A 55210-nucleotide genomic window follows, 5' to 3' on the forward strand; every position below is an offset into this window, starting at 1 on the left:
GTCTGACCGACAAACCCGACCACCGGAAACAACAAGGCCCGCGCGATCTGCGCGGGCCTTTCTCGTCCGGCGTGCCGCCTGGCGGCGGATCAGTGGGACAATCGAGTGATTTCTTCCTTGAGGCGAAGTTTCTCGCGTTTCATGCGGGTGATCTCGTGATCACTGGACCCTGGACTTTTCTGTGCCCTTTCAACGGCTTCGGAAAGTGTCCGGTGCTTCTTGCGCAGCTCCTCGACATGGGAAGTAACCGACATCGCGTCCTCCTCTGTGGTTGTGTCCAACGTAGGGATTGCACCACAGCTTTTCGATTCTGTCACGAGACTTTCGCAAACAGCGCCGTGATCGGCCGGCCATCGCGCAGCACCGCCTGCGCGGCCGGGCTTAGGTCGTCGCCGTCGCGCAGATGGGCGGGCCCCTCATGCAGGACCAGCGGCGCCAGCAGGCGCAGCGGCGACCGGCTGCCCTTCTGCGCGACCAGCAGGACACGGCCCGCATCGCGCCCCGCCCGCGCCGCCAGCGGCAGGATCACGACGCCGCCGGCGCGTCCCGACAGCGCCGCCAGCAACCCGTCCAGCCGGTCGACGCGCTGGATCACCGTCAGCGCCCCACCCGGCCGCAACCGGCGCAACCCGGCATCCATCCACAGGGCCAGCGAGGTGGCTTCCCGCCGCGCGGCGGCGCGCCCGGCATCGGGCGCCGCCGTGCCGCCCAGGAAGAAGGGCGGATTGGCGATCACATGGTCAAAGCTGGCCTTGCGCAACAGGGCGGGCGGATCGGCCAGATCGCCGGTCAGCACCGTCAGCGCAATGCCGTTCGCAGCCGCATTCGCACGGGCGAGATCGGCATAGTCCGGCTGCCGCTCGATCCCGACCAGGCGCAGGCCGGGCACCCGCCAGCCGAGGCAGAGGCTGGCGACCCCTGCCCCGCAGCCCAGTTCCAGCACCGCCTGGCCGGGCATGGCGGCGCAGGCGGCGGCCAGCATCACCGCATCGGCGCCCGCGCGATAGCCGCGCCGCGGCTGCACGATGCGCAGCCTGCCGCCGAGAAAGCCGTCCTGGCGCGTCTCAGTCATCCAGCCGATGATCGCGCAGGATGGCGCGGGCCATGAATTCGTCCCGATCCGCGACCATGATCCGGCGCGGCAGGATGCCGATCGATCCCTCGAGCACGCTCATGTGCTGGTCCATCTCGAAGGCGGGGATCCCCTCGGATGCCAGCAGGTCGACGACCCGCGACAGCCGGACGGGATCGGTGCTGCGCAGAAGCTCTTTCATGGCCGGGACGTTAGGGGGTGGTTGCGAATTTGTCGATGCCGTGGCAATGCGTTGGGCCAGAAACGGGGTGTGGACATGGGTGTGACGGAAAACGTCCAGAAACCGCTGGACCGGATGGCTGCCAGCCTCGCGGCCGAGATGGCAGCGGTCAACGATCTGATCCGGCAGCGCATGTCCAGCCGTCACGCGCCGCGCATCCCCGAGGTGACGGCGCATCTGATCGAGGCCGGGGGCAAGCGCCTGCGGCCGATGCTGACCCTGGCCGCGGCGCGGCTGTGCGGCTATGACGGCCCCCATCATATCCACCTGGCAGCGACGGTCGAGTTCATCCACACGGCCACGCTGCTGCATGACGACGTGGTGGATGAAAGCCGCCAGCGGCGCGGGCGTCCGACGGCGAACCTGCTGTGGGACAACAAGTCCAGCGTGCTGGTCGGCGATTACCTGTTCGCCCGCAGCTTCCAGCTGATGGTCGAGCCGGGCAACCTGCGCACGCTGGAGATCCTGTCGAATGCCAGCGCCACCATCGCCGAGGGCGAGGTGCTGCAACTGACCGCGGCGCAGGACCTTGCAACGGACGAATCGGTCTATCTGCAGGTGGTGCGCGGCAAGACGGCCGCGCTGTTCGCCGCCGCGACCGAGGTTGGCGGGGTGATCGCCGGCGCACCCGAGGCGCAGGTGCGGGCACTGCATGATTATGGCGACGCGCTGGGCATCGCCTTCCAGATCGTCGATGACATCCTCGATTACGGCGGCGCGACGCAGACGATCGGCAAGAATGTCGGTGACGATTTCCGCGAATGCAAGCTGACCCTGCCGGTCATCAAGGCGGTGGCCCGGGCCGACGCGGCCGAGCGTGCATTCTGGACGCGCACCATCGAGCGCGCCGACCAGCGCGAGGATGACCTGGCACAGGCGCTTCACCTGCTGGCGCGTCACGGGGCGCTGGCCGATGCGCGGGCGGATGCGCTGGCCTGGGCCGCGCGGGCGCGCACGGCGCTGGCCACGCTGCCCGAGGATCCGCTGCGTGGCATGCTGGCCGACCTGGCCGATTTCGTCGTCAGCCGCGTGGCCTGAGGCACCGCCCCTCGCCCGCCCCGGACTCGCCCGCGACCGATGCCGGAAGGGCGGGCCGCGACCGCGACCCGCCCCTCTCCGGGAAGAGACCCGCTGTGCCGGCTACTTTGCCTGCACGAAGTCCGGATAGGCTTCCATCCCCATCTCGGTGATGTCCAGCCCGCTGATCTCGGCCTCGCGGTCCACGCGAACGCCGGTCGTCGCCTTGAGGATCGTCCAGATCACGAAGCTGACGACGAAGGTGAAGGCGCCGATGGCGGCAACGCCGATGGCCTGCGTGACATAGCTGGTGTCGGGGTTGGTCGCCGGCACGATCAGCGTCCCCCAGATCCCCGCGACCAGATGGACAGGGATCGCGCCCACCACGTCGTCGATCTTCAGCCGGTCCAGGATCGGCACCGCCAGCACCGCGATCGCCCCGCCGATGCCGCCGATCAGCACGGAGGCGAAGATCGAGGGGGTCAGCGGCTCGGCGGTGATCGAGACCAGCCCGGCCAGCGCGCCGTTCAGCACCATCGTCAGGTCGATCTTGCCGAAGGCAAGCTGCGTGGTGAGGATCGCCGCGATGGCCCCGGCCGAGGCCGCCATGTTGGTGTTCACGAAGATCCGGCTGACATCGGCGGCATCATTCACCGACCCGATGGCCAGCTGCGAGGCACCGTTGAAGCCGAACCAGCCCAGCCACAGGATGAACGTGCCCAGCGTCGCAAGCGCCAGGTTGCTGCCCGGCATCGGCTGCATCCGCCCGTCCGGGCGATACTTGCCATAGCGCGCGCCCAGCACGATGGCCCCGGCCAGCGCCGCGAAGCCGCCGGTGGCGTGAACCAGCGTCGAGCCCGCGAAATCCGAGAAGCCCATTTCCGACAGGAACCCGCCGCCCCACTGCCAGCTGGCCTCGATGGGATAGATCAGCCCGGTGAGGATCACCGTGAAGATCATGAACGGCCACAGCTTGACCCGCTCGGCCAGGGTGCCCGAGACGATCGAGGCGGTAGTGGCGCAGAACATCAGCTGGAAGAAGAAGTCCGATCCGGCCGAATAGCCCGCCGTCACGTCACCCGCCCCTGCCGGATCCAGCGATTTCGGGCTGAACAGCTGTCCGATGACGCCGTTCACCGTCCAGCCGTCGCCGGGATACATCAGGTTGTAGCCGATCAGCCAGTACATGATGCCCGCGATCGCGAACAGCGAGACATTCTTGAACAGCTGCGTGGTGACGTTCTTGGATCGCACCAGCCCGGCTTCCAGCATCGCAAAGCCGGCGGCCATCCACATGACCAGGAAGCCGCCGATCAGGAACAGCAGCGTATTGAAGATGAACACCACATCCGCGCTGACCGCCTCGACGGCGGCCGCGGCCACTTCGGCGGTTTCGGGGGTGGCGGCCGCGTCCTGCGCGGCGGCGGGCAACGCGGCAAGCGCAAGCGCCGCGACCAGTCCGGAGAGTTTCTGTTTCATCAGTCCTCGCTGTCTTCGTGCTTCGGGGCGACCGCGAGCCGGGCCGCGACTGATCCTTTGATCCCCAGAACGACCGGCGCTGCACAAGCCGTGGGCGGCGGCGGGCGAAGCGGAAACAGGTTTCGCCCGAAAAACCGGCATACGGACGGCGGATTGTCTGTTTTGCGGGCAAAAGCGGCCCGATTGTCACTTCCTGCTCGGCCAAAGCCGCCTGCCGCTTGTGCAGGGCCGGGCAAACTGCGGAAGACGGCAGCGGGTGCAGGGCGCCGGTCCGAACCGACCCGAAGGCCCCGCAGATACGAGGTGACAGCCGATGAAACGAATGACTCCCCTCCTTGTCGCCGCCAGCGCGCTGATGGCGCTGCCGGCACTGGCCCAGGATGCCGCGGCCCCGGTTCCGGACAAGGGCGACACGACCTGGATGCTGATCTCGGCGATCCTGGTGATCCTGATGACCCTGCCCGGCCTTGCGCTGTTCTATGGCGGGCTGGTGCGCGGCAAGAACGTGCTGTCGGTGCTGATGCAGGTGCTGACGGTGTTCTGCGTCATGGTGCTGCTGTGGGTCGCCTTCGGCTATTCGCTGGCCTTCACCGGCGCGGGCGATGCCGCCAGCGCGGGGCCGCTGACGCCCTATGTCGGCGGGCTGTCCAAGATGTTCCTTGCCGGGGTCGGCACCGATGCCGTCGTCGAGACCTTCTCGGCCGGCGTGGTCATCCCCGAACTCAGCTTCGTGATCTTCCAGATGGCCTTCGCCTGCATCGCCGCGGCGCTGATCGTCGGCGCCACCGCAGAACGGATCAAGTTTCCCGCGATCCTGATGTTCACGGTGATCTGGTTCTTCCTGTCCTACCTGCCGATGGCCCACATGGTCTGGTGGTGGGGCGGCCCCAGCGCCTATGACGCGCCTTCGGGCCTGCTGTTCGGGCATGGCGCGCTGGATTTCGCGGGCGGCACCGTGATCCACATCAACGCGGGCGTGGCCGGGCTGGTCGCGGCCCTGGTCGCCGGTCCCCGGCTGGGCTATCGCAAGGAGCTTCTGGCTCCGCACAACCTGACCTTCACGCTGATCGGCGGATGCCTGCTGTGGGTCGGCTGGTTCGGCTTCAACGCCGGCTCGAACCTCGAATCGAACGGCGTGGCGGCGCTGGCGATGATCAACACCGCCGCCGCAACCGCCGCCGCAACCCTCGCCTGGAGCTTTGGCGAGTGGATGTGGCGCGGCCATCCCAGCCTGCTGGGCGCCATTTCGGGCGCGATCGCGGGGCTGGTGGGCGTGACGCCGGCGGCGGGCTTCGTGGGCCCCGTGGGCGCCATCGCCATCGGCCTGATCGCGGGCCTCGCCTGCATGTATGTCGTGGTCGGGCTGAAATCGCGGATGGGGGTCGACGACACGCTGGACGTGTTCGGCATCCACGGCGTCGGCGGCATCATCGGCGCGATCCTGACCGGTGTCTTTGCCGCGCCCGCGCTGGGCGGGTCGGGCGTGTTCGACTATGCCGCCGGCAGCGTCGCGGCCTTCGACATGGGCGCGCAGGTCTATGCCCAGACGCTGGGCGTCGTGATCGCCGTGATCTGGTCGGGCGCAGTCTCCTTCGTGGCCATCCATGTCGTCAAGGCGCTGATCGGGCTGCGCGTGCCGGAAAGCGAGGAACGCCAGGGCCTCGACGTCACCACCCACGGCGAAAACGCCTACAACTAGTCGGCTTGCCGCAACGCGCCGCCCGGCGGGGCGGCATGTCGGGGCCCGGTGATCGCACCGGGCCCGGTCGCATCCTCGCCGATCGCGCATCACGGATTGGTCAGGTCAATTCCCCCCCGGCCATTCTTGCTGTATGCTGGCGCACAATCTGGCCGGCAGAACCGGCCCGGCAGACACGCAGGCACCCAAGGCATGAAAAGACCCACCGGCACCCCGAAGCGCACGGGCCGCAGCCCCGTTGCCGAAAAGCGCACGACCCAGCCCCCCGCAGAAACGGCCAAGGGCGGCGTCCGGCGCCACGGCGCCAAGCCTGCTCGGCGCGGCAATCCGGTGATGCGCGCGATTGCCGGCGCGGTCGGCCTCGTCTGGCGGATCGTCTGGGGCTCGGCCTGGCGGCTGGCGATGGTGTTCCTGCTGATCCTCGGCGCGGCGACCGCCTATTACTACAGCGGCCTGCCCGAGCCCGAGGACCTGTTCGACGCCCGCGCCCGCGGCAGCGTCACCATGCTGGACCACGAGGGCAGGGTCTTTGCCTGGCGCGGCGAGACCTTCGGGACCGTCACCAGCGACAAGATCGCCCCGGTCCTGCGCGAGGCGGTGATCGCCACCGAGGACCGCCGATTCTATGGTCATCTGGGCATCAGCCCGCGCGGCATCGCCAGCGCGGTGCGGATCAACATGGCCGAGGGGCGCGGCCCGCTCGAGGGCAATGGCGGATCGACCATCACCCAGCAGGTCGCCAAGCTGCTGTGCCTCGGCGACAGCTTCGACCCGATCCGCTGGAAGAACGAGGCCGAATTCGAGGCCGACTGCCGCGTGGGAAGCATCTGGCGCAAGGTCAAGGAGGTGCCCTTCGCCTTCGCGCTTGAGGCCAAGTATTCCAAGGACGACATCCTCAACATCTACATGAACCGGTCCTATCTGGGCGCCGGGGCGCGTGGCTTCGAGGCCGCCAGCCAGCGTTACTTCAACAAGCCCGCCGCCGAGGTGACCCCCGCCGAGGCCGCGATGCTGGCCGGGCTGCTGAAGGCACCCAGCTATTTCGCGCCGACCGCCAACCTGCAGCGCAGCCAGGACCGCGCGAACCTGATCCTGGGGCTGATGGCCGAGCAGGGCTATCTGACCGACAGCGAGGTGGCCGAGGCCAAGGCACAGCCCGCGCGTCTGTCGCAGGCCGCGGCGGCGCGGGCCGGCGGCTATTTCGCCGACTGGGTGATGGAGGCCGGACCCGGCTTCCTGACCAGCGAGACCACCGAGGACGTGACCATCAAGACGACCTTCGACCAGCGCATCCAGCGCGCCGCCGAACGCGCGCTGCAGCGGGTGTTCGACGAGAAGGTCAAGGACGGCAGCAAGGCCGAGGCCGCCGTCGTGGTGATGTCCGCCGACGGCGCCGTGCGCGCGATGATCGGCGGCCGCGACACCACCGTGAACGGTGCCTTCAACCGCGCCATCCAGGCCAAGCGGCAGACCGGCTCCAGCTTCAAGCCCTTCGTCTATGCGGCCGCGCTCGAGGCCGGGCACTCGCCCTCGGACATCGTGCGCGACGGCCCGCTCAGCATCCGCATCCCCGGCGGCCGCCCCTGGTCGCCGCAGAACTACACGCGCCGCTTCTATGGCGACGTGACGCTGACCAATGCGCTGAAACAGTCGCTCAACACCGCCACAATCCGCCTGCAGGAGGCGGTCGGCCGGGACGCCGTGCGCCAGATCGCGCATGATTTCGGCATTGTCAGCAACCTGACGACCAGCCCCTCTCTGGGCCTCGGCGCGTCCGAGGCGACGCTGCTGGAACTGACCGGCGCCTATGCGGGCATCCGCAACGGCGGCACGTCGGTCGCGCCCTATGGCCTGGTCGAGCTGAACATCAAGGGCGACGAGCAGCCGCTGATGGGCCAGATGGGCGGCATGGGCGAACGGGTCATCAGCCAGCGTGCGGCCGGGCAGCTGATCTACATGATGCAGCAGGTGATCGATTCGGGCACCGGCACCCGCGCCAAGCTGGGCTCGCGCCCGGCGGCGGGCAAGACGGGCACCACCAGCAGCTATCGTGACGCGTGGTTCGTCGGCTTCACCGAACAATACGTCACCGGCGTCTGGATGGGCTATGATGACAACACGCCGCTGCAGGGGGTGACCGGCGGCGGCCTGCCGGCCGAGATCTGGCAGGCGGTGATGACCGAAATCCATGACGGCCTGCCGGAACTGCCTCTCTCGACCGTCTCGCCCGATGGCAGCGGCATCATCATGTCCAGCGGCGAGGGCACGCCGCGGGTCGTCACATCGGGCTCGGCCGACGATCCGCTGGCGGCGGCCTTGGCCGGGGTCATGGACGGCGTCGCCAACCAGCGCCGCGCCGAGGCCGAGGGCGGCCGCGTCATCACCGCGCCCACCGAGATGCAGGGTACCGCGCCGCAGACACCTGCCAGCAGCAATTCGGCCAGTTCCGACGATGCGCTCAGCCGGGCGCTGAACGGCATCCTCGGCGGCAACTGAGCTGCTGGCCCCGCGTTAACCGGTTTTCGCAGGCCACTCGACGCAAGCCCTTGTGAAACCTGCCCGAAAGGGCAGGTTTTTTCCTGCGCTTCGGCCTTGCGCACCGTCGGACCCACAAACGATAAGTACAGGCATGACCGGCGCATCACGGTGGCGCGACGGTCCTGTGTCACGATTTCCCGGTTTGAGAGGTTCCCATGCCGCAGCTTGTCTCGCTCGATTTTCCCGCGACCCTTGATCTGTCAGAGGGCGCTGCCGCATTTACTGTTTCGGCCACCGCTGCCGACCCCGACGGGATACTACAGGTCGTGGTTTTCTATGACCGCGACATAACCTACAGCAATAGAACCGGCCCGAGTGAGAGTTGGGTGATCTACAACTTCATGGGCCTGTATGGGATCTACGACAGTTGGTCCGATGACGCTGCGGAGCAGAGTTTTTACTTCAACCCCGCCAATCGTGCCGGCAAGATCGACATCACCCGCATCTGGGTCGAGGACCTGTCAGGCGAGCGCCGGGTCTATGAGCACGCCGAATTGCGCGAGTTGGATTTTCAGACCTCCTTCGTGATCGAGGGTTCGCCGCCCCCCGTCTTCGACACCTACGCCACCCTCTCGGTGCCTGATGTCGTCACCCTGCGCGAGGGGCAAAGCCTTGATGTCGCGCTGACCTTCCTGGGCCTGACCTCGCATTACGCGAACTATACCTACAGCTTTACCAGCCAGGGCGGCACCGCCAGCGCGGCCGATATCGGCACGGCCAATGGCAGCGGCTCGATCTGGATCTCCAGCACCGCACCGACCAGCGAGCGCCGCAACATCCCGATTTCGGCCAGCCGCGACGGCGTGCAGGAGGACACCGAGACCGCCTATCTGGTCGTGAACCTCAGCGGCACCGCCGGCCGTTTCGAGGATGGCGGCAGCATGAAGGTGATCGAGGTCCGCATCCTCGACGACAACCTGACGGTCGGAACCGCGGGCGATGATGTCCTTCACGGAACCAGCATCGGCGAGACTCTGGAGGGCGGATCTGGCCACGACATCTACCACGTCACCGCCGGCGATCGGGTGGCCGAAGGCGCCGGCGCCGGCACGGATACCGTCCAGGCCGCGGTCGACTGGCGGCTCGATCCGAATGTCGAGCACCTCACGCTGACGGGCTTTGGCAATGTCGACGGCATCGGCAACCAGCTTCACAACCGCATCACCGGAAACGCCGGCGCAAACATCCTGGGTGGCGGGGCCGGCGACGACACGCTGCGCGGCGAGGCGGGCAATGACCGGCTGCTGGGCCATGCCGGCACCGACTGGCTCTATGGTGGCCGAGGCCATGACAGCCTGACGGGCGGCGAAGGCAATGACCGCCTGTATGGCGAGGCCGACAATGACACCCTGTCGGGCGAGGCGGGCAATGACCGGCTGGAGGACCTGCTGGGCAGCAACCGCCTCGGCGGCGGGATCGGCGACGACACGCTGATCGCGGGAACGGGCGCCGACTGGCTGTCGGGCGGGGACGGGCGCGACAGCCTGCGGGCGGGGGCGGGCAACGACCAGCTGCGCGGCGAGACCGGCAACGACCTGCTGCGCGGCGAGGCCGGCCATGACAGGCTGCTGGGCCATGCCGGCATCGACTGGCTGTATGGCGGCAGCGGCCAGGACAGCCTGTCCGGCGGCGAGGGCAACGACCGCCTCTATGGCGAGGGCGACAACGACCGGCTGGCGGGCGAGGCCGGCAATGACACGCTGCTTGGCGGGGCCGGGCGCGACCGGCTGATCGGCGATGCCGGAGCCGACCATCTGTTCGGCGGCGCCGACCGGCAGCGGGACGTGTTCGTGTTCCGCGTCCTCGAGGACAGCCGGCCCGGCGCCGGGCGCGACCGGGTGCAGGATTTCGTCAGCGGCATCGACCGGATCGACCTCGGCGCGCTGGACGCAGACGCGCTTGCGCCCCGTAACCAGGCCTTCGACTTCGCCGGCAGTTCGGCCAGCGCCCATTCGGTATGGACCGTGACACGCGGCGACAACCTGCTGGTGCGCGCCGATCACGACGGCGATGCCCGCGCGGATCTCGAGATCCAGATCACCGGCATCTCGCGCCTGACCGAGGGCGATTTCGTGCTGTGACGCCCCGCCCTTCCGCGCGGACGGAAGGGCGGCCCGGCGCCTCAGCCGGCGCGTTGCAGGTCGGCGGTCAGGGCCGCCACGTCGCCCTTGCGGCGGGCCAGCATGGCTGCCATCTCGGCCCGTTCGCTGGCCAGCATGTTCACGCCCTCGATGATGAGGTTGAAGAAGCTCACCCGGCCCGACCGGTCCGAGACATGCCATTCGACCTTCATCGGCGCCCGTCCGCTGAGATAGGCGACCGAGTCCACCACGACATAGCTTTTCACCGCGCGGGCGCCGCCGACCTCGATGCGCCCGCCCACGAATTCGCGAAAGCGCTTGCCGTATTTGCGGCCGATATAGCCCTGGAAGGCGGCCTTGTAGCTGGCGAACTGCGCCGCGCTGACCTGCCGCGCGGCGGGTCCCAGGACGGTGCGCGCGACCACGTCCACATCGCCATACCGCGCCAGGATGGCCTCGAACTGGCGATACATCGCGGCCGGTGCCTGGCCGCTGTTGATGACCGCATAGACATCATCCACGGCGCGCTGGATAAACGCCTGCGCCTGGGCCCCGCCAAGGGCCAGCGCCGGACGCATCGCGACAAGGCCCGCGCCGCCCGCGATCAGCGCCAGCACGGCGCGCCGGCCGATCCGGGGGTCAGGGCGCGACGGGTCCGGTTTCGGCGACCGGGGCGCCATAGGGGTCGTCATAAGGGTCAAATCCTGCGTCCTCTTCTCCGACATCGTAGCGGCGGTGCATCAGATAGATCAGCCGCGTCTGGGCATAGCTGTCTGCACTATCCTGCAGAACGCTGTCCACCGTATCCCCGAAACGCGCCCGCTCACCGGCTTTTGAGCCGATGCGCAGACCCAGGGCCAGCATGCGCTCGCGGCGGTCGAGGACCTGCCCGAGGGGGTCGATCAGCACATCGACCACCTTGCCAGCGGTGTCGCGCGCCGTCGATGGCCCGAGCAGGGGCAGTTCCACATAGGCACCCTCGGGCAGGCCCCAGACTGCCAGCGTCTGGCCGAAATCGGTGTCGGTCTCGGTCAGGCCGAAATCGCTGCCGGCCGGATCGAACATGCCGGCGATGCCGAGGGTCGAGTTGATGGCGAGGCGGAACATGTTGCGCGCGGCGGGCCCGGGCTGGCCCTGCAGCAGGCTGTTCACGATCTTGCCGGGCAGCGACAGGTTCGCGCCCATGTTGATGACCAGATCGACGGGCCTCGGCTGCCCGGCCTCGCCCGGCGCCGTGGGCCCGTCGTCGCGTCCCGCCACCAGCCGGGCGACCGGCCCGATGACCTGCGCGTCCAGCGCCTTGTTGAAGGCGTGGACGCGGCGATTCTGCGCCTCGAAGGGGTCGTTGATGGTGATGCCGTCCTGCAGGACCGGCCGCGCGGCGCATCCGGCCAGCAGCAGCGTCAGGATCAGGGCCGTCAGGGGCGCGGAACGGGGCTTGGGGCGCAAAGTATTTCCTAACCTTTTGGGCGTAAGGCAACAGAAGGCCTTGCAGGTGCTGACAGTCGGCGTTCAAAGGGCAATAATGGTCCGGGCGGGACGCGGCAAGCCCGGTGACGGATGACCTGCGCGCGCAGGGATCAGAAGCGAGGACGGCACGGCTATGGGCAAGGCGCCATTTCAACAGGATGGCAGCCGCGAGCTGCGAGAGGCGCGTGCGGCGGGGTTTTCGCTGTTCGTCGCGGTGGGGCTGTTCTCGGCGGTGGTGAACCTGCTGATGCTGACCGGGCCGCTGTTCATGCTGCAGGTCTATGACCGCGTCCTCGGATCGCAATCCAGCGAGACCCTGGCCGCGCTGTTCGTGCTTGTGGTCTTCCTGTTCCTGCTGATGGGGGTGGTCGATCTGGCCCGCAACCGGATCACCCAGCGCCTTGCCGCGCGGTTCCAGGACCGCATGGAGGGGCGGGTGTTCACCGCCGCGCTGCGCGAGGGCGCGATCAGCGGCGACGAATCCGCAGCCGCGGCCAGCGGCATGCGCGATCTGGACGCGGTCCAGCGGTTCATCGGCTCGCCGGTCCTGCTGGCGATGTTCGACATGCCCTGGGCGCCGATCTTCCTGGCCGCCGTCTTCATCTTCCACCCGTTCCTCGGCGTCGTCGCGACCGCGGGCGGCACGATCCTGGTGGTCGCCACGATCGCCAACCGCTGGCTGACACGGCGGCCGTTGCAGCAATCGGCGATCTCGGCGACGCAGGCGCAGCGGATGGCCGATCTCTATCGCGACGAGGGCGAGGTGATCGGCGCCCTCGGCATGCGCAGCGCGACCTTTTCGCGCTGGCACCGGGCGCGGGCCGACGCGCAGGACAGCGCCGTGCGCGGTGCCGATGTGGCAGCGGGCTTCACGGTCTTCTCGCGCAGCTTCCGGCTGTTCCTGCAAAGCGCGATGCTGGCCGCGGGCGCCTGGCTGGTCCTGCGGCAGGAACTGACGCCGGGCGCGATGATCGCCAGTTCGATCATGATGGGCCGCGCGCTGGCGCCGGTGGAACAGCTGGTCGGTGGCTGGGCGATGGTGCAGGCAGCGCAGGATGGCTGGGACCGGCTGGCCCGGCTTCTGTCGCGGCAACCGCCCGAAAAGCCGCGCACGCCCCTGCCCCGACCCGAGGCGCGCATCGACGTGCGCCAGCTGTCGGTCGCGCCGCCGGGTCAGGGCATCGCCACGCTGCGCGGCGTCAGCTTTTCGGTCGGTCCCGGCCAGGCGCTGGGCGTGATCGGCCCCTCGGGCGCAGGCAAGACCACGCTGGCCCGGGCGCTGATCGGCGCCTGGCCGGTCGGCGCGGGCTCGATCCGGCTGGGCGGAGCGACGCTGGACCAGTTCGATCCCGATGTGCTGGGCGCGCTGATCGGCTATCTTCCGCAGCAGGTGACGCTGTTCGATGGCAGCATCGCCGACAACATCGCCCGGCTTGCACCCGACCCCGACCCCGACCGCGTGGTGCGTGCCGCCAAGGCGGCGGCGGCGCATCAGATGATCCTCGACCTGCCGCAGGGCTATGACACGCGCATCAGCCAGACGGCGGGCCGGCTGTCGGGCGGGCAGATCCAGCGCATCGGCCTTGCCCGCGCCCTCTATCCCGACCCGGCGCTGCTGGTGCTGGACGAGCCGAACTCCAACCTCGACAATCAGGGCTCCGAGGCGCTGAACGCGGCAATCCGGCGCGTCAAGGCGCAGGGCGGCGCGGTGGTCATCATGGCGCACCGCCCCGCGGCGATCAACGAATGCGAATTGCTGCTGGTGATGGAGCAGGGCGTGCGCCGCGCCTTCGGCCCGCGTGACCAGGTGCTGAAGGAGATGGTCCAGAACTCGGCCCAGATCATGAAGGCGCAGGAAACCGGCCAAAGCGGAGGCGTGACATGAGCGAGGACGACCGCAAGCCGTCGCCGGGCCCCAATGACGGCGCAACGCCGGGCCAGCCCGCCCCGATGCCGGGCGGTCCTGACGCGGCGACGCCGCGCCCGCACGGGGAAGACCCGCAGCTAGCCCCCGCGGCGCAGCAGGACCCGCCCGGCACCGCGCGCCCCGATGCCGCGTCCGGCCAGACTGCTGCGCCGGCGCCCGGTCCGTCGCCGCAGGACAGGATGCGCCTTGGTGATCCGGTGACGGGCCAGGTGTCGCAGTCGCAACGGCCGGCCGCCCCTGCGCGGCCCGATGCGCCGCCCGCCGGCGCGCCCGCCGGCGCCGGACAGGGGCGCATCATCCACCGCCGCCCCGCCGCGCCCTCCGCGCCCGTGCCGCCGCCCGCGCCACCGCCTCCGCCACGGCCGATCGCCGCGCCGGATGCCGACCGATGGCCCGTGCGGGGCCCGTTGTGGACCGGGATCATCGGCATCCTCGTGCTGTTCGGCGGCTTCGGCCTCTGGGCATGGCAAAGCCGGATCGCTGGCGCCGTGGTCGCGCCCGGCCAGGTCGAGGTCGAGCAGCAGCGCCAGGTCGTCCAGCACCCCGATGGCGGCGTGGTCGCGCGAATCGCGGTCACCGAGGGCGAAGCGGTCGAGGCCGGGCAGCTTCTGATCGCGCTGGACGGCACGCTGCTGTCGACTGAACTCGCCATCGTCGAGGGCCAGTATTTCGAGATCCTCGCCCGGCGCGGCCGGCTGGAGGCCGAGCGCGCCGACGCCGAGGCGCCCGCCTTTCCGTCACAGCTGACCGAGGCCGCCGCCACCAACCCCGAGTTGAAGGCGGTGATCGACGGGCAGGCCAGCCTGTTCGAGACCCGCCGCAACACCATCCGCCAGTCGCTGGAACAGCTGCAGAAGCAGTCCGAACAGGTCAGCGCGCAGGTCGATGGCATCGACGCCCAGATCAAGGCCCTTGGTCGCCAGCGCGAACTCATCGGCGAAGAACTCGAGGACCAGAGAAGCCTGCTGTCGCGCGGCCTCGCCCAGTCCTCGCGCGTGCTGGCGCTGGAACGCGAGGCGGTGCGCCTCGACGGACAACTGGGCGAATTGCAGGCCAGCCGCGCGGCGGCCGAGACGCGCCAGACCGAACTGGACATCCAGCGGCTGCGCCTCGGCGCCGAGCGTCGCGAGGAGGCCGAGACCGAGCTGCGCGACCTTGGCTATCGCGAACTGGAACTGGCCGAACGGCGGCGCAGCCTGATCGAGCAGGTCGACCGCCTCGACATCCGCGCCCCGGTCGCGGGCGTCGTCTACAACCTCCAGGTGACCACGCCGCGGTCGGTGATCCGGCCTGCCGACCCGCTGCTGTTCATCATCCCGCAGGATCGCCCGCTGGTGATCGGCGCGCGGCTTGCCACGATCAACGTCGACGAGGTCAGCATCGGCCAGCCGGTGGTGCTGCGCTTTTCCTCGTTCTCGTCGCGCACCACGCCCGAGATCGACGGCCGGCTGGAGCGGATCTCGGCGGATGCGCTGACCGACGAGGCGACGCGGATGCCCTATTACCGGGCCGAGGTGACGATTCCGCCCGACGAGCTGGACAAGCTGGGCGCGCTGGCCCTGATCCCCGGCATGCCGGTCGAGGTCTACATCCAGACCGGCGAGCGCAGCCCGATGGCCTATCTGGTGAAACCGCTGAGCGACTACTTCAACCGGGCCTTCCGCGAGAACTGAGGCGCGCGGCTTGCAACTGGCCGCCCGCTGCCCCACCCTGCCGCCCAAAAGCGGAGGAACCCCATGCTGAGAATCCTGTCCCGACCCGCCACGCGGCTGATGGAAAACTGGCTGCCCGATGCGTTCATCTTCGTGATCGTGCTGACCCTCGTGGCGGCGATCGCGGCGCTGGTGACGCAGGACGTGACGCCGATGGCGCTGATCGGGATGTGGGGCGACGGCTTCTGGGCGCTGCTGCAATTCGCGATGCAGATGCTTCTGGTGCTGGTCAGCGGCTTCATCCTCGCCAGCTCGCCACCGGTGCGGCGCATCCTGGAACGGCTGGCCCGTCTGGCCAATTCGCGCGGCGGCGCCATCGTGCTGGTCACGCTGGTGTCGCTGGCGGCCAGCTGGATCAACTGGGGCTTCGGACTGGTCGTCGGCGCGATCTTCGCCAAGGAACTGGCACGCCAGATCCGGGTGGACTACCGGCTGCTGGTCGCCTCGGCCTATTCGGGCTTCGTGATCTGGCATGGCGGGCTGTCGGGCTCGATCCCGCTGACCATCGCGACCGAGGGGCATTTCACCCAGGACGTGATCGGCGTCATCCCGACCGGCCAGACGATCTTCTCGGTCTGGAACCTCGTCATCGTCGCGGCCGTCGTGGTCGTGCTGCCGATCGCGAACCGGCTGATGTTGCCGCTGGACTCCGAACAGGTGCTGGTCGATCCGGCCCGCCTGTCGGGCGATCGCGGCCTGCCGCCGCTGTCGCCCCACGCCACCCCGGCCGAGCGGCTGGAAGCCAGCCCGATCCTGATGTGGGCGATCGGCGTGCCGGGTCTGGTCTGGCTTGCCAGCTATTTTGCGGGCGGCGGCGGGATCAACCTGAACGTCGTGAACTTCCTGTTCCTGTTTCTGGGCATCCTGTGTCACGGCACGCCGCGCAGCCTGCTGGCCTCGCTGGACGAGGCGGTGCGCGGCGGCGCCGGCATCGTGATCCAGTTCCCCTTCTATGCCGGGATCATGGCGATCATGACCGACAGCGGCCTTGCGGCCAGCCTGTCGCAGTGGTTCGTGTCGATCTCGACCGCCGAGACCCTGCCCTTCTGGAGCTTCATCAGCGCGGGCATCGTCAACATCTTCGTGCCCTCGGGCGGCGGACAATGGGCGGTTCAGGCGCCGGTGATGCTGCCCGCGGCCGAGGCGCTGGGCGCCGACATACCCCGCGTCGTGATGGGGGTGGCCTGGGGCGATGCCTGGACCAACCTGCTGCAGCCCTTCTGGGCGCTGCCGATGCTGGGCATCGCCGGCCTGAAGCCGCGTGACATCATGGGCTTCTGCGTGGTGCTGCTGGCGATCACCGGGGTGCTGATCGGCGGCCTTCTGCTGCTGCTGTGATGGCGGCTGCGGGCTAGCGCTTGCGCCGCCGCCTGGCGGCTCGCTTGATCTCGGCCAGCCGCGACTTGGTCGAGACCCGGCGCGGCCCGCGCCCCGGCTTGCCCTTCTGCGGGCCGCGCGGCAGCGGCCGCCCCTCAAGCTCCAGCAGTTCCAGCGTCAGCCCGCCGGTCATCGGGATCGCCTCGGCCAGTCTCACGGTCACACGCTGGCCGATGCCGATCTCGAGGCCGGTATCGGCGCCGATCAGCATCTGCGCGTCCTGGTCATAGTGAAAATACTCGCGCCCCAGATCGCGGATCGGCAACAGCCCGTCGGCGCCGGTCTCGTCCAGCTTGACGAAGGCCCCGAACCGCTGGATGCCGCTGATCCTGCCGGTCATCTCGCTGCCCACGCGGTCGGCGAGATAGGCCGCCAGATAGCGGTCGGTCGTGTCGCGCTCGGCGGCCATGCTGCGCCGCTCGGTCTCGCTGATATGGGTCGCGGTCTCGGACAGACGTTCGATGTCGTGTTCCGACAGCCCGTCGGGCCTGCCGCCGCGCCCGCCGCCCCAGCCATGCCCCGAGATCAGCGCCCGATGCACGATCAGGTCCGAATAGCGCCGGATCGGCGAGGTGAAATGGGCATAGGATTTCAGCGCCAGCCCGAAATGGCCGTAATTCTCGGGGTGGTAATAGGCCTGCGTCATCGAGCGCAGGGTCGAGATGTTGATCAGCTCGTCGAAATCGGTGCCCTCGGACTGCGCCAGAAGCCGGTTGAGATGGCTGGTATGCAGAACCTGCCCCTTGGCGAGGGTGAACCCCGACGCCTGCGCCACCTCGCGCAGCGCATCCATCTTGTCGAGGCTGGGTTCCTCGTGGACGCGGAACAGCAGGGGTCGCTGGCGGCGGGTCAGTTCCTCGGCGGCGGCGACATTGGCCAGCACCATGAACTCCTCGATCAGCCGGTGAGCGTCGAAGCGTTCGCGGAAATTGACGGACCGCACGCGGCCGTCCGCGGTCAGTTCGATGCGCCGTTCGGGCAGGTCCAGATCCAGCGGCTGGCGGCGGGCGCGCGCCTCCTTCAACAGGCCATAGGCGTGCCACAGCGGCTTGATGGCCGCATCCAGCAGCGGCGCGGTCGCCGGGTCGGGGTTGCCGTCGGCGGCGGCCTGGGCCTGTTCATAGGCAAGGCTCGCGCGGCTCAGCATCATCGCGCGGTGAAAGCTGTGGCCGGTCTTGTTGCCCTGCGCATCAAGGCGCATCCGCACGGCGATCACCGCCCGATCCACGCCCTCGTGCAGCGAGCAGAGATCGGCCGACAGTGCCTCGGGCAACATCGGCACAACGCGGTCGGGGAAATAGGTGGAATTGCCGCGCAGCCACGCCTCGCGGTCCAGCGCGCTGCCGGGCCGAACGTAATGGGCGACGTCGGCGATGGCGACCCAGATGGTCGCGCCGCCATCCGCCTCGACCCGGGCCGCGACGGCGTCGTCGCGGTCGCGGGCATCGGCCGGGTCGATGGTGATCAGCGGCAAGTCGCGCAGATCCTCGCGCCCGGCCATGCCCGCGGGCGTCTGGGCCTCGGCTTCGGCGATCACCTCGGCGGGAAAGTCGTCGGGAATGCCGTGCTGGTGAATGGCGATCAGGCTGACCGCGCGGGGCGCTGTCGGATCGCCCAGCCGCTCGGTGATCCGCGCCATCGGCAGTCCCATCCGGCCCTTGGGGCCGATCTGTTCGGCCTGCACCAGCTCGCCGTTGCGGGCGCCCTGCGTGGCATCCGGGCGGACCCGCCATTCGCGGTCCTGGCCCTTGTCGATGGGGGTGATGCGGCCGCCCTCGGCCTCCTTGCGGAAGATCCCCGTGATCCGGTTCGGGCTGGCGGTGACGCGCCGCATCAGCCGGGCCTGGTAATGGTGATCCTCGCCCTGGACCTCGACCAGGCGCGCCAGGAACCGCTCGCCCCGGCCCAGGGCGGGGTCGCTGTCGCGCGGCACATAGAGAATGCGCGGCGGCGCGCCCTCGCCCGGCCATTCCAGCGGCCGCGCGAACAGATCGCCCGAGCCGTCTGGCGCCAGCAATTCCAGGATGGTGACCGGCGGCAGGCTTCCGGCATCCATGTAATGCCGGCGGCGGCGCGACAGATGGCCCTCGGCCTCAAGCTCTTTCAGAAGGCGCTTCAGTTCGATGCGTTCGGCGCCCTTGATGCCGAAGGCCTTGGCGATGTCGCGCTTGGAATTGGCGTCGGGATGTTCGGCGACCCATTCCAGGATCTGCTGCTTGCTGGGGATCTGGCTCATCGGGTCGTGCCTGTCATTGAGGGGCCGCGGCGCGGGGCCGCGCGTCACAACGCGCGTATCATGTCCTGATGGGGAATGCCCGCATCGTCATAGACCGGACCCTGCGCCTCGAAGCCGAGCTTGCGATAGAAGCCCATCGCGCCGACCTGCGCCCCCAGACGGGCATGGGTGATGCCCGAGCGCGAGCGCAGCACATCCATCGCCGCACGGATCAGCACGCTGCCCAGCCCGGTGCCGCGCGCCTCGGGCAGGACGCAGACCCGGCCGATCTTGCCGGTGCTGCCCAGCAGCAGGATCCGCGCGGTGCCGACCGGCGCGCCGTCCTGCCACGCCAGCAGGTGAATCGCCTGATCGTCGCGGTCGTCCCACTCGTCCGCCTCGGCGATGCCCTGTTCGTCGATGAACACCGCCCGGCGCAGCGCACGGCAGGCGTCGATATCGTCGGTCAGTTCGATCCTCATGCGGGCCTCATGTAAAGTATTCCTCGAGGATACTGCGGTATATCCCTGTCAGCGCGTGGATTTCATCGACCGGCACCCGCTCGTCCACCTGATGCATGAACCGCCCCACCAGCCCGAATTCGACCACCGGGCAGTGATCCTTGACGAAGCGCGCATCCGAGGTGCCGCCCGATGTCGACAGCACCGGCACCCGGCCCGTCGCCTTGGCCACCACATCGCGCACCAGATCCACGAAGGGTCCGGGCCGGGTCAGAAACGCCTCACCCGAGATGTCGGCCTGCACCTCGATCGTCACGCCCGTCTGCGCGGCAAGGTCCTGCGCGGCGGCGGTCAGCCTGCGCGTCAGCGCGGCGCCGTCATGCAGGTCGTTGAAGCGGATGTTGACCACCGCCGTCGCGCGTTCGGGGATCACGTTCGAGGCCGGGTTGCCGCAATCGATGCTGGTGATCTGCACGCCCGAAGGATCGAAATGCGCCGTCCCCTCGTCCAGCGGCGCGGCGATCAGCCCTGCCAGATAGCGTGTCAGCGCGTGCAGCGGGTTGCGGGCGCGATGCGGATAGGCGGCATGGCCCTGCACCCCGGTCGCGGTGATGCGGAAGGTTGCCGATCCGCGCCGGCCGATCTTCATCATCTCGCCCATCACCTCGGGGTTCGAGGGCTCGCCGACGATGCAGACATCCATCCGCTCGCCCTCGGCGGCCATCCAGTCGAGGATCGCGCGGGTGCCGTCCCGCGATGGCCCCTCCTCGTCGCCGGTGATGGTCAGGATCACCGCGCCATCCGGCGGTGTGTCGGTGACGAAGCCGATCGCCGCCGCCACGAATGCCGCCACGCCCGATTTCATGTCGGTCGCGCCGCGGCCCCAGATCACACCATCCGCGACATGGCCCGAGAAGGGCGGGTGGCGCCAGGAGGCCGGATCGCCGGGCGGCACCACATCGGTATGGCCGTTGAAGCCAAAGCTGCGCGCGCCCTTCGCGCCCCAGCGGGCGAACAGGTTCGCGGTCTCGCCCCGGTCGACGCGATGCACCTCGAAGCCCGCCTCGCGCAGCAACCCGGCCAGCAGCACCAGCGCGCCCCCTTCCTCGGGCGTGACGGAGGGGCATCGGATCAGGCGGGCGGTCAGGTCGGCGGGGTCGATCATGTCAGGTCCAGAATTCAAGCGCGCGGCGCACGAGGTTCAGCCCCGTGGCGACCAGCAACAGCAGGGTCCAGCGGCGAAACTGCACCACATCGAGGCGGTCCTGCAAGGCAAAGCCGGCCATCATCCCCGCAACGGCCGGCACGCACAGCGCCAGCGACATTGGCAGCGTCTGCGCGTTCAGCACGCCCGACAGCAGATGCGCGACCGTCAGCACGACCGCGCCCATCAGGAACACCACCCCCTGCACGCGCACCTGTTCGCGCTTGTCCACCCCAAGCGACAGCAGCAGCACGATCAGCGGCGGCCCCCAGATGCCCGAGATGCCGCCGTAGAGCCCGCCGATCACGCCGCTGCCGATCTCGGCCCTGCGGCGATGATGGATCGGCAGCGCCAGCGAACGCCCCGACAGCTGCCACAGCGCAAACAGCACGATCGGCACCCCCAGCAGCGCATACATCACGCCCTGCGGGATCGCGGTCGCGAAGCCCGCCGAGACGCAGATGAACACCAGCACCGTCCTGATATGCCACCGGAACGCGCGGACCGAGCCCGCGGCCTCGCGCGGGCCTTGCCGGAAGGCCTGCTGCACATTGGTCAGCAACGTGGGCAGGATCAGCGCGGCCAGCGCCGTGGTGGCCGGCAGGATCGAGCCGAAGGCGGACAGCATGATCATCGGCATGGCAAAGCCCACCGCGCCCTTCACGAAGCCCGCGAAGGCGGTGATGGCCATCGCGGCCCAGAATTGCCAGGCGTCCAGTCCGAACATCGCCGAGACGCTAGACCGGCAAGGCGGGATTGGAAATGGCGGAAATTCGGGCAGGCCCATGCGACATTTTCGGTCGCAAGTGGCCGTCTTTGCGCATTATAGTTGCGCTGCACATGCGAAGGCTTTAGCTGTGCTGCAATGCCGAAAGGGGTCGATTCGATGAAAGACATGCCGCAAGACACCGCCGCCGTCCTGTCCGAGCTTGAGGACCTGCAATCGCGGGCGACCGACGCGCTGCGCGGCCTCGTCGCCCCCTTGGGCAAGGTCGAGGCCGAGGCGCTGGAGACGCATCAGCACGCGGCCCATGCGCTGTCCTGGCTGGCCACCTATGTCGAGGCGCTGAAGCAGCTGTCGGCATGGTCGGGTCGCGTCACCGGCGAGATCGAGGCGCTGATCGCGCAGATCGGCCTGGGCGAGTATCTGACCCAGATCGCCGGCGGCATCATGATGAGCCAGAACGAATTCGCCCGGCTGTCCGATCTGGGCGTCGCCTGGCAGCCCTCGGAGGCAGCGCGGGCGCTGATGGCGGGCAACACCGCCGAGGCCCGCGCCCGGCTGGCCCGGCTGATCGCCGAGGCGCGGGGCAGCGCGACCTTTGGAAAGTCGGGGCTGGACGAGGATCTGGAAATGATCCGCGACCAGTTCCGCCGCTGGGCGGACGACAAGGTGGTGCCCTTCGCGCATGACTGGCACCTCAGGGATGAACTCATCCCCATCGAGATCATCGAGGAACTGGCCGGGCTGGGCGTCTTTGGCCTGACCATCCCCGAGGAGCTTGGCGGCCTCGGCATGTCCAAGGCGGCGATGGTCGTGGTCAGCGAGGAGTTGTCGCGGGGCTATATCGGCGTGGGCAGCCTTGGCACGCGCAGCGAGATCGCGGCCGAGCTGATCCTCGGCGGCGGCACCGACGCGCAGAAGGCCCAGTGGCTGCCGCGCCTCGCCTCGGGCGAAATCCTGCCGACCGCCGTCTTCACCGAACCGAATACCGGCAGCGATCTGGGCAGCCTGCGCACCCGCGCCGTCCTTGATGGCGATGTCTGGAAGGTGACGGGCAACAAGACCTGGATCACCCATGCCGCGCGCACCCATGTGATGACGCTGCTGGCGCGCACCGATCCCGACACGACCGATTATCGCGGCTTGTCGATGTTTCTTGCCGAAAAGACCCCCGGCACCGACGCGGCACCCTTTCCGACCCCCGGCATGACCGGCGGCGAGATCGAGGTGCTGGGCTATCGCGGCATGAAGGAATACGAGCTTGGTTTCGACGGCTTCGAGGTCAGGGCCGAAAACCTGCTGGGCGGCGTCACCGGCCAGGGTTTCAAGCAGCTGATGCAGACCTTCGAATCGGCACGCATCCAGACCGCAGCCCGCGCGATCGGCGTGGCCCAGAACGCAATGGAGCTGGGCCTGCAATACGCGCTTGACCGCAAGCAGTTCGGCAAACCGCTGATCGAATTTCCGCGCGTCGCCGACAAGCTGGCGATGATGGCCGTCGAGATCATGATCGCCCGCCAGCTGACCTATTTCAGCGCCTGGGAAAAGGATCACGGCCATCGCTGCGACCTCGAGGCCGGCATGGCCAAGCTGCTGGGCGCCCGCATCGCATGGGCCTGCGCCGACAACGCGCTGCAGATCCACGGCGGCAACGGCTTCGCGCTGGAATACCAGATCAGCCGGGTGCTGTGCGATGCGCGCATCCTGAACATCTTCGAGGGCGCGGCCGAGATTCAGGCACAGGTCATCGCACGGCGTCTGTTGGGCTGAGATCCTTTCGGCTAGAGTGCTGGAACCGCGACGGAATTATCGCGTTCTGTACTGATTCGCGCTTGAAGGAGACGCCGATGCCCGCAATGAACCGCGCCCGCCTTTCCCTTGTCGGCCTCGCTGCCCTGTTGGCGCTTGCGGCCTGCCAGCCCGTTCCGCCTGCGGCAGTGACGCCGGGCGGGGAGGATCGGGGTTTCATTCCGGGCGGCAGCTATGTGCTGGTCGGCATGGACGGCGCGACCGTGCCGCTGCGCGATGTGACCCTGCTGGTCGAGGAGAAGCGGCTGTCCGGTCAGGGTCCGTGCAACTCATTCTCGGCCGCGAACAATGCGGACCTTCCGGCGGTGTCGCTGTCCCCGATCATCTCGACCAAGATGGCCTGCAAGGACCTGAAGCTCGAGAACCGGTTCCTGTCGGTGTTGCAGGCCGCGACCGCGATGGAATTCTATGGCGGTGTGCTGAAGGTCAAGTCGCCCTCGACCTGGCTGATCTTCGAGCATGGCGTTCGCGCTGGCACCGGCACGGTCTCAGCGCTTGAGCAGGCACGCGGCGTACAATAACCGTCAGTCGCCGGGCGCGGCGGCGGCGGCAAGTCTCTGAACCAGCCTGTCGCGCGCCGGCGGAAGCCGCCTGCCAACCAGTTCGGCGGCAAGGCGGCTGCCAAGGAAATGGCCGGTGATCGCCAGCCCCTCGATCACGCCCCCGCCGCGGTTGTCGCCTGCCCCGCCTAGCAGAGCCGGCAGCGGCAGCAGCCGGTCGGCCCAGTCCCCTGCGCCTTGCCGGCTGACCGCCCGGCCGCTGCGCGGGCTGACATAGACCAGCCCGTCGCGCGCGCCGGTGACGGCGCAGCGGCCAAGATCCAGACCGAAGCCCATCTCGTCCAAAAGCCGCATTTCCCACCGCAGATAGGCCGGCGGCCAGTCCGTCCCGGCCTCGATGGCGTCCAGCAGCGCCTCGGTCTCGCGGGCCAGCAGCGGGTGCGGATCGCGTTCGGGCAGCGAAAACACCAGCAGCGCGCAGATCGCGTTCAGCCCGGCCAGGGCCAGCGGATCGGCCATCAGGCCGGATCGCAGGCGCACGGGCTCGGCGCTGAAATGTCCCAGCTGATCGTCGCTTCGCGCGCGCCAGCGCAGGTCCAGCCGGGCGCCCGGCTGCAGCATCGCCGCGCGCTTGCGCGAGGCGCCGCCGGGCACCAGCCCGGCGTGGCGGCCATGTTCGGCGGTCAGCACGTCGATGATGATGGCCGTCTCGCCATGCGGACGGCGCGCGATCACCGTGCCCTCGGCCTGCCACTGCATCGCCGCCGCTCAGCCGTCGGCGGCAGGCAGCGTCAGCCCGCCATCCTGCGACAGCGGCCAGAACGGATTGGTCGCGATTTCCCATACATGCCCGTCGGGATCGGCGAAATACCCCGAATAGCCGCCCCAGAAGACCCGTCCCGGCTGCTTGAGGCAGGTTGCGCCCGCAGCCAGCGCCGCGGCAAAGACGGCATCGGTCTCGGCATCGTTGTCGCAATTCTGCGCCAGCGTGATCGCACCGGTGCCGAGGGGCGCGCCCGGCCTGCCCTGGTCGGCCGCCAGATCGTCACGCCCGAACAGCGCCAGCACCGCCCCGTTCATCTGGTAGAAGATCACCCCCTCGGCAGGGCCGGGATGCGCCACCCAGCCCCAGGCGCCGTAGAATTCGGCCGCGCGCGCGAGGTCCGCGACGCCAAGCGTGATGAGGGTGACGCGCTGCCGGGGCAAGGCCATGCCGTTCTCCTTCGGTGAGGTCGCGCGAGGCTGGCATGGTGTGGCGCAAGCGGCAAGGCCGCGCTACTGCGCGCGATGCGTTGCCTGCGCCGCCCGGCGCAGCCTGCGTCCGGCGCGCGCGGCGCGGATCATGCTGGCGGAATACAGCACCAGCGCCATCCAGATCATCGGAAAGGCGATCATCCGCGCGGTGCCCATCGGCTCGTCGAACAGCAGCACCGCGCAGAGGAAGATCATCGTCGGCGCGATGTATTGCAGGATGCCCATGGTCGACAGGCGCACCAGCTTGGCGCCATTCGCATAGAACAGCAGCGGGATTGCGGTGATCGGCCCGCAGCCCAGCAGCAGCAGCGTCTGGGCCGGCGTGCCGGACAGGAAATGCCCGCGCCCCTCCAGCCCCGTCCAGATCACGAAGGCCAGCGCCACCGGCGTCAGCAGCATCACCTCGAGCGTGAAGCCCTGGTTCGGGCCAAGCGGCAGGCTGCGCTTGCAATAGGCATAAAAGCCCCAGCTGAGCGTCAGCCCGATCGCCACGAGCGGCACCCGCCCGGCCTGCAGCGCCAGCACCACCACCGCAAGCGCGGCCAGCGCGATGGCGGCGATCTGCGCCGCGCCCAGCCGTTCCTTCAGCAGGGTCGCACCCAGGAAGATGCTGAACAGCGGATTGATGTAATAGCCAAGCGCGGCGTCAAGCGCCTGGCCATTGGCGATGGCCCAGACATAGATCAGCCAGTTGACCGAGATCAGTGCCGCCGTCAGCGCCGCCATCGCCAGCAGCCGCGGCTGGCGCAGCGCGGCCACCACATCCGCCGACCGCCGCTGCCACAGCAGCACCGCCGCCGCGATGGGCAGCGACCACAGAACGCGATGCGCGATCACCTCGGCCGGGGGCACCTCGGCCAGCGCCTTCATGTAGATCGGCAGGAAGCCCCACAGCCCATAGGCGGCCACGGCGAATGCCAGACCGCGAGGGGAATCGACCTGATCAGGACCCGTGCCGCTCATCCGGCTTGCATATGCTGCAATCGCAGGCAGCGCCAGAGGCCGAGTGCGGGCCTAGACCAGAAGCGGCCGGTCGTTGCGCAGATGCCGCCGCGCGAGGCTGCGCCCCTGCCGCCCGGAGGGACAGGGACGGGCAAGCGGCCGGGTGCCGCCGCCCCCCCCAAGGTCGGGAAACAGCGTCAGCAGTTCGGCGCGGGCAGCCGGCCCGACGCTGCGCAGCGCCTCGGGGCCGGGATGCAGGGTCTCGGCCGGGGTGCCGTTCGCGGCGACGATCTCATGGGCGTCGCAGGCGAAATGCCAGTAATCGACCGGCCCGCCGCCGCCATCGGTCGCAATGCCCGGCAGACCGGCCAGATGGCGCGCGGCAACCAGCACCTCGTCGGCGCCGAACATCCGCTGCGCGATGGTCGAGCGGACCAGCACCCGATGCTGCGGCGACAGGCGCAGGTCGGCCTGCGGCAACCCGATGCCCAGGGCGCCCGCGGCGATGTGGATCGGGCGCAGCCGGGGCAGCAGGCCCAGCAGGACCGGCTCGACCCGCCGCCGCCCGATCCAGCGGATCGGCTGCGCGCCGTGGTCGCGGGTCAGCACCGCATCGCCCCGCCGCAACGTCTCGACCGGGCGATCGCCCGAGGGCGTGGCGATCAGGGTGCCCGCGACAAAGCAGATCACCGCGCCATCCCGCGTCAGCCGCGCATTCAGCCCCGCCCCGTTGGTCAGGAAGCTGGCCGAGCGGGTGAAGTCGGCAAGATTGGGGCTTTGTTGCAGGTCGTCGCCATCGATGAGGGTCAGCAGCCGGCCCGGCGGGTAAAGCCCCTCGTCGCCCGCCCGATAGCGGCCAAGCTGGGCGTTCCAGCCGCGCGAGATCGTCACCCCGACCGGCTGGTTGTCGATCGCAAGCCAAGTGGCGCGGAAATACAGCCCCGTCTGCGGGTCCTGCAGGATCATCTCGAAATCGGCCTCGACGGTCGCGCCGCCGCCGAAGGTGGTCCCGTTCAGGGTGACAGGCTGGGCCAGACGCGCGCCGCCATCATCGGGAAAGTCGTCCGCGCCCGCCCGCGTCGCGGTGGTCAGCTGCGCGGTTGCGCGCGACGCGAAGGCGACAGTGCTGGTTCCGGTCTCGCCGCCCGAGCCGATCTCGCCCTCGGATTGTCCGCCCTGCCGGAACAGCCCCGCCGGATCGAGGACCGCGGCCCATTCGATGATCGAGAAGGTGAATGCCACGATGCCTCCCGCGCTGGTAACAGGGCGAGGATGGCACAGGCGGTGCAACAACCATAGCGCGAATATCGCCAATCCAGCGCCGCGAAGCTCGGGCGGATATTCGACCACCAGAGATATTATTATACCTTTACATCAGTTCTTTGCGAAAACAAGCCCGGCCCCGTCGAGGGGATTTCGCGTCGCGCGACCCGACGATCACCGCAGCCCGTCCTCGTCCAGAAGCGTCCGGCCATCGCGGCTTTCGATCTCGATTACCCAGAGATCGCGGTCGATGTCGCGCTGCCGGCGGATGGCCTCGTCGATCTGCGCCTCGGGCGCCTCGGCCTGAACCTGCCAGCGGCGGCTGTCGCCGAGCAGGTCCCATTCGCGGCCCAGCAGGATCGCGGTGCCGTCGAGGCGGGCGCATTTCACCAGGATCGCGCCTGCCGTGTCATCGCCGCGCGCCAGCACATAGGCGGGGATGTTGGCCAGGCCAAGCCGTGCCAGATAGGCCGCGACCCACACGCCCGAGGCCAGCCGCGGCTCGGCCATCAGCGGCCCGGATCGCCGTCGCGGAAATCGAGGCCGATCTCGCCGTAGCGTTCGGCCTCGTCCTGCCAGTTCTCGCGGACCTTGACCTGCAGGAACAGATGGACGCGGCGGCCCATGAACTCCTCCAGCTCGCCCCGCGCCGCCTGGCCCACGGCCTTGATGGTTTCACCCCCCTTGCCCAGCACGATGCCCTTGTGGCCAGGGCGCGCGACATAGACGATCTGGTCGACCCGCGCGCTGCCGTCCTTGCGCTCTTCCCAGGCCTCGGTCTCGACCGTCAGCTGGTAGGGAATTTCCTCGTGCAGGCGCAGGGTCAGCTTTTCTCGCGTGATTTCGGCCGCGATCATCCGCATCGGCAGGTCGGCGATCTGATCCTCGGGATAAAGCCAGGGGCTTTCGGGCAGCGATGCGGCCAGCCAGTCACGCAGATCGTCGCAGCCATAGCCCTTTTCGGCCGAGATCATGAAGCTGTTGCAGAACGGATAGGCCTCGTTCAGCTGCTGCGACAGGGCCAGCAGCACCTCGGCCTTGACCCTGTCGATCTTGTTGATGACCAGCGCCACGGGGGTCCGCGTCTCCAGCGCCTTCAGCTGGTCGATGATCGCCTGCGCGCCCTCGGTCAGCCCGCGATGCGCCTCGACCAGCATCAGGATGATGTCGGCATCCGCCGCCCCGCCCCAGGCGGCCGCGACCATCGAGCGGTCAAGCCGGCGGCGCGGGCGGAAGATGCCGGGCGTGTCGACGAAGACGATCTGGCTGTCGCCGGCCATGGCAATGCCCCGGATCCGGGCGCGCGTGGTCTGCACCTTGTGGGTCACGATGCTGACCTTGGCGCCGACCATCTGGTTCAGCAGCGTGGACTTGCCGGCATTCGGCTCGCCGATCAGGGCGACGAAGCCCGCGCGGGTGACGGGGGTATCGGTCATTGACGGCCCTCCAGCCGGTCCAGCAGCGCCTGGGCGGCGGCCTGTTCGATGCTGCGCTTGGTTCCCGCGCCGCTGGCCTCGGCCGTCCGGCCATCGGCAAGCCGCGCGGTGATGTGAAAGATCGGGGCATGGTCCGGCCCGCCGCGGGCGGTCTGTTCGTAGACGGGCGGCGGCATGCCATTGGCCTGGGCCCATTCCTGCAAGGCGGTCTTGGCATCGCGCGGGTCGTCCTCGAGGCTGGCCAGCCGGTCGGCCCACAGCCGCATGACGACCTGCCGCGCGGCCTCGAATCCCGCATCCAGATAGATCGCCGCCAGCACCGCCTCCATCGCATCGGCCAGCAACGCCTCCTTGCGGCGGCCGCCCGACATCATCTCGGACCGGCCCAGCTTCAGCACCTCGCCAAGACCGATCTGCCGGGCCACGCCCGCGCAGGTCTCGCCCCTCACCAGCGCGTTGTAGCGGGGCGCCAGCTGCCCCTCGCTTGCGGCCAGATCGGCGCTGAACAGCGCCTCGGCCATCACCAGCCCCAGCACCCGGTCGCCCAGGAATTCCAGCCGCTGGTTGTCCGGCCGGGTCGCCGAGGCGATCGAGCCATGGGTCAGCGCCCGGATCAGCAGTTCGGGTCGCGCGAAATCATGGCCCAGGCGGGCCATGAAGGCGCGAATATCGGCACCGGGGGTCAATCCACCGCCTTGAAGAAACGATCCGGCCGCCAGGTCCAGAAATACAGCAGCGACCGGCCCGCCGACGAGAACATGATCCGGTCGGCGCGGCCGATCAGGTATTCCGAAGGCACGAAGCCAAGGCCGCCGACCTGCTGGGGAAAGCGCGAATCCTCGGAATTGTCGCGGTTGTCGCCCATGAAGAAATACTGCCCCTCGGGCACGGTGAAGGTCGGCGTGTCGTCGGCCACCCAGCCATCCACGATGTTCAGCACGTCATGGCTGACCCCGTTCGGCAGCGTCTCGGTGGCGCGCTGCTTGATGCACTCGCCGCCCTCGGGAACCGGGTCGTTCACGCAGCGCGGGATCAGCCCCTGCGGACCCTGCTGTTCCTTGATCTCGACGAAATCCTCGCGCGGCTCGACGGGCACTTCCGCGCCGTTCAGCCACAGCCGGCCGCCGCGCATCTGCACCGTATCGCCCGGCAGGCCGATCACCCGCTTGATGAAATCGACGCCGCGCGTCGGGTGGCGGAACACCACGACATCGCCACGCTCGGGCTGGTCCTCGAGGATGCGGCCCGAGATCGGGCACATCGCGAAGGGGCAGGAATAGGCCGAATAGCCATAGGCCATCTTGTTGACGAACAGGAAGTCGCCGATCAGCAGCGTATCCTTCATCGACCCCGAGGGTATCCAGAAGGGCTGGAAGAACAGCGTGCGAAAGATGCCCGCGATGACAAGCGCCCAGAAGATCGTCTTGACGGTCTCCCAGAGGCCCTCCTTCTTGCGGACAGTGCTGTCGGCCATGATCTGATCCTTGTGGCTGCGCCGCGGCGCCGGTGTGGCGCGTTCATGGTCCCCGGCAGGGGGCAAAGTCAAGCCGGCGAGGGCGGATCGCGACGCAGCGGCCGGGCCTCGATCACCACGAAGGCCTGCGCCCAGGGATGATCGTCGGTCAGGGTGACATGGACCACCGCCTCGTGGCCCGGGGGCGTCATCGCGGCAAGGCGGTCGGCGGCCCATCCGGTCAGATGCATCACCGGCTGGCCGCTGCGCAGGTTCGTCACCGCCATGTCGCGCCACGAGATGCCCATCGCAAGCCCGGTCCCCAGCGCCTTCGAGCAGGCTTCCTTGGCGGCCCACCGCTTGGCCAGCGTGCCGGCCTCGTCCTTGCGCCGCGCGGCCTTGGCCAGTTCCGCCTCGGTGAACACGCGGTGCCGGAAGCGGTCGCCAAAGCGGTCCAGCGTGCGGGCGATCCGGTCGATATTGGCAAGGTCGGTGCCGATGCCGAGGATCATCGCCATCCCCCCGCGCCCGTCCCGCCGGATCTTCGCGCACCGGTCAACGGAAGCCCTGCACGCGAACGTCGCCGCTGTTCTGGTCGATGGTGACGGACAGGTCGAACCAGCCCTCGTCGCCATCGACATCGCCGTTCGCCGGATAGTGACGGGCCGGCAGCGTGATGGTCAGGCCGCGCGCGGGATCATAGCTGCTGCGCCGCGCGGCGAAATCCATGTCGTAAAAGCCGATCCCGTTGCCCGCCAGCACGACGCGGCATTGCCGAAAGCCCAGCTCGTCGCGCGGCGGGCTGAGGATCATCAGCCGGAACGCGCCGCCGGCCGGTTCGACGAAATCCAGCAGCGCGATCCGCACCTGCCCCTCGGCATAGGTGGCGGTGTTGTCCTCCCACGGCTCGGCCAGCATATCCACGCGGTCGGCCTGGCCGCAGGGCAGGACGTTGCCCGCACCCTCCTGCGCCAGCACCGGCCCCGCGAGGGCTGTCAGAAGAAGACCCGCCCGGATCATGCCCGCGCCCGATCCATGCAGCGGCGCATCCGGCGGATCGCCTCGCCCAGCCCGACAAAGACCGACTCGGCGATCAGGAAATGCCCGATGTTCAACTCCCTGATCTCGGGCAGCGCCGCGACCGGGCCGACCGTCTCGAAGGTCAGCCCGTGCCCCGCATGCACCTCGAGCCCCAGGGCATGGGCCAGCCGCGCCCCCTCGGCCAGCCCGGCCAGTTCGGCATCGCGGTCGGCCAGGCGACCCTCGGTGTCGAAATCGCAATAGGCGCCGGTGTGCAGTTCCACCACCGCTGCGCCGATCCGGGCCGCGGCCTCGATCTGCCGCGGGGCGTGGCCGATGAACAGCGATACCCGGCTGCCCGCCTCGCGCAAGGGCGCGATGAAATCGGCCAGGAATGCCTCGTTGCCGGCCACGTCCAGCCCGCCTTCGGTGGTGCGTTCCTCGCGCTTTTCGGGGACCAGGCAGACGGCATGGGGCCGGTGCCGCAGCGCGATCGCCTGCATCTCGGCGGTGGCGGCCATTTCCAGGTTCAGCGGCAGCGTCAGATGGGCCATCAGCGCGTCGATATCGGCGTCGCTGATATGGCGGCGGTCCTCGCGCAGATGCGCGGTGATGCCGTCGGCGCCGGCCTCCTCGGCGATGCGCGCGGCGCGCAGCGGGTCGGGCCAGGGGGTGCCGCGGGCGTTGCGGATGGTCGCGACGTGATCGATATTGACGCCTAGGCGCAGCATGGGGTCCTCCGCTTTTCGTGAGGGGCAGTCTAGCCGGGCGGCAGGGGCGGTGCCAGTTCCGTCGCCACGGCCCACCAGCCATGCTGTTTCAACGCGTTGGCGGCAGTCGCGGCGCGCGCGGCGCGGTCGAAGAGGCCAAGGCAGGTCGCCCCCGATCCCGACATGCGCGCAAAGCCCGCGCCCTGCCCGCGCAGCGCGGCCAGAACCTCGCCGATGACCGGGCGCAGGGCCAGCGCCGGCTGTTCCAGATCGTTGCGCGTGGCCGCCAGCCAGCCGATCAGCGCCGCCCTATCGGCAAGGCGCGGGATGGGCGGCAGTGGCGCGTTGTCGGTGGCCGCCAGACCGGCAAAGACCTGCGGGGTCGGCAGCGCGATGCCCGGATTGACCAGCACGACGGGCAGGCGCGGCAGCGCCGGCAGCGGGGTCAGCACCTCGCCCACGCCCTGCATCCGGGCCGGGGCCGACAGCAGGCAGACCGGCACGTCGGCGCCCAGCCGTTCCGGCGCTGGCGGCAGCGGATGACCCATCCGCGCCAGCCCGCGCAGCACCGCCGCCGCATCGGCCGAGCCGCCGCCGACGCCCGAGGCGACAGGCAGGCGCTTGTCCAGGGTGATCGCGGCCCGGCCGCCCGCCAGGCGTGCCGCGCGCAGGCACAGATTGTCCTCGCCGTCCTCCAGCCCGGCCGCGAAGGGTCCGGCGATCGCCAGCGACAGCGGCCCCGGCGACAATTCCACCCGGTCGCCGAACGCGGCAAAGCCGACCAGCGAGTCCAGCAGGTGATAGCCGTCGGCCCGCCGTCCGGTCACATGCAGGGCAAGGTTCAGCTTGGCAGGGGCCGCTTCGGCGACGATCTGGTCGCGCATCGCGCCGCGATCAGTCCGACCCGCCCGACGCCGCCCCGGCCTCGGTCTGCGCACGCGGCTGCACGGGGGCCGCTGCCGTCCCGGCCGCCTCGTCGGCCAGCACCGCGTCCAGACCGCGCTCGAGCTTGGCGCGGATGCGGGCGGGATCGACATCGCCGCCCTCGCCCGGTCCCAGAGAAAGCGCGCGCTGCCACTGGATCTCGGCCTCGCGCGTGCGCCCGACCATCCAGTAGATATCGCCCAGATGGTCGTTCACCAGCGGATCGGCCGACATGCTGCCGATTGCCTGTTCCATCGGCGCCACGGCCTCGTCGAACCGCCCCAGCCGGTAATAGGCCCATGCCAGCGAATCGAGGATGTAGCCATCCCCCGGCGACAGGTCGACTGCCTTGCGGATCATCTCCAGCGCGCGGTCGAGGTTCACGTTCCGGTCGATCCAGCTGTAGCCCAGATAGTTCAGCAGGCTGGCCTGATCGGGCTTGATCTCGATGGCCGCCAGCAGGTCCTGCTCGGCGCGCTCGAACTGGCCCGAACGTTCCAGCGCGATGCCCCGCGCGTAAAGCGGGAACCATCGCGCCTCGGCGCGGGCATCCTTCAGAAGGCTCAGCGCCTTGTCATAGGCGGGCACGGCCTGGGCGAATTTCTCCTGCTGGCGCAGCAGGTCGCCCAGGGCGATCCACGCCTGCGGCAGGGCGGGATAGGCGGCCGTCAGCGCCAGGGCCGCCTTTTCGGCCTCGTCGCGACGCTCTGCCCCCGACAGCGCGTCGATCCGCGCCAGCTCTGCGACGGGGCGCATCTGGCCCATGCTGCGCAGCGCCTCGAATTCCGGCTCGGCCAGGTCGAATTGCTGCCGGTCCTGCAGAAGCTGCGCCACCATCAGCCGCGCATCGCCCATCTCGGGCGACAGCCACGCCGCCAGACGCGCATGGATCAGCGACAGCGGCTCGGGATCGGGGCTGGAGGCAAGCGCGGTGGCGAAGGTCAGAAAGACCTGCGCGATGCCGTCAGCGGGGTTGGTGATCGCATCGAAGGTGACCGGCTCGTCCCCGGCAAGCCGGTCGCGCAGCGCCTGCATCTGCGGCTCGGCCTCGAGGCCCGGCAGTGCATCCAGCATGGCCACGGCCTCGTCGCGCCGCTCAAGGACGGCCAGCACTTGCGCCCGGGCCACGAAGCCCGGCATGTGGGTTCCGGTCGCCTCGTCGGCCAGCAGCGCCTCGGCACCCTCGAAATCGCCCACCAGCGCGCGGGCCAGCGCAAGGTGATAATTCACCAGCGGCGCCACATCGCGATTGGCGGCCAGCGCCTCGAAGGCCGCCAGCGCGTCCGAGGCCCGGCCCGCGCCCAGCAGCGCCCATGCCCGGATCATCCCGGCCATCAGGTCGTCGCGTGGCGCCCCGTCCGTCGCCGGCGCGGCCGCATCGTCGAGATCCAGAAGCGCCTGCCAGTCGCCGCGATGCACCAGGTCGGCGCGATGGACCAGCAGCGCCAGTTCGGTGGCGCCTCCGCGGGCCTTCATCTCGTTGGCAAGGGTGACCGCCCGCTCGACCTGACCGGCCGACACCAGCGCCACCAGCGCGCTGTCCTCGAGATAGGGATCGCCCGGATCATGCGCCACGGCCTGCGTGAAATAGCGCGCGGCGGCAAGGAAATCGTTCTCGACCGCTGCCATGCGCGCGGCCAGGTAGGGCCCGGCCAGCCCGAAGGGCGGCGCGGCGGGCCTGGTTACCGCCTCGGTCGCGGTGCCTGCGGCGGCCTCGGCGACCGGCGCGTCGCCATGGCCGGCCGGGCGCGGCTCGGGCCGGCCCTGCGCCCCGGCCAGCACCGGAGAAAGCAGCAGCGCGACGATCAGCGCAAGGTTGGGTCCGCGCGAGGTCGGGCCGGTCAGTTTCACGTTGGGTGTCCCCGGATCACAATTTCGTTCCGGCGACCCTAGACCTGTGCCGCCTGCCCCGCAACGCCCCGGCGCCGCACGAACCGATCACATGTTCGGGTAATTCGGACCGTCCGCGCCCTGCGGCGTGGTCCAGACGATGTTCTGGCTGGGGTCCTTGATGTCGCAGGTCTTGCAATGGACGCAGTTCTGGAAGTTGATCTGGAACTTCGGCCCCTCGGGCGTCTCCAGCACCTCGTAGACGCCCGCCGGGCAGTATCGCTGCGCGGGTTCGGCGTAGACCGGCAGGTTGACCGAAATCGGCACCGAGGGGTCCTTCAGCCGCAGGTGGCAGGGCTGGCTTTCCTCGTGGTTGGTAAAGGAAAACGCCACATTGGTCAGCCGGTCGAAGCTGAGCTTGCCGTCCGGCTTCGGATAGTCGATCGGCTTGAACTTTTTGGCCTTCCCGGTCGCCTGCGCATCGGTCTTGCCATGCTTCCACGTCCCCAGCGGGTTCCAGCCGGTCAGGTTCGCCACCCACATGTCGAATCCGCCCAGCGCAAGGCTGGGCCACAGGCCCAGTTTCGACCAGATCGGCTTGACGTTGCGGACCTTCTTCAGATCCTTCGCGATCTCGCCCCCGCGTACGGCGGCGTCGTAGGCGTCCAGCCGGTCACCCTCACGGCCCTCCTTCAGCGCGGCAGCGGCGGCCTCGGCGGCCTCGATGCCCGAGATCATCGCGTTGTGGTTGCCCTTGATGCGCGGCACGTTGACCAGCCCGGCCGAGCAGCCCAGCAGCACCCCGCCCGCGAAGGACAGTTCAGGGATCGACTGCCAGCCGCCCTCGCTGATCGCGCGGGCGCCGTAGGCCACGCGCTTGCCGCCCTCCAGCAGGTCCGCGACCATCGGGTGGTGCTTGAATCGCTGGAATTCGGCGTAGGGATACAGGTAAGGGTTTTCGTAATTCAGGTGGACGACGAAGCCGACCAGCACCTGATTGTTCTCGAAGTGATAGATGAAGCTGCCGCCGCCGGCATTGCTGCCCAGGGGCCAGCCCATCGTGTGCACGACGCGGCCTTTCTGGAATTTCTCGGGCGAGACCTCCCAGATTTCCTTCATGCCGAGACCGAATTTCTGCGGGCAATGGCCTTTCGACAGGTCCAGCCGGGCGATGATTTCCTTGGCGAGACTGCCGCGCACGCCCTCGGCGATGAAAACGTATTTGCCGTGCAACTCCATCCCCGGCTCGTATTGCGGGCCCGGCGTGCCGTCGGCCTCCAGCCCCATCTCGCCTGCCACGACGCCCTTGACCCGGTCGCCGTCCCAGACGATCTGCGACGCCGCCATGCCGGGGAAGATCTCGACGCCCAGCGCCTCGGCCTGTTCGGCCAGCCAGCGGCAGACATTGCCCATGCTGACGATGTAGTTGCCGTGATTGTTCATCAGCGGCGGCATCGGCCAGTTCGGCACCCGCACCTCGCCGGCCTCGCCCAGCACGTAGAAATTGTCGTCCGTGACCTCGGTCTGGATCGGCGCGCCCCTGTCGCGCCAGTCGGGGATCAGCCGGTCGAGGCCCGAGGGGTCCAGCACCGCGCCCGAAAGGATATGCGCCCCGATCTCGGAGCCCTTCTCCAGCACCACGACCTGAATTTCGGGGTCGATCTGCTTCAGCCGGATCGCCGCCGAAAGGCCTGACGGCCCGCCCCCCACGATCACCACGTCATATTCCATCGACTCGCGGGCGATCGGCGTCTGGTCGGTCATGGCGGGGCGTCCTCCTTCGCACTGGCTGCGCATCCCCTAGCGCGCGACGGCGCCGGGGGCAATTGTTTCGCGGCGGCGCAGCAGGCCGAAAACCGCCATCTGCAGCCCGGGCGGGCTTGCATCGGCGCCGAAATTGGGGTCACGTTACCGCCGACGGAATTTCGCGCCCCTGCCATTGTCGAATGGCGGGGGCGTTCGATTAGCGTCGGGACGGCAACCGCACCCTGAAAGGATCGGGCAGCGATGGACAAGATACCGATGACCCGCAGCGGCTTCGAGTCGCTGGAACGCGAACTGGGCGTGCTGAAGTCGAAGGAACGCCCTGCGATCATCCGCGCGATTGCCGAGGCGCGCGAGCATGGCGACCTGTCCGAGAACGCCGAATACCATGCCGCACGCGAAAAGCAGGGCTTCATCGAGGGCCGCATCAAGGAGCTGGAATCGATCCTGTCGCGCACCGAGGTGATCGACCCCTCGCGGCTGTCCGGCTCGATCAAGTTCGGCGCGACGGTCCAGCTGATCGACGAGGACACCGAGGAACAGCGCACCTACCAGATCGTCGGCGAGGCCGAGGCCGATATCGAGCGGGGGCTGCTGAACATGCGCTCGCCCCTGGCCCGGGCGCTGATCGGCAAGGACGAGGGCGACAGCGTCGAGGTAACGACGCCGGGAGGGCTGCGCAGCTACGAGATCGTTGCGATCCGGTTCGAATAGCCCATGTCCCTGAAGGCGCGAATCACCTCTCTGGCACAGCGCGACGCGGTGACCACGGTCGGCCTTGCGGTCAGCGCGGTCTGGCTGCTGCTGGTGCTGCTGTTCTGGCTGCTCGCGCCGGGCGGCGAGGGCGGCGCCGGCGGGCTGGCACGGCTGGTCGGGGCGGTCGGCGTGGTGATGCCGCTGATGATGGTCTGGGTGGCCGTGGCGCTGGCGCGATCGATCGCGGTGCTGCGCGCCGAGGCGCAGGACCTGCGCCTGCGGCTGACGCAGCTGCGCGAATATGCGGCGACGCGCGGCGCCCCGCCCGCCGTGGCCGGCGAGGCCACGGGACGGGTGGTGCCGGCCCAGGGCGCGCAGGGCCAGACGCCGCAGCCGTCGGCGCCCTTGCCGCCACCCCAGCAGACGCCCGCCGCCCCGCGCCCGCGGCCCGCGGACCAGCGGCAGGCGGCGATGCGCTTCGACGCGCCGGAATCGGTGCAGGTCGATCCCGGGACGCTGATCCGGGCGCTGGACTTTCCCGACGGGCCTGACGATCACGAGGCCATCGCGGCGCTGCGCATGGCGCTGAAGGATCTCGACAATTCGCGGGTGCTGCGGGCCGCGCAGGATGTGGTGACCCTGCTTGCCGCGCAGTCTGTCTATATGGACGACCTGCCCCCCGACCCGGCCCCGGCGGCGGTCTGGCGGCGGCTTGCGGATGGCGCCCGCGGCAGCGCCGTCGCCGCGCTTGGCGGCATCCATGACGAGCTCGCGCTGGACGTGGCCTCCAGCCTGCTGCGCGGCGACGAGATCTTCCGCGATGCGGCACACCACTTCCTGCGCCATTTCGACGCGATGGTCTGCCGGCTCGTGCCCCAGCTCGACGACGCGCAGGTCGCGGTTCTGGCGCAGACCCGCTCGGCCCGCGCCTTCATGCTTCTGGGCCGCGTCGCGGGCATCTTCGGCTAACCGGCGCCCGGCCCCCGGCGCATCAGCACCACCGGGGGCGAGAGGGGCCAGCCAAAGCGGCCGCGGCCGATCTCGACAAATCCGATCCGGCGGTAGAAGTCGCGCGCGGCGCGGTTGCGTGCCCCCACCTCGACCCGCAGGCCGGGATGGCCGCCCTGCGCCGCGCGGTCCTGCGCGGCGGCCATCAGGGCGCGGCCGATGCCCCTGCCGGCTGCGCTGACCACGATGCCGTCGATCACCAGATCGTCGGTGGCCGGCGCCGCCCGAAACGCCAGCCGCGCGGCCAGCGGCGTCACGACGGGAAAGCCGCCCTCGCCATCGCGCAGCCCGACCACGCCCAGCACCCGGTCGCAGGCGTCCAGCGCGACAATGCCATGCCCGGCCCGGCAGGCGGGCAGGCGCAGCGCAAGAGGCGGCCGGAAGGCCTGCCACCACAGCCCCGACGCCGCAAGCAGCACTGTGTCGGGGATCGGCCAGATGATCCGGGGGGGCGGCTCTTGCCTTGGCTTGCGCATCGTGCAAGCAAGGGTGCCGCGATCCGCACAGAAACGGAAGTCTTCATGTCCCCCTCGCCCGAGCCCAGACCCGGCCAGCAGCAACCCGCCGCCGACGACGCGGCGGGCGCGCGCGCGCTGGCGCGCTCGCCGCGCGCGGCCTTCGTGCATGGCATGGTGCAATCGGTGCCCTTCCTGATCGTCATCATCCCCTTCGCGCTGCTCTTCGGGGTGGTCGCGCTGGAAGCCGGCATGGATCTGGCGCAGGTGATGGGCTTTTCGGTGCTGGTGCTGGCGGGGGCGTCGCAGTTCACGGCCGTGCAGCTGCTGTCGGACAATGCGCCGGCGATCATCGTGATCCTGTCGGGCCTTGCGGTGAACCTGCGCATGGCGATGTATTCGGCCTCGCTGTCGCCCTGGCTGCGCCGTGCAAGCGCCCGCCAGAAGGCCTGGATCGCCTATGCGCTGATAGACCAGAGCTATGCGCTGGCGATCCAGCACTACGAACGCCACCCGAGGCTGTCGCTGGATCAGCGGCTGGCCTATTTCGCCGGCACCGCGGTGGCGCTGTGCCTTCCCTGGATGGCGGCGTCATGGCTGGGCGCCACGGTCGGACAGGCGATCCCGGACGACATCGCGCTGGATTTCGCCATGCCGATCACCTTCCTCGCGATGATCGCGCCGATGCTGCGCACGGTCGCGCATCTGGTCGCCTGCTTCGTCGCCGTGGCGGGGGCGCTGGCCTTTGCCGGGCTTCCCTCGGGGCTGGGCCTGCTGATTGCCGCGCCGATCGGCATGGTCGCCGGCGCGCTTGTCGAGGCGCGAGCCGAACGGCAGGGGCGCGCGTGATGGGGGGCGGCATGTCGGACCTGACGGTCTGGGCGGTCATCATCGTCCTGGGGATCGGGACGTTCCTGATCCGCTGGTCCTTCCTCGGCGCGCTGGGGCAGCGCGAACTGCCGGGCTGGGTGCTGCGGCTGCTGCGCTACACGCCGGTCACGGTGCTGCCGGCACTGGTCGCGCCGCTGGTCATGTGGCCCGCCGCAAACGGCGGCGAGCCCGAACCCGCGCGCCTTGCGGCCGCTGCCGCGACCGTCGCGGTCGGGGTGTTGAGCCGGAACGTCATCCTGGCGATCACCGCCGGGGCGGTCACCCTGTTCGGGCTGCCCTACATCCTGGGATAGCCGGTCACGACGCCGTTCTTCTGGCGCAGCAGCACGTCGTGATTGTTGGCCGGATCGCCGTCGCGATGCCGCTTCGAGGTGACGCCCGGCAGGGTCCGGAACCAGTTGCGCAGCTTGATGGGGGAAAATCCGGTCGGCACGGTCTCGAATCCCGGCACGCCGCGCAGGACATTGCCCGTCTCGATCGCGCAGAAGCTTTTCGCGCTGGCGCCATTCGCCTCGGCCCGCGCGATGGCCAGGTCGGCAACCTCGCGGCTGACCGGCACGCTGTCCTCGGCCACCCAATAGGTGCTGCGGGCGTGGTAATCGATGTAGAAGTTCTTGAAATTGTCCGTGATGCCATACAGCAGGTCGCGCCGTTCGGGGATGCGCGGATGGTTCCAGGTGCCGGCGGGATCATAGATCACCCGCTGGCTGCCATTGATCATCAGCGCCGCATGGCCCCCCTCGCCGCGCGGAATCCCGATCACGGTAAACAGCGTGATCGAGGGCGGCTCGTCCGAGACGAAGCGCGCCGCGCGCACCGCCTCGTCGCTGGCCCAGATGTTGTCGGCGCCACAGGCGGCCAGCAGCGCCGGCGCCGACGCGGCAAGAAAGAAGCGTCTGTTCATGGATCCGGTCCGCCGTCGCTCAGGCGTTGGTCAGCGCCATGAAGATCAGCACCAGGATCGACACCACGACAACCCAGATGGCCATGCGGATGAAGCCGGCAAAGGTCTTCTGATGGGCGGTGATGTCCATTTCACCGTGCTTGTGATCGGAAACGTGCTGATGATCGGCCATGTGCCTGCCCTCCGGTGCTGCTTTTGCCTTGCGATAGCCCAAAGAGCGCGGGCTGTCACGCCCCCCAGAGGATCGCGCCGTCGCTTTCGCCGACCGCGCGGATGCGGCCCTTGCGACGCAGATGGTTGATGTGCGCGACCGCCTCGACCAGCGCCAGCCCGAATTCCATCGCCGCGATGCGCCGCTTGAAGAGGATATCGAAACAGCCCACCGCGCTGCGGGGAGTCTCGGCCAGCGCGGCCTCGATCCTGGCCAGCGCGCCGTGGTGGTTGTCGATCAGCTGGCGCAGCCGCAGTGGCAGGCCGGTGAAGGGCAGCTTGTGGCCGGGCAGGACAAGATGGCGCGGCTCGGCCAGAGCCGCCATCCGCGCGCAGCTCTCCAGCCATTCGCCGACCGGGTCGGCTTCGGGCTCGGTCGGGTAGACGCCCAGATTGGGCGAGATCGAGGGCAGCAGCTGGTCGCCGCCGATCACGAGATCGTCATCGCGCGACCAGAAGGTGAGGTGACGGGGCGCATGACCGTCGCCCATCGCCACCCGCCAGCGCCGCCCGCCGAAGCGCGTCTCGTCGCCCTCGCGGATGCGCGTGAAGCCGGGCGGCAGCGGATGCACGACATCGGCGGAATTGTAGGGTCTTTCGGCCGCGCGGCGGGCCAGCATGTCGGCGGGCATCCCCGCCTGACGCCAGAAGTGCAGCGCCTGCGGCGTCGGGCGGGGCTGATGGTCCAGCTGCAACATCCGCGCGGTCAGCCATGCGGTGCGGCTCATCGCCAGTTCGGCCCCGTCGGTCTCAATGAACCAGCCGGCCAGGCCGATATGGTCGGGGTGGTGGTGGGTGCCGATCACGCGGCGGATCGGCAGCCCCTGCAACGGCCCCGCGCGCAGCGTCTGCCAGATCGACCGGGCACGGGCGGTGTCGAAGCCGGTATCGACCAGCGTCCAGCCGTCCCCCTCGCGCAGCGCGTAGACATTGACGTGATCCAGCGCCATCGGCAGCGGCAGGCGCATCCACAGGACGCCCTCGGCAAGGGCAAGGGCCGTGCCCTCGGCCGGCGGCGTCTCGTGGGGATAGCGGATCACGCCGCGACATCACCCGACAGCGCGGCGTCGTCAAGGGCGGCCAGATCGTCAAGCCCGGCGATTGCCTCGGCGATGTCTCCGGCATGGCGAGGCAGCACCCGGGTCATGAACACCCGCGCCAGCGCCAGCTGCTGCGCCCCGCCCGCCATCGCCGCGCGCAGGTGGAAATGCCCGCCCAGAACCCGCGCGAAGGCCGACAGATAGGCTGCCGCGCCGGCAAAGCGTTCCGGCAGATCACGCTCGAGCATGGCCTGCGTCGCCTCGCGCAGCGTCTCGGCGGCCTGCCACAGCGGGGTCGCCAGATCCTCGTGATCGGCATGGGCGGCGCGGGCGCCGTCCAGCACCTCGTCCAGCAGCCGGATCGCGGCGTCGCCGCCATCCGACAGCTTGCGTCCGACCAGATCCATCGCCTGGATGCCGTTGGTGCCCTCGTAGATCGGGGTAATGCGCACATCACGCAGATACTGGGCGGCACCCGCCTCCTCGACATAGCCCATGCCGCCATGCACCTGCACGCCGGCATCGGCGACGCGGCAGCCGACATCGGTGCCATAGGCCTTTGCGATCGGCGTCAGGAAAGCGGCGCGGGCGGCCTGTTCGGCATCGCCGGTGGCCCGTTCGAGGTCGATGGCGACGGCGCAAGCGAGGCCGATGGCGCGGGCGGCGAATATCTCGGCCCGGGCGGTGGCCAGCATCCGCCGCACATCGGGATGGCCGATGATCGGGCCCATCTGGTCGCGGTCGCGCGCATAGGCGACGGCCTGTTGAAGGGCAGCCTCGGCCACGCCGACGCCCTGCATGCCGACGCCAAGCCGGGCGCAGTTCATCATCGTGAACATCGCGGCCATGCCCTTGTGTTCCTGCCCGATCAGCCAGCCGGTCGCGGCCTCATAGCTCATCACGCAGGTCGGGCTGCCGTGAATGCCCATCTTTTCCTCGAGGCTGACCACCTTGAGGCTGTTGGCAACGCCGGGATCGCCGTTCTCGTCGGGGATGAACTTGGGCACCATGAACAGGCTGATGCCACGGGTGCCCCTGGCGGCATCGGGCAGCCGCGCCAGCACCGCGTGGCAGACATTCGAGGTCACGTCGCTGTCGCCCCAGGTGATGAAGATCTTCTGCCCGGTGATGGCAAAGCTGCCATCGCCATTGGGCACCGCCTTCGTCGTCAGCGCGCCGACATCGCTGCCCGCGCCCGGCTCGGTCAGGTTCATCGTGCCAGACCACTCGCCGCTGATCAGCTTGGGCAGGTACAGCGCCTTCAGGTCGTCGCTGGCGTGGTGTTCCAGCGCCTCGATCTGCCCCTGGGTGAGCAGCGGGTTCAGTTGCAGCGCGAGGCAGGCGCCCGACATCATGTCCGCCACCGCCATGTTCAGCGCCTGCGGCAGGCCCATGCCGCCATGTTCGGGATCGGCGGCAAGGCCGATCCAGCCGCCTTCGGCGATCGCCCGGAACCCCTCGGCAAAGCCGGGCGAGGACCGCAGGCGGCCATTCTCCAGCCGTGCCGGGGTCTCGTCGCCATTGCGGTTCAGGGGGGCGAGGACCTGGCTGGCCAGCTTGCCGGCTTCGGACAGAATCGCCGCGCAGGTGTCGTCGGTGGCCTCGGCAAAGCGGTCGGTGCCGCGCAGCTCGGCAAAGCGCACGACATGGTTGAGGATGAAGGCGATCTGGTCGACCGGCGCGACAAAGCTCATCTGGTTCTCCCCCGCTGCGCCTTGGCTTCATGCGCCGGCGCGATTATCTGTGTGGTCTGGCGGCATCTTAGGTGGATGCGGCACCGTCTCAACCGAAACCCGGCGTCACGAATGCAGACTGAACGACTTGGCACCAGCCCCGACGATCTGGCGCGGGCGGCCCGGCTGCTGGCTGCGGGGCGCTGCGTCGCGATCCCGACCGAGACTGTTTACGGGCTGGCCGCCGACGCGACCGACGACCGCGCGGTGGCGGCGATCTTCGCCGCCAAGGACCGGCCCGCATTCAATCCGCTGATCGTGCATCTGGCCAATGCGGCGGGCGCGCGACGCCTTGCGGTCTTCGGCTCCGAGGCCGAGGCGCTTGCGCAGGCCTTCTGGCCGGGCGCGCTGACGCTGGTGTTGCCGCTGCGGCCCGATGCGGGCATCGCCGGGCTGGTGACGGCGGGGCTGGCCAGCGTTGCGCTGCGGGTGCCGGCGCATCCGGTGGCGCAGGCGCTGCTGGCGCAGTTCGGCGGGCCGGTCGCGGCTCCCTCGGCCAATGCCTCGGGCCGGATCAGCCCGACCCGCGCCGATCATGTGCTGGACCCCGAAGGCGGGCTGGCCGGGCGGATCGCGGCGGTGGTGGATGCAGGCCCCTGCCCGGTCGGCGTCGAATCGACGATCATCGGCTGGCCGGGCGGCCGGGCGACGCTGCTGCGCCCGGGCGGCATCCCGGCCGAGGCGGTCGAGGCGGCGCTTGGCCATCCGCTGGCCCGCACGACGGCCGATCCCGACCGGCCGCTGGCGCCCGGCCAGTTGCTGAGCCACTACGCGCCCCGCGCAAGCCTGCGCCTGAACGCGGCGGTGGCGCACCCCGGCGAGACGCATATCGGTTTCGGGCGCGGGGCAGCCGACGGCGCGCTGAACCTGTCGCCCTCGGGCAACCTGGTCGAGGCGGCAGCGCGGCTGTTCGACTGCCTGCGCCGCGCCGACGCGGCCGGAGCCCCGATCGCGGTCGCGCCGATCCCCGATCACGGTCTGGGCGCTGCCATCAACGACCGGCTGCGCCGCGCCGCCGCGCCCCGCGGCTGATCGCGGCGCCACGGGCCTCTGCCGCGGTGGGGGGCGCGGCCCCCGCCCCCCGTCGAGGGGGCCGGTCGCCGGGCGGGGCAAGCCCGCCGGCCCCGCCGCGAGGCGGATCGCGCCCGGCACCGATGTGGCGTCAGAGCCCGGCGCTGCGGCTTTCCTCGAGATAGATTTCCCGCAGCCGCGCCGCGACCGGGCCCGGCGTGCCGGTGCCGATGGCCGCGCCGTCGATCTGCACCACAGGCATCACGAAGGCCGAGGCCGAGGTGATGAAGGCTTCGTCGGCGGCCTGCGCCTCGGCGATGGTGAAGCTGCGTTCCTCGACCTTCATCTGCGCCTCGGCCGCCAGCCGCAACACGGCGGCCCGGGTGATGCCGTGCAGGATGTCATGGCCCAGTTCGCGGGTGATGATCGTGCCGCCCTTGACGATATAGGCGTTGTTCGAGGTGCCTTCGGTCACCCGGCCATCCTCGACCAGCCAGGCATCGTCGGCGCCGCGCGCCTTCGCCTCCATCTTGGCCATCGACGGATACAGCAGCTGCACCGTCTTGATGTCGCGCCGGCCCCAGCGCAGGTCCTCGACGCTGACGACCTTCCAACCGGTGCGGGCGGCGGGCGCATCGGCGAGGCCGGGCTTGGACTGGGTGAACATCACCACCGTCGGGGGGGTGTCGGCCGACGGATAGGCGAAGTCGCGATCGCCCGGATTGCCGCGCGTCACCTGCAGGTAGACGAGCCCGTCGGTGATCGCATTTTCGGCCAGCAGGCGGCGATGCGCGTCCAGATATCCCGCCTCGGACAGCGGGTTGGCGATCGCCAGTTCGGACAGCGACCGTTGCAGCCGCGCCATGTGACCGTCGAAGTCGATCAGCTTGCCGCCCAGCACGCTGACCACCTCATAGACCCCGTCGGCCATCAGGAAGCCCCGGTCGAACACCGAGATCGTGGCGCGATCCTCGGGCAGATACTCGCCATTCACATAAACCGTCCGTGTCATTCGACCCCTCCGTGCCGTCGCCTCTCGCCCCCTGCTCCTGCGCCCAAAGCGGCCGGAAGGTCAAGCGCCGCCGGCTTTCGCCGCAGTGCAGGAATAAGCCTTGATGCAGTCGCAGCGAAAGATTATTACCCGTTCCAGCCCCGAAACATTCCGAACTGGACCCACGCATGAGTTTCCGAACCCAGCCCCTGCCCCCGGCCCGTCTCAACCGCTGCCAGCTGTTCGGCCCCGGCTCGCGGACCGCGCTGTTCGAGAAGATGGCGAAATCGGCCGCCGACGTCATCAACCTCGATCTCGAGGATTCGGTGGCGCCCGATGACAAGGCGCAGGCCCGCGCCAACATCATCGCAGCCATCGGCGACATCGACTGGGGCGACAAAACGCTGTCGGTGCGCATCAACGGGCTGGACACACCCTACTGGTATCGCGATGTCGTCGACCTTCTGGAACAGGCCGGCGAGCGGCTGGACCAGATCATGATCCCAAAGGTAGGCTGCGCCGCCGACATCTATGCGGTGGATGCGCTGGCCAGCGCCATCGAGGCGGCAAAGGGGCGCGACAAGCGCATCGGCTTCGAGGCGATCATCGAATCGGCGGCCGGCATCTGCCATGTCGAGGAGATCGCCGCCGCCTCGCCCCGGATGCAGGCGATCAGCCTCGGCGCGGCCGATTTCGCGGCCTCGATGGGGATGGCCACGACCGGCATCGGCGGCACGCAGGAGAATTATTACATGCTGCGCGAGGGCCAGAGATACTGGCCCGATCCCTGGCACTGGGCGCAAACCGCCATCGTTGCCGCCTGTCGCACGCACGGGGTGCTGCCGGTCGACGGGCCCTTTGGCGATTTCAGCGACACCGATGGCTATGTCGCGCAGGCGCGCCGCTCGGCCACCTTGGGCATGGTGGGGAAATGGGCGATCCATCCCAGCCAGGTGGCGCTCGCAAACGAGGTGTTCTCGCCCTCGCACGAGGCGGTCACCGAGGCGCGAGAGATCCTGGCCGCGATGGACGAGGCCAAGCGGTCCGGCGCCGGGGCCACCGTCTACAAGGGCCGCCTGGTCGACATCGCCTCGATCAAGCAGGCCGAGGTGATCGTGCGGCAGGCCGAACTGATCTCGGCGCCGGCCTGACCGTCGATCGGGCCTGACCGCCGACCGTGCCCGACCCCGGGGCCGGCCGCGCGCCGGTCAGGCCCGGCGCAGCCTGCGGAAGGCCGCCGAGGCGCCCCAGCCCGCCGCGACCGCGACGGCCAGCGACATCAGCCCGTAAAGCAGCGGCCGGTCGAAGGCCAGCCGGTAGAGCCAGCGTTCCAGCCCGACCTTGCGGACCTCGATCGGCGCCCGGTAGAGATCGACCACCTCGCCGTCGCGCAGCAGGAAGATGCTGGTCTTGTAGCTGCCCTCGATCAGGTTCGCGGGCAGCCGGATGTCAGCCCTGAACAGGGTCTGGTCGACGACCTTCACCGCCCCCTCGTCCAGCCGATAGAGGCCGCTCCGCTCGCGCAGCCGGATCAGCGCCTCGGTGAAGGGCACGGCATCCTCGACGCTGGCCGTCCCGCCGAAGGCGCGCAGCGCCAGCGGCAGCGAGATCCGGTAGCGGCTGTCCCATTCCGGCCGCAGGATCTGGTCCAGGGGCGCGCTGGTGGCCACGGCATAGAAGCCCGGCGCGGCCCCGATATCGACATGGTCGGCATTGACCCAGATGCCCAGCCTGCGCTGCTTGCGCCAGATCGTCAGCGCCTGCGCCGGAGCCTCGATGGTCATGATGACCTGCAGGGGCGGGCCGTCGGGGATCGGCGTCTCGCGCTTGACCGCGCCATAGATGAGGATGTCCGATCCGTCGAAGCTGGCCGTGATCGCCACCGAATCCCGCGACAGCCCGGCCACAACCTGTTCGGGGGCCTGGGGCGGGGCCTCGGCCGGCACCGGGCGCTGCCGCGCCGGATCGGGATAGACCGGATAGCCCTGCCGCGGCGGCTCGAGCGGCACGGTCGAGCCGGGCGCCTGCTGGGCGGGCACGACGGGTGCGGCCAGAAGCCAGACCGCGCAGGCAGGGCCGAGCGCGGCGCGCATCACCGCGGCTCCGTGGTGATGGCGTAAAGCTCGTCGGGGCGCAGGAACAGGTCCAGCGCCAGCTTGCCGCAGACCAGCAGCACCAGAAGGGCCAGCAGGATGCGCAGCTGTTCGGCGCGCAGCCTTGCGCCGAGGGTGGTGCCGAACTGCGCGCCGATCACCCCGCCCACGATCAGCAGCACGGCCAGCATGATGTCGACGGTGTTGTAGCTGACCGCATGCATCAGCGTGGTGAAGGCCGTCACGAAGGTGATCTGGAACAGCGAGGTGCCCACGACGACCTTGGTCGGCATGCCCAGCAGGTAGATCATCGCCGGCACCATGATGAAGCCGCCGCCGACGCCCATGATCGCGGCCAGCACGCCGACCGCAAGCCCGACCAGCAGGGGCGGGAAGACGCTGATATAGAGGCCCGAGGTGCGGAACTTCATCTTCAGCGGCCAGCGATGCACCCAGTTGTGCTGGTGCAGGCGCTTGCGATGGGTCGGGTTGCGCGACCGGCGCAGCGAGCGGATGCCCTCGTTCAGCATCATCGCGCCGATCAGCCCGAGGAACACGACATAGCAAAGCTGCACGACCAGATCGACCTGGCCCAGCCCCTGCAGGATCGTGAACACCCAGACCCCCAGCCACGAGCCGACAAGCCCGCCGGCCAGCAGCACCCCGCCCATGCGGAAATCGACGGTCTTGCGCTTGACATGTGCCAGCACGCCGCTGACCGACGAGGCGACCACCTGATTGGCGCCGGTGGCGACCGCGATGGCCGGCGGGATGCCGATGAAGAACAGCAGCGGCGTGATCAGGAAACCGCCGCCGACGCCGAACAGACCGCTCATCAGCCCCACCAGCCCGCCAAGGCCGATCAGCGTGAAGGCGTCTACGGAGACTTCGGCAATCGGAAGATAGATCTGCATGTGTCGCGCGGCGGCTGGATGGCCGAAGCATGCAACGCCCACCCCGGCGCGTCAAACCGCTTTCGGTCAGGCGTTCAACGGGTTGAAGCGGCCGCCCCGCACGGCTAATCAATGGGCAAGCACGGGCGGACGCGCATCATGCGGCGGCAGCCTGAACGCGCGCGGGGCCGGAATGCGGATACTCATCACCAATGACGACGGGATCAACGCGCCGGGCCTCGAGGTCATGGCCGAGATCGCGGCCGAACTGGCCGGCCCGCGCGGCGAGGTCTGGACCGTGGCCCCCGCCTTCGAACAGTCCGGCGTCGCCCATTGCATCAGCTATTCGCATCCCACGATGATCGCGCGGCTGGCGGACCGGCGCTATGCAGCCGAGGGCAGCCCCGCCGACTGCGTGCTTGCCGCCATCGCCGACGTGATGGCCGAAACGCCGCCCGACCTGGTGTTGTCGGGCGTGAACCGCGGCAACAATTCGGGCGAGAACGTGATGTATTCGGGCACCATCGGCGGCGCGATGGAGGCCGCGCTGCAGGGCCTGCCGGCCATCGCGCTGTCGCAATATCTGGGCCCCGAGACCGCCGATCTGGCCGATCCCTTCGAGACCGCGCGCCGCCACGGCGCCCGCGTGATCCGGCGCCTGCTGGATCACGCGGACTGGACCTCGGGCGACGATTTCCGGCTGTTCTACAACGTGAACTTCCCGCCGGTGCCCGCCGACCGGATGCGCGGGATCCGCGTGGCGCCGCAGGGGCGGCGGCAGGGCACGCGCTTCGGCGTGGTGCCCTATACCGCGCCGAACGGGCGGCGCTTCATGTGGATCGCCGGCGGCTCGCAGCAGGCGCCGGCGCGGCCGGGCAGCGACGTGGCGGTGAACATGGAGGGTTATGTGTCGGTCACGCCGATGCGCGCCGACCTGACCTGCCACCGCTCGCTGGACGCGCTGTCGCAGGCGCTGGAGGGCGGCGAGCCCGCGGATCTGCGGGCCGGGGCCGGCACATCCTGATGGAGCAGAGCGGCGACGACGAGGACGGCACCGCCGAGCGCAAGATGCGCTTCCTGTTCCAGCTGCGCTCGCGCGGCGTGACCGATCCACGGGTGCTGGACTCGATGGAGCGCATCGACCGCGGCCTGTTCGTGCGCGGCCAGTTCGCCGACCGTGCCTATGAGGACACGCCCCTGCCGATCCCCTGCGGCCAGACGATCAGCCAGCCCTCGGTCGTGGGACTGATGACCCAGGCCCTGAACCCCGGCCCGCGCGACACCGTCCTGGAGATCGGCACCGGCTCGGGCTATCAGGCGGCGGTGCTGGCGGGGCTGTGCAGGCGCGTCTACACCGTCGACCGCCACCGCAGGCTGGTGCGCGAGGCCGAGGCGATCTTTCACGATCTGGGCCTGTCCAACATCACCGCGCAGGTCGCCGACGGATCGCGCGGGCTGCCCGACCAGGCGCCCTTCGATCGCATTCTGGTGACCGCGGCGGCCGAGGATCCGCCCGGACCGCTGTTGGCACAGCTGAAGATCGGCGGTATCATGGTGGTGCCGGTGGGCCAGTCGGACGCCGTCCAGACGCTGATCCGGGTGACCCGGTCCGAGACCGGTTTCGATTACGACGAATTGCGGCAGGTCAGGTTCGTGCCGCTGGTCGAGGGGTTGGGTCAGACATGACCCCCGGCCGCACCGAGGCAGGTTGAGGACGACAGGATGAGCAGGATCTTCACGCGTCACGTCGGCGCCGCTGCGGCCCTCGGGTTGCTGGCGTCATGCGGCCCCAACGGCTTCGACCCCGATCTGCGCCGGCTGATGCCCGGAGCGCTCAGCACCACCGAGGCGGCCTCGCGGGCCGCGCCGCGCCCGCAACCCGACGGCAACGGCCTGATCACCTTCCCCGACTACCAGGTGGCCATCGCGCGCAAGGGCGACACGCCTGCGATCGTGGCCGCGCGGCTTGGCCTCGGCGCTGCGGAACTGGCACGGCACAATGCGCTGGCACCCGATGCGCCGCTGCAGCCTGGGGCGGCGCTTGTGCTGCCCCGCCGCGTGGCCGCCGCTCCGGGCGCGGCGCGGCAGGTGACCAGCAGCACCGGCCTGGTCAGCGATCCCTTTGCCGGTCAAGGCGTGCGCCAGCCCGAGGTGCCGGGGCGCAGCAGCGCGCCGGCGGCGTCGGCAGCGGCGCCCGCCGCGACATCGGCCACCGCCCAGCCGGGCCAGCATGTCGTGGCGGCCGGCGAGACCGCATGGTCGATTGCCCGGAAATACGGCATCGGCGTCGAGGATCTGGCCTCGTGGAACGGCCTGCCGTCCAGCATGAGCGTGCGCGTCGGACAGCGCCTGCTGATCCCGGCGGCGGGTCAGCGACAGGCGGCGGCGGCCGCGCCCGTCACCACGGCGCCCGGCACCGGCAGCCCGACGCCGCGGCCGCCCTCGGCCGCCAAGCCGCTGCCGCGCGAGGACACCCGTCCCGCCGCCGAGCCGGCGCCGACCCCGCCATCGACCGATCTTGGCGCAACGCGCACCGCGGCATCGGGCGGCGGCCGGTTCAGCATGCCGGTGAGCGGCGCGATCATCCGGGTCTATGAGAAGGGCCGCAACGAGGGGATCGACATCGCCGCATCACAGGGCAGCCCCGTCATCGCCGCCGGCAGCGGCACCGTCGCGGCGATCACCCGCGACACGGGCGGCGTGCCGATCGTGGTGATCCGCCATGATGGCGGGCTGATGACGGTCTATACCGGCCTCGACGGGCTGAAGGTCGCGAAGGGCGATCAGGTGTCTTTGGGCCAGCAGCTGGGCACGGCCGGCAGCGGCGGCTTCGTTCATTTCGAGGTGCGCCGCGGCTTCGACAGCGTCGATCCCGAGGATTACCTCGGCTGAGGGCGGCCCGGCCGGCGGTCCTCGCCAATGGCGTTCCGTGGGCATCGCGCAATCAGGACTTGCCGGGCCACCTGCGAGGCCCGGCATGATGGGGTGTTCCGCTGAAGGTGGCATCGGCCGGTCAGATGCGGTCGAGATAATCCTCGATCGCCGCCGCCACCTCGCGACGGATGACCGCCCTCAGATTGCGCGAAAAGCGTTCGCCCAACTCGCCATGCAGTTCTTCCTGGATCATCTCGCGCAGCAGGTCGCGGATGCTCTGCTCATCGACCTCGGGCGTGACGATCGCCGCTTCGCCAGCCAGGGTCGGCCCGGCGGCGGGTTCGGGCGCGCATGCCTCAGGGGCCGCGGGCGCCGTCAGCATCGCCTGCGCAGTGTCCTGTGCAGGACCCGCCTCGGGGATCGGCGCCTTGTCCAGCCCCGTCCGGGGAGCCCCGACCGCCTCGAGCGCGGCCAGAACCGCGGCGAACTCCGAATCCGCCGCCGAGGGCGAACCGGCCACCTCGGCCTGCGCGTCTTCGGGATCATGGTGCGTATCATCCAGCACCCGGCCTTCGTCGGGCGCCGCCAGATCCGCCCGCAGACCGTCATCGGACCGGGTGGCGACGACCGTGACCGGCGCCTCGCGACGCTCGATCCGGCCGGAAAGGAAGGATGGCAGAGACGGTGCCGAGTGGGCCGGAGACGTGGCGTCGGCGCGCGTGGAGCCATCGACATCGGGGCGCATCCGCGCCTTCCAGTCAAAGGCCTCGGCGAAATCGTCGTCATCCTCGTGCTGCCGGGCAAGCGGCGCCGGGGCGGCAGGTGCCAGTGGCGGGCGGTGAAGCGGCGGGCGGTGCAGGGGCGGTTCTTGCCGGGCACCGCCACGCAGGCCGGTGCCGTCATCCTGGGTCAGCACCCGGCGCGTCGCATCAAGGCGCAACGGCGCGACCGCGCCCGCATCCTGCCTGCCGACCTGCGGCGCGGCCGCGGTTGCGGACAGCGAACGGACAAGGTCATTGCGCGCGGACGGCAGTTCCGGCCGCGCCTCGGCACGCTGGAAGGCCGGGGCGTCGGCGGGGGCGGACAATCCGTCATGGCGCAGGATGCGCGGCTGCGCCGTCACGGCGCCGCGGTCGGACAGGGCCGCCACCGGCCGCGCCGCTTCGGGGCTGTTGGCAAGCCCGCCAAGGGGCCAGCCCTCGCCCGCCTCGTCATCGGCGCGGGCAGTCGCCTGCGGAAGGTCGCTGCGGCTCTCGTCGGGTGCCGCGGTGCCGGCGAGCCTGCGCGCAAGCGCCGCGTTGCCGCCATAGCGCCGTGCCAGGAATTCGCCGGCATCCTGGTCGATCGTCCCGCCCGGTCCGGCGGCGCGATCGCCGCCCAGGGCCTCATCCTCGGCAATCAGCTTGCGAATGGCGCTGAGGACGTCGCCGATGTCCTCGGAAAGCCGGGCCGCGTTCTGCGCGCTGCGGGGGTCAGGCATGGCCACCCCCCGTCTTGCAGGCTTCAGTTGCCGCGGCCCAGCGCGCGCAGGACCCGGTCAAGGCTTTCGCCCTGCGTGCTGCTGCGTGGCGCGTCACGCACGGCGTTGTAATACTGCGATGGATCATAGGTCGGAATCCCCAGGTTCAGGTGTTCTACCGTCAGAAGACCCATAGCAGCCAGAAGTTGATAATGTGCTAACTGGAGATTGGTTTCGGCCGACAGCTTGTCGGCCCGCGCCTCGAGAAGCGACTGTTCGGCATCCAGGACGTCCAGCGTGGTCCGCGCGCCCAGCAGGGCCTCTTCCCTGACCCCGTCATAGGCTTGTTGCGCGGCCGAGATCTGCTTGTCGATGGCGCTGATCTGCGCCCGCGCCACGTCGATGTCCGACCAGGATTCGCCGACACGCTGGCTGATCTGGCGCGAGACGTTCAGCAGTTGCGCCCGCGCCTGATCGCGCTGCGCCATCGCCTTGCGATGCGCGGCGGGAAGCCGGCCGCCGGAGTACAGTGTCTGGCTGAGTTCAAGCCCGGCCGAGGCGCCCAGCCGGTTGTCGTAATTGCCGAAGGTGTCGGGCCCGCGGGTCACGCCCAACCCTGCATTGGCGGACAGCGACGGACGCCCCTCGGCGGCCGCAGAGGCCACGGCCAGTTCCGCCGCGGCGGCCTGACGCTGCGCCTGAAGGATCAGGGGATGCGTCTTTTGCGCAATCGCCCGCGCAGCATCGACCGATGCCGGGCGCCTGGGCAGCGGCGGCGGCGCATCCAGCGCGGCCGGCTTGCGGCCGGTTGCGGCCATATAGGCCTCGCGCGCGATCTCGCGGTCGCCCTGGGCCGCGGCCAGCGCAGCCTGCGTCGCGGCCAGCGAGGCATCGGCCAGCGCCACATCGGTCACGGTGATCTCGCCCACGTCGAAACGGTCCTGGGCGGCCTGACGTTCGCGGGTCAGGACCTCGACCGAGTTCTGCTGCAGGCGGACCTGCTCATTCGCGCGCCAGATCCCGAAATAGGCCGATGTCGCGGCCAGCAGCACGTCCTGCTCGACCCCTACCAGCGCCTGCCGCGTCGCCAGAACCTGTTCCTTGGCGCCGTCGATGGCCAGTTGCGACCGGCCCCAGTCGTACAATGTCATCTCGGCCCCAAGCGTCAGCGAGGTGGTCCGGCTGGTGGTGCTGCCCTCGTTGCGCCGCACCGAGTGGTCCAGTACCCATCGCAACACGGGGCGCAGCTGCGCGATCGCGCCGGCCACGTCCTCGTCGGCGGCGCGCAGCACGGCGCGGTTCTGTTCGATCAGCGCCGAATGGCGATAGGCGGCGACCATGGTGTCGGCCAGCGACTCGGCCCGGGCGGGCAGCTCCGCGGTGATCGCCAGCGCGGCACCCAGTGCCAGGGCCTTCGGGAAACGCATCACAGGCTGAACCCCCGCGTGGCCGCAAAGCCCGCCAGCAGCGGCGCATGGGCGTTGAAGCCATAGCGCCAGTTCACCCGCCCGCCGAGGCAGTGCCCGATCCGCACGGTCCCCAGGCTGCCCTCGAGGAACAGCGCGGCGATGCGGCCGCCCTCCTTCAACTGGCCGGTGATCGTGTCGGGGACCGCCTCGACGCCGCCGCCGATCAGGATCGCGTCATAGGGGCCCTGCTTGGGCGCCCCTTCGGCCAGCGCCCCTTGCAGCACCGCAACGTTGAACAGCCCGGCCTCGCCCAGCCGACGCTCGGCCTCGCCGGCCAGATCCGCGTCCTCCTCGATGGCGACGACCGCCTCGGCAAGGCGCGACAGCACCGCCGAGGAATAGCCATAGCCGCAGGCCAGATCCAGAACCAGGTCGTCGGGCTGCACGTCCAGCGCGTCGATCATCTTGGCCAGCGTGCGCGGCTCCAGCAGCACCCGCCCGCTGCCGATATCGAGGTTCTCGCCCGAATAGGCGACAGCGCGGCGCGCGGGCGGCACGAAATCCTCGCGCGGGATGGTCAGCATCGCCTCGATGATGGGAAATTTGGTGACATCGTTGGGGCGAACCTGGGTATCCACCATCATGATACGACGGGCGGCGAAATCGGTCATGTCTGGAACCTCTGCTCGACCTGCTTTGCAGGCTTATTGCCACGATTTCCGGGGGTGGGCAACGTCGGTCGTTCCTGTCTTGCATGGGCGTTCGCGATCCATTATGCCGGGCGCACTCTGATCGGCGGCGGGTTGGCGGAGAGGTTACGCACCGGATTGCAAATCCGTGAAGACCGGTTCGATTCCGGTACCCGCCTCCATTTCATTCTAAATCATAGGGTTAGTGGCTGAACGGTCGGGTGTGACACAAAGTGGGACACACGCCCTATGATGCTGTCATCCTATCTAAGCCCTTCTCGGCACGGTGTTTATTACTTCCGCTGGCCTATCCCTCCGTCCAAAGAGGGAAAGCGGACCACGGTTCGCATCTCCCTGCGGACACGGTGCCCGGATCGGGCTGGTGATTTGGCCCGCCATCTTGCATCCTGCGGACGAATACTGCGCGAGAACACTGCATTGGCGGGACTGAGACAAACCGAGATACGCGAGAAGGTACAAGCCTACTTCAAGGCGCAACTGGACCAGTACCTTGACTGGCTGGACCGGCGCGGCATGTCGAAGAACGCCTTGGAAGACGTTCGCTGCGAGATGCTGGACCATGAAAGCTATCTCGACATGGAGATGGAGAGCGACCAATACCTGCCCGTCAAGCCGTTCCTGAGAAAGTCGGGCCTGACGGCGCAGGACTGGCAAGCCAGCCAGCCCATGATGCAACGCGAACTTCGCAAGGGCCGCCGAGACTTGCTCCGG

The 55210-nt window shown here is 69.5% G+C and carries 54 protein-coding genes and 1 tRNA gene (1 of these 55 cut by a window edge); 20 read left to right on the top strand and 35 right to left on the bottom strand.

Annotation, left to right across the window (positions count from 1 at the left end; all coding sequences use genetic code 11):
• Window positions 1-89 precede the first annotated feature (89 nt).
• Genes Q5Y72_RS01995 through Q5Y72_RS20020 form a run of 3 tightly spaced genes read right to left on the bottom strand, consistent with a single transcriptional unit; the run spans window position 90 to window position 1460 of the window.
• Complete coding sequence (locus Q5Y72_RS01995) at window positions 90-254, bottom strand: YdcH family protein (protein WP_305961747.1); 165 nt, start codon at window positions 252-254, stop codon at window positions 90-92.
• A gap of 59 nt (window positions 255-313) precedes the next feature.
• Window positions 314-1072: a tRNA1(Val) (adenine(37)-N6)-methyltransferase gene (locus tag Q5Y72_RS02000; RefSeq protein ID WP_305961748.1), complete on the bottom strand. Its 759-nt coding sequence runs from the start codon at window positions 1070-1072 to the stop codon at window positions 314-316.
• Window positions 1065-1460, bottom strand: coding sequence for a putative signal transducing protein (locus Q5Y72_RS20020; RefSeq protein WP_504222729.1), 396 nt, complete (start codon window positions 1458-1460; stop codon window positions 1065-1067). Before Q5Y72_RS20020 ends, Q5Y72_RS02000 begins: the two co-directional genes overlap by 8 nt.
• On the opposite strand from Q5Y72_RS20020, the gene Q5Y72_RS02010 reads away from it, so the two are divergent.
• Entirely contained in the window at window positions 1350-2351 is a 1002-nt protein-coding gene (locus Q5Y72_RS02010) for a polyprenyl synthetase family protein (RefSeq protein WP_305961750.1), read from the top strand. The two genes, Q5Y72_RS20020 and Q5Y72_RS02010, sit on opposite strands and share 111 nt — an antisense overlap.
• Window positions 2352-2453: 102 nt before the next feature.
• Here Q5Y72_RS02010 and amtB read toward each other — a convergent pair whose 3' ends face one another.
• The gene (gene amtB / locus Q5Y72_RS02015; protein ID WP_305961751.1) at window positions 2454-3809 is read right to left on the bottom strand and encodes an ammonium transporter AmtB; all 1356 of its coding nucleotides are present in this window, start codon (window positions 3807-3809) and stop codon (window positions 2454-2456) included.
• Between the two features lie 313 nt (window positions 3810-4122).
• Here amtB and Q5Y72_RS02020 point away from each other — a divergent pair, with 313 nt between their 5' ends.
• The 3 genes from Q5Y72_RS02020 to Q5Y72_RS02030 all read left to right on the top strand — a co-directional run bounded on the left by Q5Y72_RS02020 (window position 4123) and on the right by Q5Y72_RS02030 (window position 10127).
• Window positions 4123-5508: an ammonium transporter gene (locus tag Q5Y72_RS02020; RefSeq protein WP_305961752.1), complete on the top strand. Its 1386-nt coding sequence runs from the start codon at window positions 4123-4125 to the stop codon at window positions 5506-5508.
• A 192-nt stretch (window positions 5509-5700) separates the two neighbouring features.
• Complete coding sequence (locus tag Q5Y72_RS02025; protein WP_305961754.1) at window positions 5701-8004, top strand: transglycosylase domain-containing protein; 2304 nt, start codon at window positions 5701-5703, stop codon at window positions 8002-8004.
• A gap of 197 nt (window positions 8005-8201) precedes the next feature.
• Entirely contained in the window at window positions 8202-10127 is a 1926-nt protein-coding gene (locus Q5Y72_RS02030) for a calcium-binding protein (RefSeq protein WP_305961755.1), read from the top strand.
• 41 nt (window positions 10128-10168) lie between these two features.
• On the opposite strand, the gene Q5Y72_RS02035 is transcribed toward Q5Y72_RS02030, so the two are convergent.
• Together Q5Y72_RS02035 and Q5Y72_RS02040 are read right to left on the bottom strand one after the other, a co-directional pair.
• Window positions 10169-10807, bottom strand: coding sequence for an MlaC/ttg2D family ABC transporter substrate-binding protein (locus Q5Y72_RS02035; protein ID WP_305961756.1), 639 nt, complete (start codon window positions 10805-10807; stop codon window positions 10169-10171).
• Window positions 10767-11576 carry an MlaA family lipoprotein gene (locus tag Q5Y72_RS02040; protein ID WP_305961757.1) on the bottom strand — a complete coding sequence of 270 codons (810 nt, stop codon included), beginning with the start codon at window positions 11574-11576 and terminating at the stop codon, window positions 10767-10769. Before Q5Y72_RS02040 ends, Q5Y72_RS02035 begins: the two co-directional genes overlap by 41 nt.
• A 154-nt stretch (window positions 11577-11730) precedes the next feature.
• On the opposite strand from Q5Y72_RS02040, the gene Q5Y72_RS02045 reads away from it, so the two are divergent.
• The 3 genes from Q5Y72_RS02045 (at window position 11731) to Q5Y72_RS02055 (ending at window position 16574) form a co-directional block, all read left to right on the top strand.
• Entirely contained in the window at window positions 11731-13482 is a 1752-nt protein-coding gene (locus Q5Y72_RS02045; protein WP_305961758.1) for a type I secretion system permease/ATPase, read from the top strand.
• 407 nt (window positions 13483-13889) lie between these two features.
• Window positions 13890-15197: an HlyD family type I secretion periplasmic adaptor subunit gene (locus tag Q5Y72_RS02050; RefSeq protein ID WP_371930744.1), complete on the top strand. Its 1308-nt coding sequence runs from the start codon at window positions 13890-13892 to the stop codon at window positions 15195-15197.
• Window positions 15198-15260: 63 nt separating this feature from the next.
• Window positions 15261-16574, top strand: coding sequence for a short-chain fatty acid transporter (locus Q5Y72_RS02055; RefSeq protein ID WP_305961759.1), 1314 nt, complete (start codon window positions 15261-15263; stop codon window positions 16572-16574).
• 13 nt (window positions 16575-16587) lie between these two features.
• On the opposite strand, the gene rnr is transcribed toward Q5Y72_RS02055, so the two are convergent.
• From rnr to Q5Y72_RS02075, 4 genes are read right to left on the bottom strand one after another with little or no spacing between them, the layout of a single operon-like run.
• Window positions 16588-18849: a ribonuclease R gene (gene rnr / locus Q5Y72_RS02060; protein ID WP_305961760.1), complete on the bottom strand. Its 2262-nt coding sequence runs from the start codon at window positions 18847-18849 to the stop codon at window positions 16588-16590.
• A 44-nt stretch (window positions 18850-18893) separates the two neighbouring features.
• Window positions 18894-19310, bottom strand: a complete 417-nt coding sequence (locus Q5Y72_RS02065) for a GNAT family N-acetyltransferase (RefSeq protein WP_305961761.1) — start codon at window positions 19308-19310, stop codon at window positions 18894-18896.
• A gap of 7 nt (window positions 19311-19317) precedes the next feature.
• A complete protein-coding gene (gene dapE / locus Q5Y72_RS02070) occupies window positions 19318-20454 on the bottom strand; it encodes a succinyl-diaminopimelate desuccinylase (protein ID WP_305961762.1) in 1137 nt (378 codons plus the stop codon).
• Window position 20455: 1 nt separating this feature from the next.
• Window positions 20456-21220, bottom strand: a complete 765-nt coding sequence (locus Q5Y72_RS02075) for a sulfite exporter TauE/SafE family protein (RefSeq protein WP_305961763.1) — start codon at window positions 21218-21220, stop codon at window positions 20456-20458.
• Window positions 21221-21358: 138 nt separating this feature from the next.
• On the opposite strand from Q5Y72_RS02075, the gene Q5Y72_RS02080 reads away from it, so the two are divergent.
• Window positions 21359-22987, top strand: coding sequence for an acyl-CoA dehydrogenase family protein (locus Q5Y72_RS02080; RefSeq protein WP_371930737.1), 1629 nt, complete (start codon window positions 21359-21361; stop codon window positions 22985-22987).
• A gap of 77 nt (window positions 22988-23064) precedes the next feature.
• A complete protein-coding gene (locus tag Q5Y72_RS02085; RefSeq protein WP_305961765.1) occupies window positions 23065-23547 on the top strand; it encodes an META domain-containing protein in 483 nt (160 codons plus the stop codon).
• A gap of 3 nt (window positions 23548-23550) precedes the next feature.
• On the opposite strand, the gene recO is transcribed toward Q5Y72_RS02085, so the two are convergent.
• From recO to Q5Y72_RS02155, 14 genes are all read right to left on the bottom strand, one after another.
• Complete coding sequence (gene recO / locus Q5Y72_RS02090; protein WP_305961766.1) at window positions 23551-24285, bottom strand: DNA repair protein RecO; 735 nt, start codon at window positions 24283-24285, stop codon at window positions 23551-23553.
• A gap of 9 nt (window positions 24286-24294) precedes the next feature.
• Window positions 24295-24732: a VOC family protein gene (locus tag Q5Y72_RS02095; RefSeq protein WP_305962071.1), complete on the bottom strand. Its 438-nt coding sequence runs from the start codon at window positions 24730-24732 to the stop codon at window positions 24295-24297.
• Between the two features lie 69 nt (window positions 24733-24801).
• Entirely contained in the window at window positions 24802-25743 is a 942-nt protein-coding gene (gene rarD, locus Q5Y72_RS02100; RefSeq protein ID WP_305961767.1) for an EamA family transporter RarD, read from the bottom strand.
• A gap of 51 nt (window positions 25744-25794) precedes the next feature.
• Window positions 25795-26964 (bottom strand): Hint domain-containing protein, encoded by a 1170-nt coding sequence (locus tag Q5Y72_RS02105; RefSeq protein ID WP_305961768.1) that lies wholly within the window; start codon window positions 26962-26964, stop codon window positions 25795-25797.
• A 195-nt stretch (window positions 26965-27159) separates the two neighbouring features.
• The gene (locus Q5Y72_RS02110; RefSeq protein ID WP_305961769.1) at window positions 27160-27495 is read right to left on the bottom strand and encodes a DUF1491 family protein; all 336 of its coding nucleotides are present in this window, start codon (window positions 27493-27495) and stop codon (window positions 27160-27162) included.
• Window positions 27495-28421: a GTPase Era gene (era, locus tag Q5Y72_RS02115; RefSeq protein WP_305961770.1), complete on the bottom strand. Its 927-nt coding sequence runs from the start codon at window positions 28419-28421 to the stop codon at window positions 27495-27497. Before era ends, Q5Y72_RS02110 begins: the two co-directional genes overlap by 1 nt.
• Window positions 28418-29107 (bottom strand): ribonuclease III, encoded by a 690-nt coding sequence (rnc, locus tag Q5Y72_RS02120; RefSeq protein WP_305961771.1) that lies wholly within the window; start codon window positions 29105-29107, stop codon window positions 28418-28420. The genes era and rnc overlap by 4 nt, the downstream gene beginning before the upstream one ends.
• The gene (gene lepB, locus Q5Y72_RS02125) at window positions 29104-29895 is read right to left on the bottom strand and encodes a signal peptidase I (RefSeq protein WP_305961772.1); all 792 of its coding nucleotides are present in this window, start codon (window positions 29893-29895) and stop codon (window positions 29104-29106) included. Before lepB ends, rnc begins: the two co-directional genes overlap by 4 nt.
• Before the next feature lie 68 nt (window positions 29896-29963).
• Window positions 29964-30386, bottom strand: a complete 423-nt coding sequence (gene acpS, locus Q5Y72_RS02130; RefSeq protein ID WP_305961773.1) for a holo-ACP synthase — start codon at window positions 30384-30386, stop codon at window positions 29964-29966.
• Between the two features lie 43 nt (window positions 30387-30429).
• A complete protein-coding gene (locus Q5Y72_RS02135; RefSeq protein WP_305961774.1) occupies window positions 30430-30894 on the bottom strand; it encodes a hypothetical protein in 465 nt (154 codons plus the stop codon).
• Complete coding sequence (locus Q5Y72_RS02140; protein WP_305961775.1) at window positions 30891-31625, bottom strand: pyridoxine 5'-phosphate synthase; 735 nt, start codon at window positions 31623-31625, stop codon at window positions 30891-30893. Before Q5Y72_RS02140 ends, Q5Y72_RS02135 begins: the two co-directional genes overlap by 4 nt.
• Before the next feature lie 29 nt (window positions 31626-31654).
• Window positions 31655-32488 carry a 4-(cytidine 5'-diphospho)-2-C-methyl-D-erythritol kinase gene (locus Q5Y72_RS02145; RefSeq protein ID WP_305961776.1) on the bottom strand — a complete coding sequence of 278 codons (834 nt, stop codon included), beginning with the start codon at window positions 32486-32488 and terminating at the stop codon, window positions 31655-31657.
• Window positions 32489-32498: 10 nt separating this feature from the next.
• Complete coding sequence (locus Q5Y72_RS02150) at window positions 32499-34379, bottom strand: tetratricopeptide repeat protein (protein ID WP_305961777.1); 1881 nt, start codon at window positions 34377-34379, stop codon at window positions 32499-32501.
• An 87-nt stretch (window positions 34380-34466) separates the two neighbouring features.
• Window positions 34467-36122 carry an electron transfer flavoprotein-ubiquinone oxidoreductase gene (locus tag Q5Y72_RS02155; protein ID WP_305961778.1) on the bottom strand — a complete coding sequence of 552 codons (1656 nt, stop codon included), beginning with the start codon at window positions 36120-36122 and terminating at the stop codon, window positions 34467-34469.
• A 243-nt stretch (window positions 36123-36365) separates the two neighbouring features.
• On the opposite strand from Q5Y72_RS02155, the gene greA reads away from it, so the two are divergent.
• Together greA and Q5Y72_RS02165 are read left to right on the top strand one after the other, a co-directional pair.
• Complete coding sequence (gene greA, locus Q5Y72_RS02160; RefSeq protein WP_305961779.1) at window positions 36366-36836, top strand: transcription elongation factor GreA; 471 nt, start codon at window positions 36366-36368, stop codon at window positions 36834-36836.
• Between the two features lie 3 nt (window positions 36837-36839).
• Entirely contained in the window at window positions 36840-37787 is a 948-nt protein-coding gene (locus Q5Y72_RS02165) for a hypothetical protein (protein ID WP_305961780.1), read from the top strand.
• Here the strand turns inward: Q5Y72_RS02165 and Q5Y72_RS02170 are convergent.
• The gene (locus Q5Y72_RS02170) at window positions 37784-38302 is read right to left on the bottom strand and encodes a GNAT family N-acetyltransferase (RefSeq protein ID WP_305961781.1); all 519 of its coding nucleotides are present in this window, start codon (window positions 38300-38302) and stop codon (window positions 37784-37786) included. The genes Q5Y72_RS02165 and Q5Y72_RS02170 overlap by 4 nt on opposite strands.
• A gap of 153 nt (window positions 38303-38455) precedes the next feature.
• Between Q5Y72_RS02170 and Q5Y72_RS02175 the strand changes: the two genes are divergently transcribed.
• Complete coding sequence (locus Q5Y72_RS02175; protein ID WP_305962072.1) at window positions 38456-39130, top strand: AzlC family ABC transporter permease; 675 nt, start codon at window positions 38456-38458, stop codon at window positions 39128-39130.
• Between the two features lie 11 nt (window positions 39131-39141).
• The gene (locus Q5Y72_RS02180; RefSeq protein ID WP_305961782.1) at window positions 39142-39465 is read left to right on the top strand and encodes an AzlD domain-containing protein; all 324 of its coding nucleotides are present in this window, start codon (window positions 39142-39144) and stop codon (window positions 39463-39465) included.
• Here the strand turns inward: Q5Y72_RS02180 and Q5Y72_RS02185 are convergent.
• From Q5Y72_RS02185 to Q5Y72_RS02200, 4 genes are read right to left on the bottom strand one after another with little or no spacing between them, the layout of a single operon-like run.
• Window positions 39450-40076, bottom strand: coding sequence for a hypothetical protein (locus tag Q5Y72_RS02185; RefSeq protein WP_305961783.1), 627 nt, complete (start codon window positions 40074-40076; stop codon window positions 39450-39452). The genes Q5Y72_RS02180 and Q5Y72_RS02185 overlap by 16 nt on opposite strands.
• A 19-nt stretch (window positions 40077-40095) precedes the next feature.
• The gene (locus Q5Y72_RS02190; protein WP_305961784.1) at window positions 40096-40248 is read right to left on the bottom strand and encodes an aa3-type cytochrome c oxidase subunit IV; all 153 of its coding nucleotides are present in this window, start codon (window positions 40246-40248) and stop codon (window positions 40096-40098) included.
• Window positions 40249-40303: 55 nt separating this feature from the next.
• Complete coding sequence (locus Q5Y72_RS02195) at window positions 40304-41326, bottom strand: MBL fold metallo-hydrolase (RefSeq protein ID WP_305961785.1); 1023 nt, start codon at window positions 41324-41326, stop codon at window positions 40304-40306.
• Window positions 41323-43020, bottom strand: a complete 1698-nt coding sequence (locus Q5Y72_RS02200) for an acyl-CoA dehydrogenase family protein (protein ID WP_305961786.1) — start codon at window positions 43018-43020, stop codon at window positions 41323-41325. The genes Q5Y72_RS02195 and Q5Y72_RS02200 overlap by 4 nt, the downstream gene beginning before the upstream one ends.
• A 111-nt stretch (window positions 43021-43131) precedes the next feature.
• On the opposite strand from Q5Y72_RS02200, the gene Q5Y72_RS02205 reads away from it, so the two are divergent.
• Window positions 43132-44091, top strand: a complete 960-nt coding sequence (locus Q5Y72_RS02205) for an L-threonylcarbamoyladenylate synthase (protein WP_305961787.1) — start codon at window positions 43132-43134, stop codon at window positions 44089-44091.
• Between the two features lie 130 nt (window positions 44092-44221).
• On the opposite strand, the gene Q5Y72_RS02210 is transcribed toward Q5Y72_RS02205, so the two are convergent.
• Window positions 44222-45082, bottom strand: coding sequence for a D-amino-acid transaminase (locus Q5Y72_RS02210; protein ID WP_305961788.1), 861 nt, complete (start codon window positions 45080-45082; stop codon window positions 44222-44224).
• Window positions 45083-45249: 167 nt separating this feature from the next.
• Here Q5Y72_RS02210 and Q5Y72_RS02215 point away from each other — a divergent pair, with 167 nt between their 5' ends.
• Complete coding sequence (locus Q5Y72_RS02215; protein WP_305961789.1) at window positions 45250-46212, top strand: L-malyl-CoA/beta-methylmalyl-CoA lyase; 963 nt, start codon at window positions 45250-45252, stop codon at window positions 46210-46212.
• Window positions 46213-46269: 57 nt separating this feature from the next.
• On the opposite strand, the gene Q5Y72_RS02220 is transcribed toward Q5Y72_RS02215, so the two are convergent.
• On the bottom strand, window positions 46270-47154 hold the full coding sequence (locus Q5Y72_RS02220) for a TIGR02186 family protein (protein ID WP_305961790.1): 885 nt from the start codon (window positions 47152-47154) through the stop codon (window positions 46270-46272).
• Window positions 47154-48068, bottom strand: a complete 915-nt coding sequence (locus Q5Y72_RS02225; protein WP_305961791.1) for a sulfite exporter TauE/SafE family protein — start codon at window positions 48066-48068, stop codon at window positions 47154-47156. The genes Q5Y72_RS02220 and Q5Y72_RS02225 overlap by 1 nt, the downstream gene beginning before the upstream one ends.
• A gap of 172 nt (window positions 48069-48240) precedes the next feature.
• Between Q5Y72_RS02225 and surE the strand changes: the two genes are divergently transcribed.
• The 3 genes from surE to Q5Y72_RS02240 are packed head-to-tail and all read left to right on the top strand — an operon-like array spanning window position 48241 to window position 50939.
• Window positions 48241-49071 (top strand): 5'/3'-nucleotidase SurE, encoded by an 831-nt coding sequence (gene surE, locus Q5Y72_RS02230; RefSeq protein ID WP_305961792.1) that lies wholly within the window; start codon window positions 48241-48243, stop codon window positions 49069-49071.
• Window positions 49071-49733 carry a protein-L-isoaspartate(D-aspartate) O-methyltransferase gene (locus tag Q5Y72_RS02235; RefSeq protein WP_305961793.1) on the top strand — a complete coding sequence of 221 codons (663 nt, stop codon included), beginning with the start codon at window positions 49071-49073 and terminating at the stop codon, window positions 49731-49733. The genes surE and Q5Y72_RS02235 overlap by 1 nt, the downstream gene beginning before the upstream one ends.
• Window positions 49734-49769: 36 nt before the next feature.
• On the top strand, window positions 49770-50939 hold the full coding sequence (locus Q5Y72_RS02240) for a LysM peptidoglycan-binding domain-containing protein (RefSeq protein WP_305961794.1): 1170 nt from the start codon (window positions 49770-49772) through the stop codon (window positions 50937-50939).
• A gap of 121 nt (window positions 50940-51060) precedes the next feature.
• On the opposite strand, the gene Q5Y72_RS02245 is transcribed toward Q5Y72_RS02240, so the two are convergent.
• From Q5Y72_RS02245 to Q5Y72_RS02255, 3 genes are read right to left on the bottom strand one after another with little or no spacing between them, the layout of a single operon-like run.
• Complete coding sequence (locus tag Q5Y72_RS02245) at window positions 51061-52401, bottom strand: hypothetical protein (RefSeq protein ID WP_305961795.1); 1341 nt, start codon at window positions 52399-52401, stop codon at window positions 51061-51063.
• A gap of 23 nt (window positions 52402-52424) precedes the next feature.
• On the bottom strand, window positions 52425-53807 hold the full coding sequence (locus tag Q5Y72_RS02250; protein ID WP_305961796.1) for a TolC family outer membrane protein: 1383 nt from the start codon (window positions 53805-53807) through the stop codon (window positions 52425-52427).
• Window positions 53807-54460, bottom strand: a complete 654-nt coding sequence (locus Q5Y72_RS02255) for a protein-L-isoaspartate O-methyltransferase family protein (RefSeq protein WP_305961797.1) — start codon at window positions 54458-54460, stop codon at window positions 53807-53809. Before Q5Y72_RS02255 ends, Q5Y72_RS02250 begins: the two co-directional genes overlap by 1 nt.
• A 126-nt stretch (window positions 54461-54586) precedes the next feature.
• Between Q5Y72_RS02255 and Q5Y72_RS02260 the strand changes: the two genes are divergently transcribed.
• Both Q5Y72_RS02260 and Q5Y72_RS02265 read left to right on the top strand, forming a co-directional pair.
• Window positions 54587-54660 (top strand) — tRNA-Cys (locus tag Q5Y72_RS02260).
• A gap of 205 nt (window positions 54661-54865) precedes the next feature.
• Window positions 54866-55210, top strand: the beginning of a protein-coding gene (locus Q5Y72_RS02265; RefSeq protein WP_305961798.1) for a site-specific integrase. It continues 1110 nt past the right edge of the window; the window shows 345 of its 1455 coding nt (coding positions 1-345); the start codon lies at window positions 54866-54868; its stop codon lies off the right edge, out of view.

Origin of the sequence: Paracoccus spongiarum (assembly GCF_030732095.1) — a bacterium.
Taxonomy (GTDB): domain Bacteria; phylum Pseudomonadota; class Alphaproteobacteria; order Rhodobacterales; family Rhodobacteraceae; genus Paracoccus; species Paracoccus spongiarum.

What these genes read in the sequence shown, in the direction of transcription:
- Q5Y72_RS01995 (WP_305961747.1), bottom strand. Translation starts at nt 254, where the DNA reads ATGTCGGTTACTTCCCATGTCGAGGAGCTGCGCAAGAAGCACCGGACA.
- Q5Y72_RS02000 (WP_305961748.1), bottom strand. Translation starts at nt 1,072, where the DNA reads ATGACTGAGACGCGCCAGGACGGCTTTCTCGGCGGCAGGCTGCGCATC.
- Q5Y72_RS02010 (WP_305961750.1), top strand. Translation starts at nt 1,350, where the DNA reads ATGGGTGTGACGGAAAACGTCCAGAAACCGCTGGACCGGATGGCTGCC.
- amtB (WP_305961751.1), bottom strand. Translation starts at nt 3,809, where the DNA reads ATGAAACAGAAACTCTCCGGACTGGTCGCGGCGCTTGCGCTTGCCGCG.
- Q5Y72_RS02020 (WP_305961752.1), top strand. Translation starts at nt 4,123, where the DNA reads ATGAAACGAATGACTCCCCTCCTTGTCGCCGCCAGCGCGCTGATGGCG.
- Q5Y72_RS02025 (WP_305961754.1), top strand. Translation starts at nt 5,701, where the DNA reads ATGAAAAGACCCACCGGCACCCCGAAGCGCACGGGCCGCAGCCCCGTT.
- Q5Y72_RS02030 (WP_305961755.1), top strand. Translation starts at nt 8,202, where the DNA reads ATGCCGCAGCTTGTCTCGCTCGATTTTCCCGCGACCCTTGATCTGTCA.
- Q5Y72_RS02035 (WP_305961756.1), bottom strand. Translation starts at nt 10,807, where the DNA reads ATGGCGCCCCGGTCGCCGAAACCGGACCCGTCGCGCCCTGACCCCCGG.
- Q5Y72_RS02045 (WP_305961758.1), top strand. Translation starts at nt 11,731, where the DNA reads ATGGGCAAGGCGCCATTTCAACAGGATGGCAGCCGCGAGCTGCGAGAG.
- Q5Y72_RS02055 (WP_305961759.1), top strand. Translation starts at nt 15,261, where the DNA reads ATGCTGAGAATCCTGTCCCGACCCGCCACGCGGCTGATGGAAAACTGG.
- rnr (WP_305961760.1), bottom strand. Translation starts at nt 18,849, where the DNA reads ATGAGCCAGATCCCCAGCAAGCAGCAGATCCTGGAATGGGTCGCCGAA.
- Q5Y72_RS02065 (WP_305961761.1), bottom strand. Translation starts at nt 19,310, where the DNA reads ATGAGGATCGAACTGACCGACGATATCGACGCCTGCCGTGCGCTGCGC.
- dapE (WP_305961762.1), bottom strand. Translation starts at nt 20,454, where the DNA reads ATGATCGACCCCGCCGACCTGACCGCCCGCCTGATCCGATGCCCCTCC.
- Q5Y72_RS02075 (WP_305961763.1), bottom strand. Translation starts at nt 21,220, where the DNA reads ATGTTCGGACTGGACGCCTGGCAATTCTGGGCCGCGATGGCCATCACC.
- Q5Y72_RS02080 (WP_371930737.1), top strand. Translation starts at nt 21,359, where the DNA reads ATGCCGAAAGGGGTCGATTCGATGAAAGACATGCCGCAAGACACCGCC.
- Q5Y72_RS02085 (WP_305961765.1), top strand. Translation starts at nt 23,065, where the DNA reads ATGCCCGCAATGAACCGCGCCCGCCTTTCCCTTGTCGGCCTCGCTGCC.
- recO (WP_305961766.1), bottom strand. Translation starts at nt 24,285, where the DNA reads ATGCAGTGGCAGGCCGAGGGCACGGTGATCGCGCGCCGTCCGCATGGC.
- rarD (WP_305961767.1), bottom strand. Translation starts at nt 25,743, where the DNA reads ATGAGCGGCACGGGTCCTGATCAGGTCGATTCCCCTCGCGGTCTGGCA.
- Q5Y72_RS02110 (WP_305961769.1), bottom strand. Translation starts at nt 27,495, where the DNA reads ATGGCCGAGCCGCGGCTGGCCTCGGGCGTGTGGGTCGCGGCCTATCTG.
- era (WP_305961770.1), bottom strand. Translation starts at nt 28,421, where the DNA reads ATGACCGATACCCCCGTCACCCGCGCGGGCTTCGTCGCCCTGATCGGC.
- lepB (WP_305961772.1), bottom strand. Translation starts at nt 29,895, where the DNA reads ATGGCCGACAGCACTGTCCGCAAGAAGGAGGGCCTCTGGGAGACCGTC.
- acpS (WP_305961773.1), bottom strand. Translation starts at nt 30,386, where the DNA reads ATGATCCTCGGCATCGGCACCGACCTTGCCAATATCGACCGGATCGCC.
- Q5Y72_RS02135 (WP_305961774.1), bottom strand. Translation starts at nt 30,894, where the DNA reads ATGATCCGGGCGGGTCTTCTTCTGACAGCCCTCGCGGGGCCGGTGCTG.
- Q5Y72_RS02140 (WP_305961775.1), bottom strand. Translation starts at nt 31,625, where the DNA reads ATGCTGCGCCTAGGCGTCAATATCGATCACGTCGCGACCATCCGCAAC.
- Q5Y72_RS02145 (WP_305961776.1), bottom strand. Translation starts at nt 32,488, where the DNA reads ATGCGCGACCAGATCGTCGCCGAAGCGGCCCCTGCCAAGCTGAACCTT.
- Q5Y72_RS02155 (WP_305961778.1), bottom strand. Translation starts at nt 36,122, where the DNA reads ATGACCGACCAGACGCCGATCGCCCGCGAGTCGATGGAATATGACGTG.
- greA (WP_305961779.1), top strand. Translation starts at nt 36,366, where the DNA reads ATGGACAAGATACCGATGACCCGCAGCGGCTTCGAGTCGCTGGAACGC.
- Q5Y72_RS02165 (WP_305961780.1), top strand. Translation starts at nt 36,840, where the DNA reads ATGTCCCTGAAGGCGCGAATCACCTCTCTGGCACAGCGCGACGCGGTG.
- Q5Y72_RS02170 (WP_305961781.1), bottom strand. Translation starts at nt 38,302, where the DNA reads ATGCGCAAGCCAAGGCAAGAGCCGCCCCCCCGGATCATCTGGCCGATC.
- Q5Y72_RS02175 (WP_305962072.1), top strand. Translation starts at nt 38,456, where the DNA reads ATGGTGCAATCGGTGCCCTTCCTGATCGTCATCATCCCCTTCGCGCTG.
- Q5Y72_RS02180 (WP_305961782.1), top strand. Translation starts at nt 39,142, where the DNA reads ATGTCGGACCTGACGGTCTGGGCGGTCATCATCGTCCTGGGGATCGGG.
- Q5Y72_RS02185 (WP_305961783.1), bottom strand. Translation starts at nt 40,076, where the DNA reads ATGAACAGACGCTTCTTTCTTGCCGCGTCGGCGCCGGCGCTGCTGGCC.
- Q5Y72_RS02190 (WP_305961784.1), bottom strand. Translation starts at nt 40,248, where the DNA reads ATGGCCGATCATCAGCACGTTTCCGATCACAAGCACGGTGAAATGGAC.
- Q5Y72_RS02200 (WP_305961786.1), bottom strand. Translation starts at nt 43,020, where the DNA reads ATGAGCTTTGTCGCGCCGGTCGACCAGATCGCCTTCATCCTCAACCAT.
- Q5Y72_RS02205 (WP_305961787.1), top strand. Translation starts at nt 43,132, where the DNA reads ATGCAGACTGAACGACTTGGCACCAGCCCCGACGATCTGGCGCGGGCG.
- Q5Y72_RS02210 (WP_305961788.1), bottom strand. Translation starts at nt 45,082, where the DNA reads ATGACACGGACGGTTTATGTGAATGGCGAGTATCTGCCCGAGGATCGC.
- Q5Y72_RS02215 (WP_305961789.1), top strand. Translation starts at nt 45,250, where the DNA reads ATGAGTTTCCGAACCCAGCCCCTGCCCCCGGCCCGTCTCAACCGCTGC.
- Q5Y72_RS02220 (WP_305961790.1), bottom strand. Translation starts at nt 47,154, where the DNA reads ATGCGCGCCGCGCTCGGCCCTGCCTGCGCGGTCTGGCTTCTGGCCGCA.
- Q5Y72_RS02225 (WP_305961791.1), bottom strand. Translation starts at nt 48,068, where the DNA reads ATGCAGATCTATCTTCCGATTGCCGAAGTCTCCGTAGACGCCTTCACG.
- surE (WP_305961792.1), top strand. Translation starts at nt 48,241, where the DNA reads ATGCGGATACTCATCACCAATGACGACGGGATCAACGCGCCGGGCCTC.
- Q5Y72_RS02235 (WP_305961793.1), top strand. Translation starts at nt 49,071, where the DNA reads ATGGAGCAGAGCGGCGACGACGAGGACGGCACCGCCGAGCGCAAGATG.
- Q5Y72_RS02240 (WP_305961794.1), top strand. Translation starts at nt 49,770, where the DNA reads ATGAGCAGGATCTTCACGCGTCACGTCGGCGCCGCTGCGGCCCTCGGG.
- Q5Y72_RS02245 (WP_305961795.1), bottom strand. Translation starts at nt 52,401, where the DNA reads ATGCCTGACCCCCGCAGCGCGCAGAACGCGGCCCGGCTTTCCGAGGAC.
- Q5Y72_RS02250 (WP_305961796.1), bottom strand. Translation starts at nt 53,807, where the DNA reads ATGCGTTTCCCGAAGGCCCTGGCACTGGGTGCCGCGCTGGCGATCACC.
- Q5Y72_RS02255 (WP_305961797.1), bottom strand. Translation starts at nt 54,460, where the DNA reads ATGACCGATTTCGCCGCCCGTCGTATCATGATGGTGGATACCCAGGTT.